Origin of the sequence: Streptomyces sp. NPDC007157 (assembly GCF_040634235.1) — a bacterium.
Taxonomy (GTDB): domain Bacteria; phylum Actinomycetota; class Actinomycetes; order Streptomycetales; family Streptomycetaceae; genus Streptomyces.
Genome location: NZ_JBEYFE010000025.1, coordinates 1 through 56,428, shown reverse-complemented (window position 1 = coordinate 56,428; position 56,428 = coordinate 1). Strand labels below are relative to the sequence as shown.

Genomic DNA, 56,428 nt, shown 5'->3' with positions numbered 1-56,428 from the left:
AGGACCGCGCCGCCGACCAGGCCGAGCACGGCGACGACGGCGAAGGGGACCAGGAACCAGGTGGGCAGGACGGTCGTCAGCGCGCCGATGGGGTCGGCGGCGATCGCCTTGTCCAGCGTGTCGGAGGAGCCCGCGAGCAGCAGGCCGAAGACCAGCAGCAGGAGCGGGGCGAGGGAGCCGCCGAAGGTGGTCCAGCCGATCACGCCCCGGCCCGAGGAGCCGCGGGGCAGGTAACGGGAGTAGTCGGCGGCCGCGTTGACCCAGCCGAGTCCGAAGCCGGTCATCATGAACACCAGCGCGCCGATGAACTCCTGGGCGGAGCCGGACGGGATCGCGCGCACCGTCGCCCAGTGGATGTGGTCGGCCACCAGCCCGACGTAGCCGAGGGTGAGGACGCCGGTCACCACCGTGATCACGGTCTGCAGCCGCATGATCAGGTCGAAGCCCATCACTCCGCCGATCACGGTCAGGGCGCAGACCACGACCAGGGCGACCACCTCGGTCCCGGTGCCGCCGCCCCGGCCCAGCCGGGCGAAGACGGTCGCGGTGGCCATGGTGGCGAGGGCGACGAGGACGGTCTCCCAGCCGACGGTGAGCACCCACGAGACCACCGACGGCAGCCGGTTCCCGCGCACGCCGTACGCGGCCCGGCCGAGCACCATCGTGGGTGCCGAGCCGCGTTTCCCGGCGACCGCGACGAAGCCGCAGAGCAGGAAGGAGACGAGGATGCCGAGGACTCCGGCGGCCAGTGCCTGCCAGAAGGAGATGCCGAAGCCGAGCGCGAAGGCGCCGTAGCTCACGCCCAGGACGGAGACGTTCGCACCGAACCAGGGCCAGAACAGCGTGCGCGGGGTCCCCTTGCGGTCGGCGTCGCCGATCACGTCGAGGCCGTGGGTCTCCACCTGGAGCTGCCGGCCGGGTTCTCGCGTGTCCGCCATCGTCGACCCATCCGTCCAGGTGTGTTGGCTGGAGGCTAGGTCTGCCGCCGACGGGGGTCAAGGCAGGGCGGACGGCGCGCAGCAGGTCCGCGAGGGCAGCGGTGTCCGCCGTCCGGCGGATCTGGGGCTCCGTCAACTTCCGCGGACCGCAACCCGATTGGTCGACCCCGATTTGACACGGCCCGGCACCCTCTCCAATCTATGATCATGACATCCATTTTCAACAGGAGGGGTGACCAACGATGCGTGTGGCGTTCGTCGGCAAGGGCGGCAGCGGCAAGACCACCCTGTCGGCCCTCTTCACCCGTCGGCTGGCGCGGTCCGGCGCGCCGGTCGTCGCGATCGACGGCGACATCAACCAGCACCTGGCCCACGCCCTCGGCCTCGACGAGGACGAGCTGTTCACGGCGCCGCCGCTGAGCGCGCGGACCGGCGCGATCAAGGACTATCTGCGCGGTACGAACCCCCGGATCGCGTCCGGGGAGGCCATGGTCAAGACGACCCCGCCCGGGCGCGGCTCGCGGCTGCTGCGGCTGCTCGGCGACGACGAGGTGCACTCCCACCACGTCCAGGAAGTCGGCGGGGTGCCGCTGATGGTCACCGGGGCGTTCGCCGAGAGCGACCTCGGGGTGGCCTGCTACCACTCCAAGCTCGGCGCGGTGGAGCTCTATCTCAACCATCTGGTGGACGGGCCCGGCGAGTACGTCGTCGTCGACATGACGGCCGGCGCCGACGCCTTCGCCTCCGGCCTCTTCACCCGCTTCGACATGACGTTCCTGGTGGTCGAGCCGACCCGCAAGAGCCTCTCCGTGTACCGGCAGTACCGGGACCACGCGGCCGAGTTCGGCATCCCGGTCGCCGTGGTCGGCAACAAGGTGACCGGCGCCGACGACCTCGCCTTCCTGCGCGAGCGGGTGGGCGAGGACCTGCTGGCCCACTGCGAGTTGTCGTCGTACGTCCGCGCCCAGGAGCAGGGCCGGGGCGGCGGTGCGCTGGAGCCGCACAACTCCCGGGCCATGGACCGGCTGCGGGCCGCCGTGGACGCGCGGGCCAAGGACTGGGACGCCTTCCAGCGGCACGCCGTGGAGTTCCATCTGCGCAACGCCACCGCCTGGGCGAACGCGGCCACCGGCCAGGATCTGGCCGCCCAGGTCGACCCGGGCTTCCGGCACGGGCCGGCGGCCCTGCCCGCCTTCGCCTGAAGCCCACTCCCCTGTCGATCCAGCCATCTTGAACAGAACAGGACACAGCCCTATGTCGCTCGACGTCTCCCCGCAGCTGCTCGCCGAAGCCGAGAACGGCGCGGTACGGGAGGAGGACTTCCTGGAAACCGTCCGTACGTCACTGCCGTACGCGTACCACCTCATCGCCCGGCTGACCGCCGAACTGCGCAACGGGGCGGGCGAGTTCGCCGACAACCAGACCCCGCCGCCGTCGGAGAGGGAGCGCGGCCAGCTGCTGCGGGCGCTGTCCTCCGACGCGATCCGGTCCAGCCTGGAACGGCACTTCGGGGTCGCCCTCGCCTTCCAGAACTGCCACCGGGTGGCGGTGTTCCCGCCCGAGGCACGGGGCGGCCGGACGCACACCCGCTTCACCTCGACGCGCTCGCAGATCCTCAACCAGTCACCGGAGTTCCGCGACTGCTGACTCGCCAGGAGCCCGCTGCCGCGCCCCGGCCGTCCGGCCGGGCGTGGCCGCTCAGCCGGCGACGATCTCGGCGAACCGATCGGCGCCCACGTTGCCGCCGGAGAGGATGACCCCGATCCGGCGCGGCAGCGGCGCCACCCGGTGCGCGAGCAGCGCGGCCAGACCGCTGGCGCCGCTCGGCTCCAGGACGGTCTTCATCCGCTCGAAGGCGAACCGCATCGCGTCCCGGATCTGGTCGTCGCTCACCAGTGAGATGTCGTCCACCAGCCGCCGGTTGACGGAGAACGTCAGCTCGCCGGGGATGTCGGCCGCCTGGCCGTCGGCGATGGTCCTCGGTACCGGGACGGACACCCGGTGCCCGGCCGCCAGGGACCGCCTGGTGTCGTCCCCGGCCTCGGGCTCGACCCCGACGACCCGGATCCCGGGCAGCAGCCCCTTCGCCGCGGTGGCGCTGCCCGCGATCAGCCCGCCGCCCCCGACCGGCACCACCAGGGCGTCCAACTCGCCGACCTCCTCGATGAGTTCGAGGGCGGCCGTGCCCTGCCCCGCGATCACATGCGGATGCTCGTACGGCGGCACCAGGGCGAGTCCGCGTTCGGCGGCGAGGGCCTCACCGATGGCGACGCGGTCGCCGGTGTAGCGGTCGTACGTCACGATCTCCGCGCCGTAGCCGGCGGTCGCCTCCAGCTTGGCGCGCGGGGTGTCCTCGGGCATCACGATGACGGCGGTGGTGCCGAGTTCGCGGGCAGCGAGGGCGACGGCCTGCGCGTGGTTGCCGGAAGAGTAGGCGGCGATGCCCTTGGCCAGCTGTTCTGCGGAGAGCCGGGACGCGGCGTTGTAGGCACCCCGGAACTTGAAGGCGCCGATGCGCTGGAGGTTCTCGCACTTCAGGAAGACCTCGGCGCCGACCAGTTCGTCCAGGGTGCGGGAACGCAGCACGGGGGTGCGGTGGGCCACTCCCTTGATCCGCGCGGCCGCGTCCTGCACGTCCTGAAGGGTCACGGGCGGGGTGTCGGGCATGTTCGTCCTCCGTTCTGGGCGCCGCCGGGCGCCGGATGGGCGTCGAGCACAGCCGTTCGACGCCGACCATGTGGAATTATTGTCTATCATCTGGACGTGAAGTCCAGACCCGGTCCGGGCGGGGACACGGAGGCGAGCGGATGGCACAGGAACCGACGGGTACGGCGGGCGGCGCGGCGGCACGGGCCGAGCAGGACGCGGTCATCGCCGCGCTGGCCCCGGTCGTCGAGGGGATCGTGGCGACCTTCGGCGCCTTCTGCGAGGTCGTCATCCATGACTTCCGTCGCCCCGAGCGCTCCGTCGTGGCCATCGCCGGGTCGGTCACCGGCCGCGGGGTCGGCGGGTCGATGAGCGAGATCGGCATGAAGCTGCTGGCGGCCGGGGACGCGGCGGCCGACGAGCTGAACTACCTCACCCGCACCCGGGACGGGAAGCTCGTCAAGTCCTCCACGATGGTGCTGCGCGACTCGGCCGGTACGGCGTTCGGGGCGCTGTGCGTGAACCTCGACGTCACGGCCGTGACCCAGGTCCATGCGCTGGTCGGCGACCTGGCCGGGGTCGCGGTCCTGCCCGAGGCACCGCCGACCACGACGTTCGGCGACGACATCACCGCCGTACTGGACTCCATCGTCGACGCCCGCCAGCTGCGCGAGGCCAGACCGTGGCCCCAGCTCACCCGCGACGAACGCCTGGAGCTGTTCCGGGACCTCGACCGACAGGGTGTCTTCGCGGTGCGCGGTGCGGTCCAGCAGATCGCCGCCCGGCTCGGCATCTCCCGCGCCTCCGCGTACAACTACCTGGCGGCGACCAGAACTGACTAGCGTCATCCGATGTGTACGACCCGGGCCCAGGCGGGTGGTTCGTCCGGTACGTAGTCGGGGTCGTCCTCGTTGTACGACGTACCGGCGTGGTGGCGGGGGAACAGACCGACCACCGTCCGGCAGGGCGGCTGGGTCCCCGGCCAGGGTGTCTGTCCGTCGGTCAGGGCCACCACGACGTCCGGGGCCGGGCGGGCCCGCAACGCCTTGGCGAAGCCCGCGCGCAGATCCGTGCCGCCGCCGCCCACCAGCGCGATGCCCTCGGCACGGCACAGGGGGTGCACGGTCCGGGCGGCCGCGTCGCAGGAGACCACGCTGACCAGGTCCCGGCGGCCGCCGACGGCGCGGGCGATGGCGGCCACCTCCAGCAGGGCGCTGCCCAGTTCGGCGTCGCTGACCGAGCCGGAGGTGTCGATGACGACGGAGACCCGGGGCGGCCTGCGGCGCAGGCTGGGGAGCACCACGCCGGGCAGACTTGCCGAACGGCGCGACGGGCGACCGTAGTCGTAGTCGTCGCCCGCCCCCGCGGCGGAGGTCGCCGAGCGGACCGCCGCGCCCAACAGCTCCCGCCACGGCTGCGGCGGATGGAATGCCTCCTCCGCCCAGCGCCGCCAGCCGTCCGGGGTGCTCCCCGGGCGCCCGGTGATGGCCTGCGCGACCCGGAACCGCACCCCGTCGCGCTCCTGCTCACTGAGGCCGTGTGCGCCGTCCGGCCCCAGGTCCCATTCCCGTTCCCGGCCGTCGGCGCCGCTGCCGCAGTCCAGCCAGGTGAGGCCCTCGGTCAGCGGTCCCAGCCGGAACTGCCGCAGGTAGTCCTCCATCAGCAGGCCCTCGTCCAGCTTCAGGTTGCGTGGCCGGACGGCGCCCTGGGGCCGGGCCAGTCCGTCGCCGTAGGCGTCGTCGTTGATCTCCAGGTCCGCCGCGATGTTCATCCGCAGCCGCTCGCCGGCCCCGGTCAGCCCGCGCTGCCTGGCGACCCGGTCGCTGCGCCCGTGGTGGTCGCGCAGCAGGTGCGACACCTCGTGCACGCAGACGCCGGCCAGGTCCTGCACCGGCATCCGGTCCACGAACGCCGGCGAGACATAGCACCGCCAGTGGGCGTCGACGGCCATGGTCGGCACCTGCCGCGACTCCACCACGTGCAGGGCGAACAGCGCGGTGGCGAGGTAGGGCCGGGCCCGGGCGGCCTGCAGCCGGGCGGCGTACAGCTTCTCCAGGTCCAGTGCCCCGGCCGGTGCGGTGCTCATCGTCCGGCCTTCGCGGCCACGCGCTGGGCGGCCCGTTCGGCCCGGCGGGACACGGAGACGGCCCCGGCGAGGCGTTCGACGGCCTCGGGCACGTCCCAGTCCTCCCGGCGGAGCGAGGCGAGGGTGGTGGCGGGTACCACCACCAGGTCCGGGGCACCGGTGTCCAGCGCGCGGACCAGCAGCGCCCAGGCCGCGTCCCAGCGGGCCCGGTCGGGCCGCTCGCGCACGGCGGCGACCACGCCGTCGAGCACGGCCTGGCGCAGGTCGCCGCGCTCGGGCAGCTCGGCCGCGCCCGGGTCGGCGAGCAGGGTCTCGGGGTCCGGCAGCTCCATCCGGTCCACGCTCGCGAGGAGTTCGAGCCCCGGGCCGTCCCCGACCGTGCCCCGCACCAGCAGGGAGAGCACGTCCCGGGAGGAGCCGGCGGCGTGCGCGAAGGCGACCAGCCGCAGGGTCATGTCCCAGCTGCGGGGCGAGGGCCAGGCGCCGCCCCTGCGTGTCTCACCGCTGGGCAGCCGGTGGACGAGCGTGGGGCGGGTGGCGAGCAGACCGCACACCGCGCGGCGCGCGAAGTCCACGGCGGCGGGCAGCTTGTCCGGGTCGAGGCGGGGCAGGACCGCCCGGGGCCAGGTGCCGCCGAGGCCGCGTACGACGACCTCGTGGTCGTGGGCCCACTGCAGATGCACGAACCGGTTGGCCAGCGGCGGGCTCAGCTCCCAGCCGTCGGCCGCCGAGGACCGCGGGTTGGCCGCCGCCACGATCCGTACTCCGGGCGGAAGTCGCAGGGCGCCGACCCGTCGTTCCAGGACGAGCCGGAGCAGGGCGGCCTGCACGGCCGGCGGCGCGGTGGACAGCTCGTCCAGGAAAAGCAGGCCCCGGCCGGCCTTCACCAGGCGTACCGCCCAGTCCGGCGGAGCCATCGGGACGCCCTGGACGGCGGGGTCGTCCCCTACGACGGGCAGCCCGGAGAAGTCGGACGGCTCGTGCACGCTGGCGATCACCGTGGTCAGCGGCAGGTCGAGGGAGTCGGCCAGCTGGGTGAGGGCGGCGGTCTTGCCGATGCCGGGCTCGCCCCACAGGAGGACGGGCAGGTCGGCGGCCACGGCGAGGGTGAGCGCCGCCAGCTGGGTGTCGGGGCGGGGTTCGGTGGCGGAGTCACCGAGCAGCTTCAAAAGGTCGTCAGCTACGTCGAGTTGGGCGGAAACGCGCATGGGCATGTCTGATCACCTTGGGGTGTGAGTAAGCAAGTGGGTGTGGGTCAGCGCCAGGTGGCGGGGCGTGGGCCGAGGCGCGGGTCGCGGGAGCGCGGTCGCCGCCGTTGCCGGGTACGGACGGGGCCGGTGCCGGGTCCGGCGAGGCCCGCCCGGTAGAGGCCGTACGCGATGCGCCGACGCGCGGCCGACTCCAGTTCGTCCTTCAACGGGCCGTCACGCAGCACGGCTTCGGGCCCCAGCAGTCCTTCGACGACGGCGAGCGCGCCGGCGATGTCCCCGTGGTCGAGCCGTTCGCGTACACCGGTGAGGCAGTCCGGTCGGCGGTGTGCCTCGTCGATGACCCACAGGCAGGGCAGCGGCGGGCCGCCGAGCGCCACCAGCAGTTCCTCGCGCCGCAGTTCGGCCGGGGCGTGGTCCAGCGGGGACAGCACCCTGTCGACCAGGCCGATGCGGTGGAGGACACCCCGGCACTCCACGAGGCGTGGCCGCCCGGCCGGATCCGGGTGCGGGATCCGGGCGGCCGGTGCGTATCCGGGTACGAGTGCCGCCGCGACCAGCGGATGCAGTCGCCCGGCGTCGATCAGCCCGGCGCGCAGCAGCTCCAGGTCGGGGAGGGTCCAGGTCGCCGCGTCGGGCAGCACGGGCAGCGAACCGGTGTGCCCGCCGGGGCTCGTGGTCGCCGTCCCGTCGGCCGCGAGGTGCAGGGCGAGCCGCTGCCGGCCGCGCAGGTGCACGGCGACGGTTCCGCTGTCCCGCCCCTCGGCACGCAGCACGATCCGCGCCTCGTCCACCCAACGGTCCGTGGCACACGACGCCGACACCGGACCGGCACCCGAGTGGGCGCGCGGTTCGCCGGCGAGGCCCGAGTGGGCGCGCGGTCCGACGGCGAAGCCCGAATCGGCACGCGGTCCGACGGCGAAACCCACATCGGTACGCGGTTCAACGGCGAAACCCAAGTCCGTAAGCGGTTCGACGGCGAGGCCCGAGTCCGTAAGCGGTTCGCCGGCGAAGCCCGAGTGGGTACGCGGTCCGACGGCCACGCCCGTGCACGCCCCTTCGCCGCCGGACCGGGTCCGCAGGTCGCCGGCGGCGTCCGCGTCCCAGAGATGGCGGTGCAGGTCGAAGCGGAACCGGCGGCTGGGGCGCGGATGCGGATGCCCCCGGGCGGCCGGCTCGCGCAGGTTTCCGTCCCAGAGCGCGAGGCTGATCCGCTGCCCGGCGTCGGCCCAGGCCGGCGGTGTCCGGGCCACTAGCTCCACGGATCCCCGCCCGACGTCATAGCGGGCGAGCGGCATGGTCAGCCCGGGCCGCAGCAGCCCGTCGGGCGCGATTCTCGGCAGGTGCCAGCGCAGCAGGTCGGGAGCGAACCGCCGCAGGTCGGCACGGACCCCTTCCATGACGTCCCGGCCCCGGGTACGGGCCAGGTCACGCAGGTTGAGGTCGACGTCGAAACCGGCCGCGGCACACGCCCCCGCCCAGTCCCCGGCAGCGCGCCGGGCGGTCGCGGTTTCGATCATGGCGGGCGGCACGGCGAACTCCCGCACCCGCCGCCAGAGGAAGAGCCGGGTGTCCTCGTACACGGGGTGAGTGGCCATCAGCACTCACCTTGCGTGGACGGGACCCCCGATCTGTGAACAGAGTGAGTGGTCATCGCGGGGAGCATACGGCGGCGGCGCCCCGGTCGGCCACGCAATTACGCGGCGGCCCGCACGTGACGGGGATCACCTCGGCCAAGTGCAGCGTTCCGTCGTTCCCAGGGCCTTTTCCCAGGTGTAGGCAGCCGGGGAGAGCGGGGACCGTGGGAACCGAGGGAACGGAGCAGGCTCGGGCCGGTGAGTACGACGAGTTCGTGGCGGCCCGCTGGTCGGGGTTGTTCCATCTGGCCCGTCTGCTCACCGGCGGCGATCGGCATCGGGCCGAGGATCTGTTGCAGGAGTCCTTGGTCAGACTGTGGTTCGTCTGGCCGAAGATCGCCGACGAGGCACCGGAGGCGTACGTCCGCAAGGTGCTGGCCCGCGCGGCCGCGCGCTCGGCACGGCGCCGCTGGTGGGGTGAGCGCCCCGTCGAGGATCTGCCCGAGGTCGCGGCGGCCGGCGACCTGTCGGCGGCCGTCGCCGAGCGGTCCCGTCTGGAGGCCGCGCTCGCCCTGCTGACCCCGCGCCAGCGGGCCGCGGTCGTCCTGCGCTACTACCAGGACCTGCCCGACCGGCAGGTGGCCGAGGTACTGGGCTGCCCGGTGGGCACGGCCCGGTCGCACGCGGCACGCGGTGTGGCCCGGCTGCGTCAGCTGCTGGCCGACGTCATCGAGCCGGTGGGGTGAGGGAGAAGCCATGGATCACTTCGAGCGTCAGCTGACGCAGTTGATGCACGGCGAACGGGAGACGGCGGCGTTCGAGCCCCGGCACCGGGACCGGCTGCGGGCCGGTGTGCAGGCGCGACGGCGCGTGCGCGCGGCCCAGCGCGCGGCCGGTGGTGTCCTCGCGGCCGCGGGGGTCTGCCTCGGCCTCTTCCTGTGGCCCCATTCCGCCGTCCACGACGAACCCGGCGCGCCCCACCCGTGGCCCGCGACCAGCCCCGGCCCGAGCACGGGTACGGCCTCGGGGCCGAGCCCCTCCCCCACCGCACCGGCCACCGGCGCCACGACGTCGGCCCCGCCGCCCACCGACACCTCCTCGCCCACGCCCACCGACTCGGCCACGAGCGGCGCCCCGGCCTCGTCGACGCCGTCCGGGACGACCACCCCGGACTCGGGCGCGACCTCGTCGGAGGGCACCTCCACGGACGACTCCGGCGGCACGTCCGGAGATTCCACCGCCACCACGCCCCCGCCGTCGGCCCCCACGACCGAGAGAGCCGACCCGTCGACCTCGGCCGGCTCGGCCGGATAGCGAGCGGCCCACCGTCCCTCACCCCACCCCGCCGGGTGTGCCTTCGGCACGCCCCGAGAACGAGTACGAATGCGAAAAAACACCATGAAACGCTCTCAGTTCATGCCCCCCGAAGCCACCTCGCCGGCCCCGGCTCCCCCACCCCCGACCCACCACGACGAGCCGGTCCTGGACCTGGCCGTGCCGGTGTTCAACGAGGAGACCGACCTGGAACCGAGCGTCCGGCGGCTCCACGCCCATCTGCGGGAGACGTTCCCGTACCCCTTCCGTATCACCGTCGCCGACAACGCCAGCACGGACGCCACCCCGCTGATCGCCGCCCGGCTCGCCCGCGAACTGCCCGAGGTGGAGTGGATACGGCTGGCCGAGAAGGGGCGCGGCCGGGCGCTGCGGGCCGCCTGGTCGAGGTCGCGGGCACCTGTCCTCGCCTATCTCGACGTGGACCTGTCGACCGGGCTCGCGGCGCTGCTGCCGCTCGTCGCCCCGCTGCTCTCGGGCCACTCCGATGTGGCCATCGGCACCCGGCTGACGCCCGGCTCCCGGGTGGTGCGCGGCCCCCGGCGGGAGATCGTCTCCCGCTGCTACAACGTCCTGCTGCGCTGCACCCTTTCGGTCCGGTTCTCGGACGCGCAGTGCGGTTTCAAGGCGGTACGCCGGGACGCCGCCGAGCGGCTGCTGCCGCTGGTGCGGGACTCCGGCTGGTTCTTCGACACCGAGTTGCTGGTCGTCGCCGAGCGGGCCGGGCTGCGCATCCACGAGGTGCCGGTCGACTGGGTGGACGACCCGGACAGCCGGGTCGCGCTGCTGGCCACCGCGGTGGCCGATCTGCGCGGTATCGCGAGGGTCGGCTGGGCACTCGCCCGGGGCGCGCTGCCGACGGCCCGGCGAGAACGGCGGTCCGTGACACCGGCGCTCGTCACGGCTCTCGGGCATCTCCTGCTGTACGCGGCCGTGCGCCCGGCCACCGGGGAACAGGTGGCCAACTCCCTCTCGTTGCTGGCTTGTTGGACCCTCGTTCAGACGGCCCTCGGCGCGCTTCCGCTGCCCGCCCTGGCCGTCCGGCTGGCCCTCACCGCCGGTTCGCTCACCGCCCTGCGGCACACCGTGCCCGCCGCCGGGCACCGCGCCGAACTCGCCGTCCTGGCCGCCGCCCATCTGGCCCTCGTGCCAGGGCTGTTGCCGCTCCGGCGGAACCGGACGGAGTCCGCGGCCTCGTGAAAACGCCTGGGACGACACCTGTGACGATCATGCGCCCGGCCCTGCCCGAGGCCCCCGCTCCCGGTACTCCGGAGACCCCCGTTCTCCGGCGGTGGCTGCGCCGCTACGGCCCGGTCCTCGCGATGTACGGGGTCCTGAAGCTCATCGGCTTCGGCTCGTTCATGTATCTGCTGGACTCGGCCGGGGACTTCCGCCGGAAGCATCCGCGCTTCGGGGGCGGCGCGCACACCTGGGACGTGCTGGGCACCTGGGACGGCTGGTGGTACCAGCAGATCGCCCTGCACGGCTACCACCCCGCGCTGGTCCCGGTCCCCGGCGCCACCGGCCTGATCACCCTCCAGGGCAACTCGGCCGCGTTCTTCCCGCTGTACCCGGCGCTGATGCGGCTGGCCATGGAGGTCACCGGTCTCGGCCCGTTCGGTGCCGGGCTGCTGGTGTCGGTGGTGGCCTCGTTCGTGGCGGCACTGGGGATCCACGCCGTCGCCGCGTGGTTCGGCGGCCGCCGGGCGGGGCTGGCGGCGGCCGGACTCTGGGCCGTGTGGCCGGGCTCCGGCGTGGAGTGGGCCGTCTACTCGGACTCGCTGTACGTGGCCCTCGCCGCCTGGGCCCTGTACGCGGTACTGACCCGCCGCTGGCTGACGGCCGGTGTGCTGACCTTCGCGGCCGGACTCAACCGGCCCACCGCCGCGGCCCTGATCGCCGCGCTCGCCCTGGCCGGGCTGCTCGCGCTGCGCCGCCGCGAGGACGGTGTCGCCCGTCCGCTGACCGCGATGCTCGTGGCCCCGCTGGGCCTGCTCGGCTACCTCGGCTGGGTGGGCCACCGGATGGGCGACTACGGCGGCTACTTCAGGCTCCAGTCGGACGCATGGGGACACGAGTTCGACTACGGCAGGCAGACCCTGGACGTCCTGACGTCCGTCGCCGTGGGCCACTTCGGCTATCTCTTCGCGCTCCCGTTCGCGGACGTCATCGGCGTCGGTGTCGTGCTGCTGGACCTCGCACTGCTGCCGCTGCTGATCCGGCTGCGGCCGCCGGCGGTGGTGGTCGTCCACACAGTACTCACCCTGGCGCTGGTGCTCGGCAGCCAGCAGTACTTCGCGAACGTCTCGCGCTATCTGCTGCCCGCCTTCCCGCTGTTCGTGCCGCTCGCGGTCGCGCTGCGCCGGGTCGGCCTGCCCTGCCAGTGCCTGGTGCTGGGCCTCGCCGCACTGGCCTCCGGCTCGTACGCGGGGTACGCGCTGTTCGAACTCGGGGTGCCCTAGGGGTGTCCGGCGGATCGTAGGCGGACGGCGGATTCACTGATATGGCACCCGAAGGATCGATTTGTCATGCCCCGTAGGGGTGAGACCACGTATCGGGATCCGTTGCTCGGGGAGGGAGTACGCGGCGGACCCGGACACGTCCCGGGTCCGCGGGCTCCTCAGGGAGTCGCCCTCAGGCAGAAAAGGTTTTCATGCGCCTTCGCCACACCGCGGCCGCCGCATTCGGTGCGCTCGCTCTCGTCGTCACCCTGCCGACCTCCGCGAGCGCCGCCACCGGAGACTTCTCCTACAAGTTCGTGGGCCTCGACGGCTCGCCCCAGTCGGCCACCCTTCATGACCCGGTCAGCCCTGGCTGCGTCCCACTGCCTGAGGTCGCGGACCCGGGCAGCTCCGAGCCCGCGTTCGCCCCGCACAACGACACCGACGAGTGGGTGATGGTGTTCACCGAGCCGGACTGCACCGGCGACTCCTGGACGCTGCGTCCGCACGGAAACCCCGCCACGGACCGCCTGAAGCTGCGTTCGGTGTTCCTGACCGGCCGCCACTGAGCGAAGCCGCCGTCGCCCTGTCGTCGGATCATCGCCCGCGGTGAACTCCGCCCGGTAGGACAGGGCGCCGCACCCTGTGCCGACACCAGCTCACCTGCCTCCGCTGGACGAAGTCTCTCCGGCGGAGGCCACGGAGCGCATCGGGGTTCTCGACCGCACGCCACCTGTGATCCCGACCCTGCCGTGCTGCCTCCCATGTCACCGCCACAGGCCTGAAATGCCCCTACTCGGCCGTAGGCCGGGAGGCGATCGGATCGGGTCGGCTTGGCGCTTCTCCTCGAATTCGATGGGGCCGAGATGGCCGAGCCGTTTCTGAATGCGGCGAGTATCGCAGTGGTGAAGACGCGGCCGCGGACGCACTCGATCTCTTCAATGACCCGGGCCGCGTGTTGGCTGCAATGCCCCGGGCCGCCTGTGGTTATATCGCGACAGCGAAGGTGATGGCGATGGCGATGGCAACCAGCCCACCATCGTCGGCTGTCCGGCGGCACTTGCGCAAGGTCGTACCGGCGCTGTGGACCCGCATGGCGAGCAGACCCTCATGGGGGCGAATTGATGGCAGGCCGATCGGGCGCCGGTCCTCGGCGACGGCGTAATCACCTGGTCCTCGCCTTCTGTTTCAACCCAAGTCTCCTCCGACGCGCATGAGTGGCACGAAGGTCGGTCACGGTCGTTCGAGCAGATCGGATCCCGATGCCGGGCGATGGCGGACATCTACTCCACAGGTGGGTGAATACGTTTCATGAAAGACGGCGACGAAGATGCGCGTACGGGGCGGCCACGCGGGATCCTGAGCAGGCGACGTCTCCTTCAGGGGACAGCGGGCACTTTCGGTGCCGCTCTGGCATCCGCCGGCATCTACGAGACGATCGACACCATTGCAAAGCCACCACACCGGGCCGCTCTCGCCGACAGCTCGCCCATGCAGGAACAATACATCCTGCAGAACGAGCAAGTGGTCATGGTCAATGGCTCGGGCGTGAAGAGCAGCGATGGCAAGATTGCGGTCCGGGTGCCGGCCCTGCACGATCATGTCATTACCGCAAGGCTGAATGTGTCGGCGAATGCCAAGGCGTTGCAGGAGGCACAGCACCACCTCGAGTCCGTCCTCCTGGATCTGGAACGCCAATTCCCACCCACTCCCTCAGGAGTGGCCGCCACGGTGGCCTGGGGACTTCCCTACTTCCACCACTACGTCCCCACCCTGGGCAAGGCGTCGGACTTCTTCAGAGCGGGAACACGTTACCCGGAGTATCTGCCGGTCGATTTGGAGACCTCCAAGACGGCGGGCCATACCGTATATGCACTCCAGGAGGCCAGGACGTTCCCCAGCGACCAGCCCCCGTCCGGCTTCGGGCCGGTCCGCTTGGAACAGAATGACGTGGCCGTGCTGCTCCGCAGTGACTCGCTCGCCAATATCAAGGCAGCCAGCAACGCCCTCTTCGGTCCTGGAAGCGACCGGGCGGGCAGCCTGTTCAAGGTGACGAGTATCCGCCAGGGCTTCTCCGGGGGCGGTTTCTACGGGCAGCAGGGCCTGCCGAGCAAGATGGCACTGGCAGCCAATATCCCCGGCGCAAAGTCGATTCCGCGAGAGGCACAGGGCTTCCTCGGATTCGCTACCACCCTGGATTCGAACATGGGACCCGGCGTCATCGCCAATCTGGAGACCCTGCCCGGCCTCACCGATCAGTGGCCCAACGGATACTTCAAACAGGGGACGACCATGCATCTCTCGCACCTGTTTCAAGATCTGGTGACCTGGTACGAAAAGAACTTCCCTCAGTACTCGGACCGCGTCCAGGCAATGCTCCATCCCGGCCTCTCACCCGCGCCCGCGCCGGGTACGCTCGCCCTCCAACCGCCGGGTCAGAGCGAAGCCCAAGTGGCGCAAGGGGTCCAGCGGTACCACGCGTACGGCCACACGGGGAGCATGTCGGAGGTGGACAGCACCACATCACCGAAGACGAGTAACTACGGGAAGGCCTACCCCACGGGGACGACCATCCCCGTGCGCGGCGATTTCGACACGCTGGACAACCCGTTCCACTACACGTCCGATCCGACGGCAGACCACTACAGCAAGAAGCCGGCGGCCGGGTTGCACTTCATTCAGTTCCAGCCGACGACAGCAATCTTCAATGTCGTTCGGCTCTCGATGGACGGCCACTATCCCGGTAGGACACTCGCTGTCGCACCGCGCAGCCCCCATGCCGGCATCAACTCGGTCCTGCACACGACCCACCGGCAGAACTATCTGGTTCCACCACGTCGCCATCGCTCCTTCCCGCTCGCCGAGTTCCTCGCCTGACACGAGCCGCGCGCCGCGCACTGAGTTCTCTTTCAGCCTCCGGCCCGTTGTCGGGAGAACCCGGCTCTGCGAAGCGCTGCTCTGTGAACAGCCAAGGGCGCCAGGCGCAGCGCCGGACGCCCCCCGGCGGCGGCTCAGCCCTTCTTGACGGCCACTCCGCCGTAGAAGCCGATCTCCTGGGAGCCCTCCGGCGGGGTGGTGTCCGGGCGCCAGAAGGGGACCTGGATCAGGCCGGGTTCGACCAGGTCGAAGCCGTCGAAGAACTGCTCGATCCGGGCGCGGGGCCGCAGGTTCATGGTGGCGGTCGCGTTGTTGTAGACGGCCTGGGCCGCGCTGCGTTCGGCGAAGTCGTCCGTGGCGTGCGAGAGCACCAGGAAACTGCCGGCCGGGAGCGCGTCGCGCAGGGTGGCGACGATCCGCTCGGGCTCCTCCGCGTCGCGGATGAAGTGCAGGATGGCGACGAGGAACAGGGCGACGGGCTGGTCGAAGTCGATGATCCGGCGGACCTCGGGGTGCTCGACGACGGACTTCGGGTCGCGCAGGTCGGCGAGGACGATGCTGGTGGTGCCGGCCCGGTTGAGCAGCGCGTCGGCGTGCGCCTTCACGATCGGGTCGTTGTCGACGTAGGCGACGCGGACGTCGGCGGCGGCCTCCTGGGCGATCTCGTGCACGTTCGGCGAGGTGGGCAGCCCGGTGCCGACGTCCAGGATCTGGCGGACCCCGCTGTCGATGACGTGCCGGACGGCGCGCTGCAGAAAGCCGCGGTTGGCCCGCACCGAGATCCACACCTCGGGCGCGACGGCGGCGAGCTGGTCACCGGCCTTGCGGTCCACCTCGTAGTTGTCCTTGCCGCCCAGCAGGTAGTCGTAGATCCGCGCGGGATGCGGCTTGCTGGTGTCGATCTCCACGGGGCGATTACCGTCCTGCGTCACGTGTGTGCTCCTCTCGATGACCGCCCGGCCCCCCTTGGCACACCGACGGCTGACGACAGCTTTCCATATCAACTTCGGTGCCCGTGCACCGAGTTCCGGCTACGGACCGCACGGCGTTCGTCCCTGTCACGACGTCATGGTCGCCACGGTGGTGCCACCCGCCCGGACCGGCCGGTGGCGGAGTCGCCCGACCCGGACCGACCTGGCTACCATCTGGCCCAGGTGTCCGGGCAGGTGACCCGGGTTTGGTTGGGGGTTTCTCATGGTTACTGGTCGTGTGGTGCGGTTCGACAGCACCCGCGGGTACGGGTTCATCGCTCCGGACGGTGGCGGAGAGGACGTCTTCCTGCATGTGAACGACATGCAGATGCCGGAGTCCTACGTCCGCCCGGGCGTGGCCGTCGAGTTCGAGATCGAGAGCGGCGAGCGTGGCCCGAAGGCGTCCGGTGTCCGGCTCGCCCGGGGCGCCGACGTCCGGACGCTCGGCCCGGACGACGACTCGCTCTGCGATCTGCTGAGCGCGGACGAGTTCACCCGCGAGGTCACCGAGACGCTGCTGGCGTCGGCCCCCACGCTCACCGCCGAGGAGATCGTCCGGGTCCGCGGCGCACTGGCCCAGTTCGCGAAGAACCACGGCTGGATCGAGGGCTGACCCGCCCACGGCAGGCAAGGCGGCCGGCTCAGGCGTCGCGGGAGCGGAGCAGCCATCCGCCCGTCGTGAGGGCGGCGACCGCCCACAGGGCCAGTACGCCCAGTCCCTGCCAGGGGCCGACGGGGAGGGTGCCGACGCCGACAGTGGTCTGGACGGCCAGCCCAGCCGTCATCGGCGCGATCTGCTGGACATGGCGCTGCCAGTCCGGGTCGGCGATCACCTGGGCGAGGATCGGCAGGACGAACAGCAGGGCCAGGACGATACCGATCGCGGTGGCCGAGCTCCGCACGGCGAGCGCCAGTCCCAGGCTCAGCAGGCCGATCAGGACCAGGTAGAGCACCGAGCCGACCGCGGCCCGCAGGGTCGGTCCGTCGGCCGGCGACAGGACCGGGTATCCGTGTGCCCCGGTGAACCCCCGGCCCGGCCCCACCAGCCGCCCGATCAGCAGCGAGCCGAGCACCGAGACGGTGGCGGCCACCCCCGTCACCGCCGCGAGGACGGCGGCCTTGGCGGACAGCACCGTCAGCCGCCGCGGGACCGCCGTGAGGGTGGTGCGCATCATGCCGGTGCCGTACTCGTTGCCGACCATGAGGACGGCGACGACGGCGACCGCGACCTGCCCTGCCATGACCCCGGTCAGGCTCAGCCGCGCCGGGTCGCCGCCGCAGCCGGCGGCGTCGCACCGGGACGTCGACACCACCCCGGCTCCCACCGCCACGGTCAGCGCGATCACGCCCAGCAACAGCCAGACGCCGGCCACGTCGGTACGCAGCTTCGTCCACTCCGCGTGCCCGGCCCGCCTCACACGTCCCTCCGGCGCAGCAGCACGACCCCGGCGCCGAACGCGACGGCCGCGTAGGCGCACAGGACCGCGAAACCGGCCCAGGGCGTCAGCGGAAAGTAACCCGAGGACGGCGCATAGACGGTGACCACCTGGTCGTACCGCACAAGGCTCTGCTGGACGGCGAACCCGGCGGCCGGGGTGACCCGCAGCAACCACTCGGCGGCCCCGTCGGGCAGCACGGAGGACGTCGCCAGCAGGTACGGCAGGACCATGCCGACCACGACCACGGTGATGGCGACGGCGCCGCGCCGCAGGATCGTGCCCACGCCGAGGGCGAAGACGGCAGCCACGGCCAGCAGCAGGCCGGTGCCGACGACGACCCGCGCCTCGGTGCCGGCCGGCACGGTGAGCACCGGGAACCCGGCGGCCCGCGAACGCCGTCCGCCCAGCGGCACCATCACGGCGGCGGCGACCGTTCCGGCGAGGAAGGCCACCCCGCCCACCACGAGCGCCTTGGCCACCAGGACGCGGCCGCGGCGGGGGCTGGCGGCAAGGGTGACGCCGATCAGTCCGCGCCGGTACTCGGCGGTGATGTATCCGGCGGCGACCACCACGACCACGACGAGCCCGGCGAACGCGCCGACCAGGAAGTTCTCGATGCTGCGCACACCGCTGGCGGCCGGACCGCCCACGACCGGGGCGATGTCCCCGGCGCCGGTGACCGCGAACCCGGTACCGGACGGGGTGGCCCGCCCCTTGGTGTCCTGGGTGTAACTGCCGGAGACCCCGGCGCTCTCGCCCACCTGCCGGTACCGCCAACCGCCTTGCGTCCAGTGGCCGCCCAGGGCGATCCGCCCGAAGGTCCCGGTGGCCACCGCGGGTGCGAACCCGGCGCCGGTCCCGGTGGACTGCTCGACCGCCGGTGAGGTCACGAACAGCCCGACCTGTGCGGTGTCGGGGAGCCCGGTGAGCCGTGCGGTGCCGATCTCGGTCCAGGTACGGCCGTCGGCCGACCGGTAGCCGGTGAGGACGTCCCCGGCGCGCCGCAGTCTGAGCCAGCCCGGCGACCGCGCGGAGACCGGGTCCGCGGGCCCGGCCGTGTCGTGCGTGTAGTCGTACTGCATCCGCACGCCGTGGCTGCCGGTGACCATGACCGCCGCGTACGAAGAGCCCTGTTCCAGGCCGTCCTTGACGATGATGCCGGCCTTCGCCCAGGGCGCGAGGCCGGGTTCGGTGCGGCCGGGTTCGGCGGCGGTCACACCGGTCAGCGCGGTGACCGAGACGGTGAGGGTGCCATCGCCCTGAAGTGGCTGGTGCACGAAGGAGAAGTTGTCGTCGACCGCTTCGCCGCCGGGGCCGACGGGCAGGGCCGAACCACCGTCGGCTGCCGCGTTGCCGGCGGCGGTGGCGAGCAGTCCGACCAGACAGACGAGGAGGACGGCGGCGCCGCAGCTCACCCACCAGCCGCGCACGGTACGGAACTTGGTCCATTCGGCGTGCAGCAGCGCGCCGAACCCGCCGAGGGTGGCGGTGGTCATCGGGCCCCCTCCTCGGGCAGGGTGCCACGGTACTGGACGGCCTCACGGGTCAGTTCCATGTAGGCCTCTTCGAGGGAGGCGCGGTGCGCGGCGACTTCGGCGAACGGGACTCCGTGGCCGGCCAGGAGCGAGACGACGTTCTCGGCGGCCAGCCCTGCGACGGTGACCGTGTCGGGTCCGGTGGAGCTGACGGTGGCGCCGGAGCGGGCGAGGACGGTCATGGCCCGGGTGCGCTCCGAGGTGCGCAGGGTGACCTGGCCCCGGGAGACCGACTCCAGCAGTTCGCGCACGCTCATGTCGGCGACGACCCGGCCCCGGCCGACGACGATCACATGGTCGGCGGTGTCCTGGAGTTCGCCCATGAGGTGGCTGGAGACCAGGACGGCCCGGCCCTCCCCGGCGAGGGAGGCGAGGAAGCCGCGCATCCACCGGAAGCCTTCGGGGTCAAGACCGTTGAAGGGCTCGTCGAGCATGATCGCGGGCGGGTCTGCGAGCAGGGCGGCACCGATACCGAGCCGCTGTCGCATGCCCAGCGAGAAGCCGCCCGCCTTCCGGTTCGCCACGTCCGCCAGGCCGACCTGCCGGAGCACCTCGGTGGCGCGTCCGGCGCGCAGGCCCTGGGAGTGCGCCAGCCACAGCAGGTGGTGGCGGGCGGTGCGGGCGGGCTGGACGGCGGCGGCGTCGAGCAGCGCCCCGATATGGGTGAAAGGAGAGCGCAGTTCCTGGTAGCGGCGGCCGCCGACCAGTGCGCTGCCCCGGTGGGGCCGGTCCAGGCCGAGGATCACCCGCATCGTGGTGGACTTGCCGGCGCCGTTCGGGCCGACGAAGCCGGTGACCTGTCCGGGTCGGACGGTGAACTCCATACCGTCCAGCGCCCGCACGCTCCCGAAGCGCTTGTGTAAGTCCCTGACCTCGATCGTCGTTTCCATGCCCGTCAGGCTAGGAAGTACGAAGGCCGCTCGCGTCACCCGTGGGAGCCAGCTTTCCCGTCCCTCACACGAGGGACGACCAGTCCCGACTCGTAGGCGGCGATCACGGCCTGGGTGCGGTCGCGCAGCCCGAGTTTGGCGAGGATCCGGCTGACGTGGGTCTTGACCGTCTCCTCGCCGACGACGAGCCGGGCCGCGATCTCCGGGTTGGACAGCCCCTCGGCGACGAGCAGCAGCACCTCGGTCTCGCGGGCGGTGAGCGGGCCCGGCCGGGCCTGCGGGGTGCTCGCGGCGGCGCGGGCCGGCAGCCGGGCGAACTCGCTGATCAGCCGGCGGGTGATGCCCGGTGCGAGCAGCGCGTCGCCGGCGGCCACGACCCGTACGGCGTCGAAGAGCCGTTCCGCGGTGACCTCTTTGAGAAGGAAGCCGCTGGCGCCCGCGCGCAGGGCGTCGTAGACGTACTCGTCGAGGTCGAAGGTGGTGAGGATGAGGACGCGCGGTCCGTCCGGCCGCTCCGGTGCGGTGCCGAGGAGCCGGCGGGTGGCCTCGATGCCGTCCAGGCCCGGCATGCGGATGTCCATGAGGACGACGTCCGGGCGGGTCTCGCGGCAGACGCGGACCGCCTCGGTGCCGTCGGACGCGGTGCCGACGACGGTGAAGTCGGGCTGGGAGTCCAGCAGCGCGCCGAAGCCGGTCCGGACGACCAGATGGTCGTCGGCGATCACGACGCGGATCGGCGAGTCGGTGTTGTTCACGCGCTCTCCTCCGTGCGGGCCTCGACGCCGTCGGGCGGTGGGACGGGGAACCGGGCCGTCACCAGGAAGCCGCCGATGTCCGGCGTGCCGGTGCGGACCTCGCCGGCCACCGCTGCGGCCCGCTCCCGCATGCCCAACAGGCCGTGGCCGTCGGCCGGTCGACCCGCGGCGGGACCGGGGCCGTTGTCGCGGACGCGTAGCCGCAGGCAGTCGCCTGCGTAGTGCAGTTCGATGTCCACGGCGGCGCCCGGCGCGTGTTTGCGGGCGTTGGTGAGGGACTCCTGGACGATGCGGTAGACGGCGAGTTCGACGCCGGGGCCGAGGGCACGGGGGTAGCCGCTGAGCACCAGGCGGACGGCGGCGCCGGAGGCCGTACGGGCCTCGTCGAGGAGTTCGTTGAGGTGGCCGAGGTCCGGCTGGGGACTGCGATCGCCGCCGGTGCCGGGCTCGGTGTCCTCGCGCAGGACACCGAGCAGCCGGCGCATCTCGGTGAGCGCGGCGCGCGCGGTGTCCCCGATGCCGAGCAGGCGTTCGGCGCCCTGGGCGGACATGCCCGGGGTGGCCACCCGGGCCGTCTCGGCCTGTACGGCGATCATCGAGAGGTGGTGGCCGACGACGTCGTGGAGTTCGCGGACGATCCGGGCCCGCTCGCCGCGCGCCGCGTTCTCCCACTCGGTGACGGCCATGACCCGGCGTACGGCGGTGTGTTCACGGTCGCGTGCGGCGGCCTGCCCGGCAAGTCCGGCGCAGGCGGCGCAGGGGGCGAGGACCGCGAGCAGCACCTCCCGGGTGTCCGCGGACGGCGCCAGCGCCAGGACGAGGAAGGGCGCGCCGAGGAGCAGCGCGGACAGCGCGGAACCGGTGCGGGCCAGCCGGTACTGGGCAACGGTCTGGGCGGCGAAGCCGGCGACCGTCAGGGTGTGGAGGATCGTGAAGGAGCCCAGGCTCGCGGCGGTGACCGTGACGGCGGCCGCCAACGGGCGCAGGAACACCAGCGGTAGCGCTGTCGACAGACAGAACAGCCCCAATACCAGCGTGAATTGAACTCCACCGGTTCCGGAGGCGCGGTCCGCGAACATCCGGGGGACGGAGCCGTGCCCGGCGACGAACTCCGCGAGGGACTCGGCGACCGCCAGGAGGCCGAGCAACACGGCCCAGGCGTACGGCCGTTGCGTGGCGCGGCGCAGCGTCCGACGCCGACCGTCCCGCCATGCCCCCGCACGCATCACGCCGGCCAGTATGGCAGCGGGCACGTCCGGCCACCGGCACCGCGCTGTGACCAGGGTCACACTTCGCGCGTCGAACTTTGGCTCTCGCCCTGCATCTAGTCCGCGTCGGTTCACCGAGCGGCTGCGGAGCAACCCCCCTCCGGGGCCGCCCCGTCCATTCAGCAAGGAACACTCAATGGGTTTTGTGGCTTATCTGCGCGGCTTCGTCCCCTGGATCGTCGCCGGCGTCGTCTCGGGCGTCGTCGACTGGCGCTGGGGTGCGCTCAGCGGTCTCGTCTCGGGGCTGCTCCTCCTGCTCCAGGACCTCCGTCGAGGGGTCGACCTCGACGCGCTGATCCTCGAGGCCAGCACCATCGTGTACTTCGTCGTCATCGGCGCCGTCTCCGTCGCGGACCCGGACTCGTCGCTCCAGGACCACTCCGACGTCCTCTCGTTCGTCTGGCTGGGCGCCACCGCCTGGGGCTCCCTCGCGATCCGCCGTCCCTTCACGCTGGGCATCGCCAAGCGCCAGACGCCCCGCGAGTACTGGGACATGCCGGAGTTCCTCCAGGTCAACAACCACATCACCAGTGCCTGGGGAGCCGGCTTCACCTTCATCGCGGTGAGCCTGGCCATCGGCAACGCGGTGGACGCCCCGGCGTGGGTGGGCATCACCGCCCATGTCGTCGGCCTGGTCGGCCCGATCGTCTTCACGAAGGTGTACCCCGAGCGGGCCCAGCGGCGCCTGCTGGAGTCCCAGGGCCTGTCCTCCGTACCCCAGTGACCGGTCGCGTCCGCGTCACCCGGCGGACGCGGCCACGAACGACCGTAGACCCGTCTCACGAAGGAGCAACCACGTCATGACCACCGTCCCCGAAGCAAAGAACGTCGTCCTCGTCCACGGCGGATTCGTCGACGGATCCGGCTGGAAGGGGGTGTACGACGTGCTGACCGCCGACGGCTACCGCGTCACCGTCGTACAGAACCCCACGCTCTCGCTGGCGGGCGACGTCGCCACCACCCGGATGGCCCTCGACGCCCAGGACGGTCCGACCGTGCTGGTCGGCCACTCCTACGGCGGCGCGGTGATCTCCGAGGCCGGCAACCACGACAACGTGAGCGCGCTCGTCTACGTCGCGGCGTTCGTGCCCGACAAGGACGAGTCCGTCAACACCCTCCTCGCCGACCCGGCGCCGGGCGCTCCGGTGCCGCCGATCCTGCCGCCGCAGGACGGGTTCCTCTTCCTGGACCGGGAGAGGTTCGCCGCGTCCTTCGCCGGCGACCTGCCGGAGGAGGAGGCCCGGTTCCTGGCCGCCTCGCAGGTCCCGTGGGGTCTGGACGCGCTCGGCGGGGCGGTCACCCGGCCCGCCTGGCGGAGCAGGCCGAGCTTCTACCTGGTCGCCACCGATGACCGCATGATCCCGCCGCCGGTCCAGCGCACCATGGCCGAACGGGCCGGCGCGACGGTGACCGAGACCGGCGGCAGCCACGCCGTCTACGTCTCCAAGCCCGCCGAGGTCGCCGCACTCGTCAAGCAGGCCGCCGCGGCGAACACCGCCTGACCGTCCACCCCGGCCACCGTCCACCCCGGCCATCGTCCGCCCGGGCCTCCGCGGACGGCCGCGGAACCCCTCGCCGCGGCGGCCCGGCCTGATCCGGAACGCGGCCGGCAGCGCCCGGCCGGACCCGACAAGGAAAGCAGCATGACCCAAGAGACCACCCTCCCCCTGTACTTGCGGGGCCGCTTCGCCCCGGTCCCCGAGGAGCACAGCGCCCGCGACCTCACCGTGCGCGGCACCCTTCCGCCCGAACTGGACGGCCGCTACCTGCGCAACGGCCCCAACCCGCTGCCCGGCGAGGACAAGGGGCACTGGTTCACCGGTCCCGGCATGCTGCACGGCATCCGGCTGCGCGACGGCCACGCCGAGTGGTATCGCAACCGGTGGATCCGCACCCGTGAGCTGGACGGCCATCCGTTCGTCCGCGAGGACGGGAGCGTCGACCTGGCCGCGACGCCCGGCAACACCCATGTCATCCGGCACGCGGACACCGTGCTGGCCCTGTGCGAGGTCGGCCTGCCCTACTGGGTCACCCCCTCGCTGGAGACCGTCGGCCCCTACGACTTCGGCGGCCGGCTGACCACCTCGATGACCGCCCACCCGAAAGAGGACCCGATCACCGGTGAACTGCACCTGTTCGGTGCCGGGTTCGCCCCGCCCTACCTCACCTACCACCGGGTCACCGCGGAGGGAGAGCTGCTCGACAGCCGGCCGATAGCCGTGCCGGGCCCGACGATGATGCACGACTTCGCCATCACCGAGCACCACATCGTCTGGATGGACCTGCCCGTCGTCTTCGACCCGGACCTCGCCGGACGCGGCGGCATGCCCTACCGCTGGGACGACGGCTACGGCGCGCGGCTCGGCATCATGTCCCGCACACCCGGGAGCACCGACGTGCGCTGGTTCGACATCGACCCCTGCTACGTCTTCCACGTCGGCAACGCCCACGAGGACGAGCAGGGGCGGATCGTCCTCGACGCGGTGCGCTACGACCACCTGGGCTTCGACCACGCCTGGGGCGACATCGGCGGGCCCATCGGCCCGGCCGTCGTACCGGAACCGGGTCACACCGGGGCGACCGCCGTGCTGTACCGCTGGGCGCTGGACCCGGCGACCGGACGGGTCGCCGAGTCCCAACTTGACGACCGGGACGCCGAGTTCCCCACCCACAACGAGACCCTCACCGGTCGCGCGAACCGCTACCTGTACACCGTGTCGGGCGACGGCATCGCCAAGCACGACCTGACGGGCGGGGGCAGCGAGCTGCATGCGACGCCCGGCGCCCGCTACGCGGGCGAGGCGGTGTTCGTCCCGGCGGCGGACGGCGGGAGCGAGGACGAGGGCTGGCTGCTGTCGCTCGTCTCGAACGACGACGGCGAGGCCGGCGAACTGCTCGTCCTCGACGCACGGGAACTCTCCGTCCAGGCGGTGGTGGAACTGCCGTACGCCGTCCCGGCCGGCTTCCACGGAAGCTGGCTGCCGGAGCTCACCGAAGAGGCCTAGCGGGCAACTCCGTCACAGAAGGTACGCCGGGAGTTGTGCCCGGCGTACCCGCCTGTGCGAAAGTCCCCCCACCACCAGTGACACGTCCGTACGGAGGCATTCGCTCCATGGCGTTTCTCGATCCCCCCACGGATGAGGAACTCACCCGCAGGGCCCAGTCCGGAGAGACCGCGGCCCTCGGGCTGTTGTTGGCCCGCCACCAGGCGCCGATGCGCGCGGTGGCGCTCAGCCTGCTCGGCCACGGCCCCGACGCGGAGGACGCGGTGCAGGACGCCGTGGTCACCGCGCTCCGGCGGATCGGCGACGTACGGGATCCGGCGGCCGTCGGCGCGTGGCTGCGCGCGATCGTGCGCAACACCTCCCGTATGCGGTTGCGCGGCGGCCGGGAGACGCCTGGTCTGGACTGGCTCGACCGGCCGGCCCCGCGCACCGACGAACCGTCGCACCCGGAGCGGGTCGTCGACCGGCACGCCCTGCGGGACTGGATCTGGGACGCGATGGCGGAACTGCCGCAGCAGTCGCGGCTGGTGCTGATGCTGCGGCACTTCAGCGGCATCACCTCCTACCAGGAGATCGCCGAGGCCTGCGAGATTCCGCTCGGCACGGTCCGCAGCCGGCTCAGCCAGGCCCGGGGAAAGCTCGCGGAGGTGCTGCTGAGGACCGCCACGGAGGCCCACGACGACGCGTCCCGTGTCGTCGAGGACAGCCGCAGGGAGGCCGAACTCACGCTGGACGGCGCGATACGCGGCCGTCAGCCCAGGGAGATCCTGGAGCTGTGGCCGGCCGAGACCGAACTGGTCGGCATACTCCGCACACCGGGCGAACGCTGCCACCCCTTCCCGGCCATGGAACGGACCCGGCGCAGCGGGATCACCCAGCACCTGCGCCATGTGGTGGCGAGTCCGGACATCACCATCTGGGAAATGGCGACCGTCAACCCCGACGGCATCCCGAATCCCTGCCCGGCGAACCTCGCGTGGCTCATGATCCGCGAACCCGACAGAAGGGTCCGCAGCCTCCGGGTGGTCTTCCCCCGGCGGACCGCCGCAGACACCGACGCCCCGTCCGCGGCGGACACCCCCGACGGTTCGGCGCGCTCCGTCGGCACGGGGCGGCCCGCATGATCCGGGAGACCGCCGAGGCCGCGCTCGCCGAGGACACGGCGCTCACTCTTGCCGCGCAGGCCGGCGAGGTGGCCGCCCTCGGCCTGCTGCTCGAACGCCATCGTGCGGGTATGCGAGCGGTGGCACTGGGCATCCTGGGACCGGGCCCGGACGCCGAGGACGTACTGCAGGAGGCGGCTGTGACCGCGCTGCGACGGATCGGCGACGTCCGCGATCCGGGCGCGGTCGGCGCCTGGTTGCGGATGATCGTCCGCAACTCCGCCCGCTCCCTGCTGCGGGCCACGGTCCCCGCCCGTCCGGTGGACGAGGGCCTGCACCTGCCGACGACGGAGCCCGGTCCGGAGCAGTGGCTCGAACAGAGTGCGCTGCGGGACTGGGTCTGGGAGGCCCTGGAGGAGCTGACCCCGGTGCTGCGACTGCCGTTGGTGCTGCGTCACTTCACCACCGGGGTCAGCTCCTACGAGCAGATCGCCCATGCCTGCGGGGTCCCGGTCGGCACCGTCCGCAGCCGGCTCAGCCAGGGCCGGGCCAAGCTCGCGGCCGCGCTCGCCGCGACGGCCGACACCGCGCACGGCGACACCGACCGGCGTACCCGCGAGACCAGCACCCAGGCCCGGGAGACGCTGGCCGCCGCCGAGAGCGGGCAATTCGCCCGGCTCCTCACGGAACGCTGGTCCCCGGAGGTCGCCCTGCTCAGGGGGAACGACCGGGTCGGCGGCGGCGACCTCCTGGTCCGTGCCATGGACGGCGACATCGAGGCCGGGGTACGCCAGCGGCTCGCCCATGCCGTCGCCGGACGGACGCTGGCCGTGTGGGAGATGGACATCGTCAATCCGTCCGACGACCCCGGGCACTGCCCGCCGTCGGTGGCCTGGCTGATGACACTGGACGAGGCCGGGCGGGTGCACCGGCTGCGGCTCTTCCATCCCCGGCCGCTGCCGACCATGGAGCTGCTTCCGGTGCTGTGACGGAACGAGCGGCTCCCGGTGCTGTGACCATGTGAGCTGCTCCCGGTGCTGTGACCGTGTGAGCTGCTCCCGATGCTGTGACCCGTCAGAGCAGCTCCTGGTGCTGCTTCCGGTCAGGCGCCGCCGGCGGCTCCCGCATCGGCGCCGCCTTCGGCCTCGGCCTCGGCCTCGGCGGCGAGGACCTTGGCGCGCACGTCGGCCGGGAAGACGCCGTCGAAGGTGGCCTGCCGGGCACGGCCGTGGCCTTCGGCGGGGAGCAGTGCGTCGTGTACGACGACGGCTCCCCAGCCGCTGTGCAACTCCTCCTCGGTGAAGCACGGGTACCAGGGCATGATCGGGCCGTGCCACTGTTCCTGACGGAGGGTGGGATGCACGCGGGTGGCCAGTGCCCACAGCAGGTCGGAGTCGTCGGCGGGGTCCACGTCGTCGTCGAGGACGTAGACCACCGGGGAGAGCCGGCCGACCCGGGTGCCGTTCAGGACCTCGCCGATGCGGTGGACGAAGCGGGCGGTGTCCATGCCCGGCATCAGGTCACGCCAGTCGGAGGGGACGGTGATGACGGTCCAGAAGCAGGCGGCGCGGAGAGGCAACCAGGCCGTGGTGACGGGGAGTCCGGCCTTGCGGAGTTCGGAGACGACCTCGGCGGAGATCCCGGCGGCGGGTGCCACGTGGGAGTCGTCGACGGGCCGGCCGGCGGGGGCGAGCGGCCAGATGGGGTCCTCGCGGTAGGTGATCGCCTCGATGCCGAAGAGCGGCTGGGGAGAGGTCTCGGGCAGGGCCCAGCCGTGGAACTCGGCGAACGGCCCCTCGACCGCGTCCCGCGTGGCGGACAGGTACCCCTCGATGACGACCTCGGCGGAGGCCGGTACCTCGAGGTCGTTGGTCTCGCACTTGACGACGTCGACGGGGCGGCCGAGGAGTGCGCCGAGGTAGGCACCCTCGTCGACCTCGGTGGGTACGGTCATGCCGCCGACGACGGCGGCGCCGGGGTCGCCGCCCTGGAACAGGGCGTAGGGCATCGGCTGGCCGAGGGCCTCCCACTCGCGCCAGATCATGCCGAGGTGCTGGCCGGGCAGGACCAGTCCGGTCATGTGCCGGCCGTCGATCATCATGATCCGGGAGATCGACCAGTTGGTCCACCGGCCGTCGGGGGTCCGGGCGACGATCACGCCCCAGGTGTTGACGTAGGGTCCGCCGTCGCCCTCGTGGACGACCGGGATCGGGAACCGGTCCAGGCTGGCGTCGTCGCCGGTGAGAACGTGCTGCTTGCAGGGCGCGCCGTCGCCGGTCACCCGCCTGGGCGGCAGCAGTTCACCGGTGCCGGCCTGCGCGAGCCGCTCGACGAGTTCGGCGGCGGTCGTCGTGTAGGGCAGGCCCAGCGAGAGGGAGATCCGGGCCAGCGGATGCCCCGGGATGCTCGACAGGGCGCCCGGGGCGCCGACCATGCGGAAGCCCTCGCGGGCGCCCTTGAGGTGTTCGAAGAAGGGGGCGGGGCGGCCGTTCTCGGTGGAACGCCGGGTGACGGCGGACGCCTCCAGGTCCGGGTCGACCACCCGGGAGACGCGCTGGAGGTCGCCCAGCTCCTCGAGCCGGGCGAGGTAGGACCGGAAATCAGTGGTTTCGGACATCAGTTGATTGCACCTTTCGAAGTCGATGCGGCCGGACGGGGCATTCCGTCCCAGCGCCGCGCGGACGGCACCTGGATGCCGAGCTGGTCAAGCACCCGGACGGCGAGGTGCCTGACCAGGTCGTCGATCGTGTCCGGGCGGTTGTAGAAGGCCGGCATCGGCGGCACGATCCGCGCCCCCATCCGGGCCAGCGCCAGCATGTTCTCCAGATGGATCTCGCTCAGCGGGGTCTCCCTGGGCACCAGCACCAGAGGGCGTCGCTCCTTCAGCGTGACGTCGGCGGCCCGCGGGATCAGACCGTCCGCGTACCCGGTACGGATCCCGGCCAGGGTCTTCATGCTGCACGGCGCCACGATCATGCCGTCCACCGGGAACGACCCCGACGAGATCGCCGCACCCTGGTCGTTCCACGCGTAGGTCACGTCCGCGAGGTCGGTGACCTCGCGGACCGAGAGGTCGGTCTCCAGATGGATCGTCGCCCTGGCCCACTGGGACAGCACGAGATGGGTCTCCACGTCGGGCTGCTCCCGCAGCAGCCTCAGCAGTTCGACACCCAGGACGGCGCCGGTCGCCCCGGTCATCCCCAAGATCACCCGTCGCGGCATGTCCATCACCTTCCGTACACGGTAATTCCGTACACGGATTAATGTAGAGCACCAGGCTTGCGATGGCAAACACTCCGTGTACGGAATGACAGTGGACGGAGGTAATCTGGACGTATGACGACAGGAGCGCGGTACGACGGAACGCTGGAAGACGGCATGGCCCACCAGCTACGACGGGCCTCGCAGGCGGTCAACGCCTCGTGGCAGCTGCACTGCGGTGGCGACCTCACACCGCCGCAGTACGCCGTGCTCCATGTCCTGGACGAACAGGGAAGCCTCGATCAGAAGTCCCTCGGCGCACACGCCGCGGTCGACCGGTCGACGCTCACTCCCCTGCTCGACCGGCTGGTGGCGCGTGGCCTCGTCACCAAGAACACGGATCCCGACAACCGCCGCAGGCAGCTGATCACGCTGACCGACGCCGGGCGCGAGCGGGCGGCGCTGGGCCGCGATCAGGTGCGGGAGACGAGCCGCTGGATCGAGGAGCTGCTCGGCCCCGACCGCCTCGCGACGCTGACCCTGCTGCTCAAGGAACTCGGGGACGCGGGCCGCACGCAGTAGCGTCCTTCGCGTTAACCCTCAAGTCATCGCGGCATGCTCAGCGCACGGGCGAGTCGATGCGCTGGACGATGCGCTCGGCGTCCTGGCCCAGCCGGCGAAGACGCTCGGGGGACAGGTTGTCCACGACGAGGTGCCGGACGTGGGCCACATGACCGGGCGCGGCCGACTCCAGCTTCCGTATACCGTCGGGCAGCAGTACGGCGTTGGTGAAACGCCCGTCGTCGGGGTCCGGTTCACGCCGGACGTAACCGCGCTTCTCCAGCCGCTTCATCAGGTGCGACAGCCTGGACAGCGATGAGTTGACGACCTCGGCCAGGCTGCTCATGCGCAGGGTCCGGTCGGGGGCCTCGGAGAGCATGGCCAGGGCCATGTACTCGACCATGCTCAGGTCCGCGTCCCGCTGCAACTGGGCGTCCAGGGCCCAGGGCAGCCGGGTGATGAGCCGTACCACCGACATCCAGGAGGCCAGTTCGGCCGGCGTGAGCCAGGGGTCGGCCTGCTCGCCGGTCTGCGGCGACGCGTCGGAGGTGGTCATTTCGGGAGCGTATCAGCCTCGGCGCGCCGGACAGAGGCCTGCGGCACCGGTTCGAGCGCGGCGCCGCACCGGCCGGGCGCGCACCGCTCGATCACCTCGGATCGCTTGCCCCTTCATGTGATCCGAGTCAAGGCCGACCCGGCGTGCCGAGGACGCCGGACGGCGGAACGATCTCCTTCTTGAGGATCTTGCCGGTGGGCCCCTTGGGCAGGGCGTCCACGAGCCACACCTTCCGCGGGTACTTGTAGGCGGCGACCCGCCCCTTGACGTACGCACGCAGTTCCTCGGCGGTCGTCCGGGCCCCCGGCCGGAGCACGACCGCCGCGCCCACCTCCTCGCCCAGATCGGGGTTGGGGATACCGATGACCGCCGCGTCGGCCACCGCCGGGTGCTCGTACAGCACACCTTCGATCTCGCGGGGGTACACGTTGTACCCGCCCCGGATGATCACGTCCTTCTGCCGTCCGACGATCCAGAGGTAGCCGTCCTGGTCCAGCCGGCCGAGGTCGCCGGTGCGGAACCAGCCGTCCCTGATCGCGGCGGCCGTCTCCGCGGGGCGCCCCCAGTACCCCTTCATCACGTTGTGCCCGCGGACCGTGATCTCGCCGGCCTCCCCCCGCGGTACCTCCCGGCCGTTGTCGGCGTCGACCACGCGCACCTCGACACCCGGGATCGGGACGCCGACCGAACCGGGCCTGGGTCCGGCCCGCAGGGTGTTGGCCGCGACGACCGGCGAGGTCTCCGACAGCCCGTAGCCCTCCAGTACGGCGCAGCCGAACGCGGCCCGGAAGTCGAGCTGCACCTGGACGGGCAACTCGGCACCACCGGCGAGACACACCCGCAGCCGGGAGACGTCGTAGACCTTCTTGCCGGGCTCCCGCACCAGCCTGCTGTACACCGTCGGCACCCCGGCGAAGACCGTCACCCCGTGCTTCTCGACGATCTCCAGGGTCTGCGCCGCGTCGAAGCGCGGCAGCAGCGTGAGGCACGCGCCGGAGACCACGGCGGCGTTGAGGGTGCAGGTCTGCCCGAAGGCGTGGAACAGCGGCAGCCCGCCGAAGATCACGTCGTCGGCCGTGAGACCGAGCAGCTCGGTGGCCACGACCTGGCAGTTGCGGGCGAGGTTGGCGTGGGTCAGTTCGGCACCCTTCGGCTGACCGGTCGTCCCCGAGGTGTAGAGAACGACCGCCGTGTCGTCGTCATGACGGTCCGCCATGTCTGCCGACGGCGAGGCGGCGTCCGGCAGTTCGTCGAACGAGTCGGGACCGACGACGACCGCCTCCGCGTCGGCCTGGCGCGCACCGGCGTGTGCCTCGTCGGCGAAGTCGTGCCAGGCGAACAGCAGCCGGGCGCCCGAGTCGCCGAGGTGATAGGCGACCTCGCGGGACTTGAGCAGGGGATTCATCGGGACGACGACGCCACCGGCCCGGAGTACGCCGTAGTACACGAAGGCGAACTCCGGCACGTTGGGCAGCATGACCGCGACTCGGTCGCCGGGCCGCACGCCACGATCGCGCAGCAGCCCCGCCGTCCACGCGCTGCGCCGGTCCAGCATGCGGTAGGAGAGGGTGGCGTCCCCGAGGCGGAGCACGGGGTGGTCCGGATACGTCCGAGCGCCGTCGACCACGTGATGTGCGAGGTTCATGTGAGCCGACGCTAGGCGCGCGGCGCACGGAAATCACTGGGCCCGCGATACGACCCCGGGACCCGAATTGGTGCCGCTGGAACATTCCGCGGGTAGCTTTGAGGAATGATTCCGGAGCACCCAGAAGCCGCAAGGCAACTGTCCGTGGTCGCGGCGAACGTAGGGTCACATCTCCCGGAGGTCGGCAACGACGTCGGGCAGTATGTTCTCGCCGAGATAGCGGAACTCAGGGGCGACTCGACCATTGTCAAAATGATGCAGGCAAGCGTCACGGAAAACGTCGGCACGCTGTTGCATGTCTTCGAGAACGACATCGATCTGGAGAAAGTCGAGGCACCCGCGGCCGCGCTTGAGTACGCGCGGAGACTGGCTCAGCGGGGAATTCCCCTCAGTGCGTTGATCAGGGCCTACCGGATCGGGCACTGGCGTTTTCTGCAGTGGTGTCTGGACGAGCTCGACCGGCAGAACGCCGACGAAGAGCTCGCCGTCACGACCAACCGGCGCATGCTGCACGTGAGCTTCGGTTACATCGACCAGGTCACCGAGCAGGTCATCGCGATCTACCAACATGAACGGGACAACTGGCTGCTCAGCCAGACCGCGGCGCGCGCCGCCCGCGTGCGCGACATCCTCACCGCGGGCGACGTCGACCTCAACCGGGTGGAACCGTCGCTCGGTTACCGGCTTCGGCAGAATCATCTCGGGCTGGTGGCGTGGCTGCCCACCCTGACCGACGAGGGTGCCGGACTCGCCCGGCTGCACCGGATCACCGAAGAGATCGCCCAGCGGCTCGGCTGCGCCTCCAGACCGCTGTTCGTCCCCCGGGACGCGATCGTGTCCTGGACCTGGCTTCCGCTGGGCTCGAACAGCGACGTCCCGTGGAACGAGGTGTCGGACGTGCTGGAGCGTGCCGATCCCTCCCTGCACATATGCGCCGGGAGCGTGGGGTACGGCATCGAGGGATTCCGCACCACCCACCGGCAGGCACTGCGTGCGCAGGAACTCGCGGCGGTGGCCGACCCGGTCCCCCGGTTCACCGAATTCTCCACCGTCGCCCCCATCGCCCTGATGGCCACGAACATCGACGACATCCGCGCCTGGGTGTGGTGCGTTCTCGGCCCGCTGGCCGTCGACGACGAGAACAGCGCGCGGCTCCGGGAGACCGCTCAGATCTTCCTTGACAGCGGCTGCAGTTACACCGCCACCGCCGCCGCGCAGATTCTGCACAAGAACACCGTGCAATACCGCATCCGAAAAGCCGAGGAAATGATCGGCCATCCGGTCCAGAAAGAGCACACCGATCTGGAGATCGCGCTGCGTGCCGTCCAGTACCTCGGCACGGCGCTCCTGCGCACGAGCGCGGAGTGAAGCGGCCGGGCGCTCAGGGGTTGTCGGGTCAGCGGCCCTGCCAGTGCGGTTGGCGCCGCTCAGCGAACGCGTGGGCACCCTCCTGGGCGTCGTGGGAGGCCAGTACGGGCGCGGTGATCAGGTCCTGGTCGACGAAGGCGTCCTGCTCGCTGAAGGCCCGCCGTTCGTTGACGACACGTTTGACGGCCTCGATGGCCAGGGGCGCGTTGAGCGCGATGCTGCTGGCCAGATCCATGGCCCGCGTCAGGGCCTGGCCCGGTTCGGTGAGCTCGTTGACCAGACCGAACCGCTCGGCGCGCTCGGCGGGCAGCGACTCGCCCGTGAGCAGGAGTTCGAGCGCGATGTTGTGCGGGATGCGCTCGGGCAGCCGTAGCATGCCCCCTTCGGGCGGCACGATGCCGTAGCGGACCTCGGTCTGGCCGAAGGTGGCGTTCCGCGCGGCCACGATCATGTCGCAGGCGAGCGCCATCTCGGTGCCGCCGCCCAGCGCGTAGCCCTCGACGGCGGCGATCAGCGGGGTCGAGATTTTGGCGCGGGTGATGCCCGCGAAGCCCCGGCCCTCGATGATGGGCAGGTCGCCGGCCGCGAAGGCCTTGAGGTCCATCCCCGCGCTGAAGACGCCGCCGGCACCGGTGAGGATGCCGACCCTGAGGTCCTCGTGGGCCTCGAGGTGGTCGACGGCGGCGGCGAGGGCTCGTGCGGTGGCCCCGTCGATGGCGTTGCGGGCCTGGGGCCGGTCTATCGTGATCACGAAGATGCCGTCGATCTCCTCGGTCCGTACGGTCGGTGTGTTCGCGTCCGTGGTCATGACGTGTTTCCCTTCTCTTCCTCACGCTGCTGGTCGTGACATTCCCTCGCGCCCCGGAGCCCCGGCTTCAGCCGACGGCCGCGGCTTTGCGCAACTGCTCTATCCCGGTGGTGTCGAAGCCGAGGTCGCGGAGTACGGAATCGGTGTGTTCGCCCAGGTCGGGGGCCGGGCGCGGGGGGACCTTCGGCTCCTGGTCGAGCCGCACGGGGCTGTCGACCGTCAGGTGCGGTTCCGCGTTGCCGTCGTCGATCGGCACAAGGATCCCGTTGGCGACGAGCTGGGGGTCGTGGGCGAACTCCTCGATCGTCTGGGCGACTCCGTAGGTGAGTCCCGCGGCGTCGAGCACCTCACGCCACTCGGCCAGCGGACGGGCCGCGAACGTCTTGTCCAGCACGCCGACGATCTCGGCGGCGTGCGCGCGGCGGCTCTGCGAGTCGGCGTAGTGCGGGTTCTCGATGGCCTCGGGGTGGCCGATGGCCTGAAGGAACAGGGGGACCTGCTTGTCCTCGTTGGCGAAGGCCAGCAGCAGCCAGCGGTCGTCCGCGGTGCGATAGGCGTTGGCGAGCGCGTTCGGCGGGTCGGTCCGGTCGATCGGACGGGGTGCCTTGCCGCCGACCAGTACGGCCTGCAGCCACATGCCCGCCGCCCAGGCGCCTTCGGCGACCAGGGACGCGGTGACGCGTGCCCCCTCGCCGGTCCGCTCCCGCCGGTACAGCGCGGTCATGATCCCGGCGAACAGGGTGATCGCCGTCGGGTGGTCGCCCGATCCGAACGCGTTGATGGCCGGCGGCGCGTCGTGCTGGCGCGTCACGTCCATGAGGCCGCTGCGCGCCCAGAACGCGGTCACGTCGAACCCGGGCAGGTGGGCGTCCGGGCCCTGTTCGCCGAAGCCGGTGACATCGGCGTAGATCAGCCGGGCGTTGAGCGGGGCCAGGTCGTCGTACTCCAGCCCCAGCTTGGCGCGGGTGTGCGGCGGGAAGTTGGTCACCAGGACGTCCGCCCAGGTCACCAGCCGTTCTACGACGGCGCGGGCGTCGGGTGACTTCAGGTTGAGGGCGATGCTGCGCTTGTTGCGGTTGTCCAGCTGCCAGGGGTAGTTGACGCCCTCGACACGGGGGTTCGGTGGCATTCGGCTGAGCGACCGGTAGGCGTCTCCGGACCCCGGTGGTTCCACCTTGACGACGTCGGCGCCGAAGTCGCCGAGGATGGTGGCCGCGGCGGGCCCGGCGATGAAGCTCGCCAGATCGACGACGTGCAGTCCCTCCAGCAGTGGCGTGTTGCTCATGACGAATCCTTGTCCTCGATGTGTCCTCGGCTTGTCCTCGGCTTGTCCTCGATGGGTCGCGCGCGGCGCCCGAGGGGGTGACAGCCCCGGCAGGGCGCCGTGGCACGCGCCGGGTCAGTGGTGGCTGGGCGTCCCGGGCACGAAGGCGTTGTAGCCGGTGATGTCACGGCCGACGATCAGCGCCTGCACGGTGTCGGTGCCCTCGTAGGTGTCGATCGCCTCGATGTCGCACAGGTGCCGGGCCACGTGGTAGTCGAGCAGGATGCCGTTGCCGCCGAGCATGTCGCGGGCGTCGGCGAGGATGGCCCGGGCCCGTTCGGTGTAGTGCATCTTGGCCAGCGCGACCCGGGGCATCGAGTACTCGCCCTCGTCCAGGAGCTGGCTCAGCCGGAACTGCATGCAGAGCATGTCGGTGATGTCGGCGAGCATCCGGGAGAGCCGGTACTGGATGAGCTGGAACGCGGCCAGCGGCATCCCGAACTGCCTGCGCTGCTTGGCGTAGGCCAGTGCCGTCTCGTAACCGGCGACGGCGGCGCCGATCGACTCCCAGGCGACGCAGAAGCGCGAGGCCAGCAGGACCTTCTCGGTGTCACGGAAGGTGTGGACGTTCGCCAGCCGGTTCGCGGCCGGCACCCGGACGTCGGTGAGGGAGATCTGCGCGTTCTGCACACAGCGCAGCGCGGTCTTGCCCTTGATGACCTGGGCGTCGAACCCGGGCGTGCCCTTCTCGACCACGTAGCCGCCCACGTGCCCGTCGTCGCCGCGGGCCCAGATGATCGAGTAGTCGGCGAAGGTCGCGTTGCCGATCCACCGCTTGTGGCCGTTGATGACGTAGGAGTCGCCGTCCTGGTGTGCGGTCGTCTCCAGCTTGACCACGTCCGAGCCGTGCGTGGGCTCGGTCAGACCGAAGGCGCCGAGCTTCTCCATCCGGGCCATCGGCGGCAGGAAGCGCTGCTTCTGTTCCTCGGAGCCCAGCAGTGCGATCGATGTCATGGCCAGGGCCGAGTGGACGCCCATCATGGTCGACATGCTCAGATCGCCCCGGGCCAGTTCGAGGATCACCAGGCCCGCCGTCACATTGCTCATCCCCGGGCAGCCGTAACCGGAGATCTGGAACCCCGCGATGTCCAGTCCCGCCATCTTGGGCACCAGTTCGAAGGGGAACTCCGCCCGTTCCCAGTACGGGTTGATGACCGGGATGACCTCCTGGTCCATGAACTCGCGGACCTTCTTCTTCAGGGCCCGCTGCTCGTCCGTGAGCAGGTGGTCGAGAAGGAAGTAGTCGGAGTACTCCGGTCCGCCCAGCACAGGTGGCTCGACCCCGGAGGAGTTTCCGTTGGGGCTCGCCAGAGCCTGGCCCTGGCCGACCGGTGCACCGTGTGTCGCCTTCATCTGCCGTTCCTTCCGATCGGGGGCTCCGATGGAGTCAGTACGAACGACGCTAGGAGGGAGCGCGGGCACAGCCACTGGGCGCGGAACACCACGTTGTCCACCGATTTGGTGTCCGTGTACCAACGCGGAACACCCCATGTGCCGCGGTACCAAGGAAGCGTCGGAATCCTGGGCGCGCGGCCCGATGTGCCCGCCCTCGGGTCGGTCGAGGGTTGCCCCAGGCACACCGCCCTTCTCGGACCGTCAGGAGCAGTGATCACTCATGACAACGCACAGGCCCGTCCACCGTGTGGCGATCGTCGGGACCGGGACGATCGGTGCGAGCTGGGCGACGCACTATCTCGTCCGTGGTTTCGACGTCACGGCGACCGACCCGTCCCCGACCGCCGAGGCGGCCCTGCGGTCGTATGTGGAAGGCGCGTGGGACACGGCCGCCTCGATCGGACTCGCGCCCGGCGCCTCGCCCGAACGTCTCGGTTTCACCGCGGACATGCGTCAGGCCGTCTCGGACGCCGACTTCGTGCAGGAGAACGCCCCCGAACGCCCGGAGCTCAAGGTCAAGCTGTTCGCCGACATCGACGATGCCGCACCGTCGGACGCCGTCATCGCGTCGAGTTCGTCGACGATCACGATGAGCGTCATGCAGGCCGAGTGCCGGCATCCGGAACGGACCGTCATCGGTCATCCCTTCAACCCCCCGCACGTCGTGCCGCTGGTCGAGGTCGTCGGCGGCACGCGGACCGCTCCGGAGACGGTCCGGGACGCCATGGAGTTCTACGCCTCGATCGGCAAGAAACCGATCCATCTGAAGAAGGAGTTGCCCGGGCACGTCGCCAACCGCATCCAGGCCGCGCTGTACCGGGAGGTCGTGTACCTGGTACAGGAGGGCGTACTCGACGTGGCGGACTCCGACGACGCGGTGTCCTGGGGGCCGGGGCTGCGCTGGGGCGTGATGGGTCCCCATCTGCTGTGGCACCTCGGGGGCGGCGAGGGCGGCATCCAGCACTTCATGGAGACCCTCATGCCGGTCATGGTCGAGTCCTGGAAGAAGTTGGGCACCCCCGAGTTCACGCCCGAACTCCAGGAGACCATCGTGGGCGGTGTCCTCAAGGAGGCGGACGGCCACTCGGTCGACGACCTGGCCGCCCGGCGTGACGCCATGCTCTCGGCCCTGCTGGCCGTGCGCGCGCAGCACGACCCGTCCGGTCCGACCGGCACGGCGGCCACTTCGGACACGAAGGAGGGAACGTGATGGGCGGGAACGTGATGGGCGACCGGGAAAGGCTGTTCGTGCTGGAGGCGAGCGGCGGCGGCCGGCTGTTCTCCGTGAACCCCGACGGCTCCGACAAGCAGGTTCTCGTCACCGGGTGCCGGATCCCCGACGGGGTGGCCGTCGACACGTCGGCCGGACACATCTACTGGACGAACATGGGTGTGCCGTCGGAGAACGACGGCTCGATCGAGCGCGTGGACCTGGACGGCGGCAACCGGACGACGATCGTCCCCGAGGGCGCCACGCACACGCCGAAACAGCTCCATCTGGAGGCCGCGGAGCGGAAGCTGTACTGGGGTGACCGCGAGGGCATGCGGGTCATGCGCTGCGACCTCGACGGCTCGAACATCGAGACCCTCGTACAGACCGGGCAGGGCGACGAGGACCGCCGCGACGAGACCAACTGGTGTGTGGGCGTCACCGTCGATCCCGTCGGCGGAAACCTCTACTGGTCCCAGAAGGGCCCCAGCGACGCCGGGCTCGGCAGGATCCTGCGGGCCGCACTCGCCGTACCCGCCGGGGAGACGGCGGCCGGGCGCACCGACATCGAGGTGCTGTTCGAGGAACTGCCCGAACCGATCGACCTCGAAGTCGACCTCAATGAGCGGGCGTTGTACTGGACGGACCGCGGGGACCCGCCGAAGGGCAACACCGTCAACCGTTCCCCGCTGGATCCGCCGGACGGTCAGTGGACGTCCGAGATCCTTCTGACCCACCTCATGGAAGGCATCGGCATCGCCCTCGACCCGGACGGCCACCACATGTATGTGACCGACCTGGCCGGGAGCGTCTACGCGGCCGGTCTCGACGGATCGGACCGCAAGGAGATCCTCGCCGCACAGGGCAACCTCACGGGCATCGCCCGCTCCGTGCTGCGCGGCTAGCCCCCGGGAACCGTCAGGACGCGAACGGCACCTGCGCCGAGGGGGCGTCGCTCCTCCCGAAGGGATGCCGCCACACCCCCTCCGCGGCCAGGCGGGGCAGCACCCCTTCCCCGAACCAGTACGCCTCCTCCAGATGCGGATACCCGGACAGCACGAACTCCTCGATACCGAGGGCCGCGTACTCCTTGATGCGGGCGGCGACCTCCTCGTGCGAGCCGACCAGGGCGGTGCCCGCGCCGCCGCGTACCAGCCCGATGCCCGCCCAGAGGTTGGGATGGATCTCCAGCGCGTCCCGTCGGCCGCCGTGCAGCGCCAGCATCCGCTGCTGCCCCGCGGACTCGCTGCGGGCGAGCCCGGTCTGCACCGACCGCACGGTCTCCGGGTCGAACCCGTCGAGCAGCCGGTTCGCCTCGGCCCAGGCCTGCTCCGAGGTGTCCCGGGTGATGACGTGCAACCGGATCCCGAACCGCAGGGTGCGCCCCTGCTCCGCCGCCAGCTTGCGGATCCAGGCGATCTTCTCGGCGACCTGCGCCGGCGGTTCGCCCCAGGTGAGGTACACGTCCACGTGCCGGGCCGCGACCTCCCCGGCGACCGGTGAGGACCCCCCGAAGTACACCTCGGGAACCGGGTCCGGCACCCGGGCCAGCTTCGCGTCCTCGACCCGAAGGTGCTCGCCTTCCAGGTCGACGGTCTTCCCCTCCCACAACTTCCGTACGACCTCCAGGAATTCTCCGGTACGGCGGTACCGCGCGTCCTTGTCGAGGAAGTCTCCGTAGGCCCGCTGCTCGTGGCTCTCGCCCCCGGTCACCACGTTGAGCAGCAGCCGTCCCCCGGTCTGCCGCTGGAACGTGGACGCCATCTGCGCGGCGAGCGTGGGCGAGACGAAGCCCGGCCGGAAGGCGACCAGGAACTTCAGCCGTTCGGTGTGCTGGCTGACCATGGCCGTGGTCAGCCAGGCGTCCTCGCACCAGGCGCCGGTGGGGGTGAGCGCCCCCACGAAGCCGAGGTCCTCCGCGGCCTTGGCGATCTGGCTCAGATAGGCGACCGTCGGCGGCCGGTCCCGGCCGGAGGCCGTCGCCGGGGTGCCGTGACCGCCGCCGACGACATGGCGGCTGTCCCCGTTGGTGGGCAGGAACCAGTGGAAGGTGAGGGACACGAGGGTTTCTCCGATCGAGTGGGGCCCTGGGGGGTCACAGCAGGCCGTGGCGGGGCGGCAGGGTGCCGCTGAGCACGTACCGGCCGATGTGCTGGATCTTCCAGCGCGGCGGGTCGTGCAGGGTGTGGGTGCGGGCGTCCCGCCAGTACCGGTGCAGATTCAGGGAGTTGAGCGCGGAGCGGGTCCCGGACACCTCGAAGAGCGCTCCGGCGACGGCCACGGCCGCCTCGGCCGCCTGTACCTTCGCGGCGGCCACGGCGATGGAGGCCTCGGCGGCCGACTCGTCGGTGAGCCGGGCGGCCGCCGCGTCGACGGCGCGGGCTCCCTCCCGCAGCAGCGCCTCGGACGCCCTTGCCTGGACGGCCAGTTCACCGAACCGCTGGATCAGCAACGGGTCCTCGGCGGCGCTCTCCGCGCCGCTCTCGAACCACGGCCGGCTCTTGGTGCGCACGAACTCCGCCGCCTCGGCCAGCGCCGCCCCGGCGATCCCCACGTCGATGGCGGCGTGCAGCAACTGGGCCACCGCGCCATGGAGTTGCGGCCCCTGGAAGGTCAGGTGGTGGGGCAGCACCCGGTCGGCGGGTACCGGAACGCCGTCCAGGCGGACCGTCCCGCTGGCGGTCGTACGCTGCCCCATGCCGTCCCAGTCGTCGACGACGGTCAGGCCGGGCGCGTCCCGGGGGACGTACGCGACATGCAGGTTGTCGTCCTCGGCGCGGGCGAGTACGGGGATCCAGTCGGCGAAGAGGGCGCCGGTGGAGTAGTGCTTGACGCCCCGCAGCACATGCGATCCGTCCGCCGCGCGCTCCAGCCGGGTCCGGATGTCCTGGACGTGCTTGGTCCCCGCCTCGGACTGCGCGTTCCCGAGCCGGCTGCCGGCGAGCAGTTCGGCGAAGAAGAACTTCCGCTGATCCTCGGTGCCCTGACGGCGTATCACGTTGACGTACACGAAGTGGCTCTGCGGAATCTGGGCGAGGCTCGCGTCGGCCGAGCCGAGCAGCCGGAAGATCTCGGCGAGGGTCGACGCGCTGACGTCCGCTCCCCCGTACTCGGCGGGGACGGTCACGGCCAGCAGGCCCGAGGCCGACAGGCGGTCCAGCTCGGCGCGGGGCAGCCGGCGGTCGGCGTCCCGCCCGGCCGCCCCGGCCCGGAACTCCTCGGCGAGAGCCGCCGCCACGGCGAGGGCCTCCGCCTCGTCGGTGATGACATGTGCGGTCATCGGTTCAGCCCGCCGCGGCGAGGACGGGCCGCCGGCCGAGCGCGGCCGAGAACTGGTCCACGATCGGGTGGAGTGCCTCGGTGACGGCCGGTGCGAGGGCGAGTGTGCCGTCCTCCCGTACGGTGATGTCCTTGTCGAGGGTGAACCAGCCCTGGACTATATGGGCGGCGCCCATGGAGCTGAGCACCGGGCGGAGCGCGTAGTCGATGGCGAGGACATGCGCGGTGGAACCCCCGCTGGCCAGGGGCAGCACGGTCTTGCCGGTGAGCGCGTACTGCGGGAGCAGGTCCAGCAGGGCCTTGAGCACACCGGAGTACGACGCCTTGTAGACCGGGGTGCCGACGACGACCCCGTCGGCGCGGGCGAACAGCTCGGTCGCCTCGACGATCGCCGGGTGCCGGAAGTCCGCGCCGAGCAGCGCCTCGGCGGGGACGGTGCGGATGTCGAGCGGGATCACCTCGTGCCCGTGGGCGATCAGCCGCTGGTCCAGATGGCGCAGCAGCCGGGCGGTGCGCGAGGAGGCGGAGGGGCTGCCGGAGACGGAGAGGACGGTGGCCATGAGTGCCTCTTTCTGGGAGCCCGGGTGCCCGTACGGGACGGGCGCCCGGCGGGGGACGGTCAGGCGTGGGCCGGAGCGGGCTCGGGCGCGCGGTCCGGGAGCCCGGCCTCCAGTTCGCGGACCAGGGGCAGCACGCGCTTGCCGAAGTACTCGACCTCCTCGTGGTAGTGCAGGAAGCCAAGCAGAAAGAGGTCCACGCCGAGCTGCTTGTAGGCGACGACGCGCTCGGCGATCTGCTCGGGGGTGCCGATCAGCCCGGTGCGGAAACCGTCGTTGTACTGGACGAGGTCCTCGAAGGTGGAGTCCTGCCACATGCCCTTGCCGTCCGCGCTGGACCGGCCGGCCTGTTTCACGGCCGCTCCGAACCCCTCGACGGCCTCGCTGTCGGCCTTGGCGATGATCTCGCGGAGCGTGTCGCGGGCCTCGGCCTCGGTGTCGCGGGCGATGAGGAAGCCGTTGAGACCGAACCTCGGTGGCGTACGGCCGGCTTCGGCGGCGGACTTGCGGACGTCGTTGATCTGCTCGGTCACCCCGTCGAAGTCCTTGCCGTTGGAGAAGTACCAGTCGGAGACGCGACCGGCCATGGCACGCGCGGCGGTGGAGTTGCCGCCCTGGAAGATCTCGGGGTGCGGGCGCTCGGGGGTGTTGAGCGGCTTGGGCTTGAGGGAGAAGTCCCGCAACCGGTAGAAGTCGCCGGCGAGTTCGGTGTGGTCCTCGGTCCAGATCTGGCGCAGGGCGCGGATGAACTCCTCGGCCCGGCGGTAGCGTTCGTCGTGCTCCAGCCATGGTTCGCCGAGTGCGGTGAACTCCCCCTTGAACCAGCCCGACACGACGTTCACGGCGAACCGGCCGTTGGAGAGGTGATCGGCGGTGGCACCGAACTTGGCGAGCACGCCTGGATGCCACAGCCCGGGGTGGACGGCGGCGATCACCTTCAGGCGCTCGGTGGCGAGCAGCAGCGCGAGGCTGAAGCCGGTCGACTCGTGCTGGTACTCGGCGCCATAACTGGCCATGTAGCGCACCTGGCTGAGCGCGTACTCGAAGCCGTTGTTCTCGGCGAGCACGGCGAGTTCTCGGTTGTAGTCGTATCCCCAGTCGGTGCGCTGCTCGATGTTGCTGGTGACGAGTCCTCCGCTGACATTGGGGACCCAGTAGGCGAATTTCAAGGGCGCGGCGGGCATGCGGAACTCCTGTTGCGAGTTTTTCGGGCACGCCGGAATTCAAAGGGCGCACCATGCGATCAATGAGATCGACGCACGGGCACGGTGAATTTCAGGCGGGAGGCAGAGGAAGGGCGGGCGCGGCGGATCGTGGGCCGGTGATCAGGCCGCGGCGCAACAGGAGGCGCTGGAGACGCGCGCGAGGTCGACGTGGCGTCGCCGCGTGAGGTCCAGTCGCATCTTCATGCCGTCGATGGTGGCAGTCGGCGCCGAGAGCCGTCAAGGAAAACCCGACCGGTCTCGTATCGCGGACCATTGGATTTCACGAACGTGTGACAGGGAAAACCTTGAACACGCGCCGAACGGCGACGCATTCTGCCGGGGTGCGGACCGAACAGCTGGAATACATAGCGGCCGTGACCCGGCTCGGCTCACTGCGCCGGGCGGCCGACGAACTGCGCCTGTCGCAGCCCGCGCTGAGCGAGACCGTCCGGAACCTGGAACGGGAGCTGGGTGTCGACCTGCTGGAGCGCAAGCGCACCGGGGCGACCATGAGCGCGGCCGGACAGGAGCTGTTGCCGCGCATCGTCGAGGTGCTGGAGGCGGTGGACCGGCTGCGGGTGGCGGCGGGCGAGCAGCACCGCATCAGCCGTATGGTGCGCGTCGGCACGGTCAACGCGGCGACCGTGCCCCTGCTCATCCCGGTGCTGCGGGACTTCCGGGCCACGCATCCGGTCACCCAGGTCGAGGTGGTGGGCGCGCAGCAGACGGAGATCCACCGGGGCCTCGCCGAGGGCGGTTTCGACCTGGGACTGGTGAACCACCTCGACGGCGACGACGTACCCGCCGGCTTCGAGGCCACCGAGCTGCTGCGCGGCCGGCCGGTGGTGTGCGTACGGCCGGACAGCCCGCTCGCCGGCCGGGCCGAGGTGTCGGTCGACGACCTGCTCACCGTGGAGCTGATCGCCATGCGCACGGGCTATGTGATGCACCGCTATGTGCACCGGCTGCTGGCGGACCGTACCCCCGTCTTCTCGTACTCGACCGACGGTGCCGAGATGGGGAAGCTGATGGTCGCGGAGGGGCTCGGGGCGACGGTGCTGCCGGACTTCAGTGTGGTCGGGGACCCGCTGGAGCGCGCCGGGACGATCGTGTGCCGGCCGCTGGCCGGGGACACCACCGAGGTGGTGCTGACGCTCCAGCGCCGACGGGCCGAGGCGGTGCCGCAGGCGGCGCGGGATCTGCTGGAGACGTTCGTGCACCGGGCCCGCGAGCTGGGCGGAACGGTCGCGCAGCAGCCCTGAGCGAAGTGACGGCAGGTCCGGACCGATATCCACACACGGGAACAGGGCGCCGGGAGGCTGCCCGGTTCAGGCGCCCTGCCCGGACCCTCTGCCCAGACCCTCTGTCCGGACCAGCCGTCAAAATCGGCTCGCCCCCGGATTCCTCCCACGCCTCTCCGCAGCCGCCCGGTTGTCGGGTTCCGGCCCGTTCGGACCCACCGCGGCGAAGGGCCGGGGACTATGCTGGTGAACGGACGCCCAGGACCCCGGTGGACGCACGGCCTGCTGACCACGATGCCACGGGAGCGGATTCTCGTCCGGACCCGTCGCATCTTCGAGGAGATCCCTGTCGGGCACCGAGCCTCGGAGCACGGAACCCCGACCTGGTGACCCACCCGCGTCCTCGCCCGCCCCGACCTCGGTCGCACCCCGCCGGATACGAAGCCCGGCGCCTCGCGGGCGGTGCCCGGTAGCGGTCCCGAGGACACCTGAACGGCTGGAACAGAGGTGTCATGCCTTACTCTGCGGCTGTCCATCCGCCGGCAGGGCTCGCGTCCGCTAGCGCCGCTCTCGTCCCCTCCGGCGGGCGGGGGCGCCATGATCACCCCTCCGGCCCGCGGCCAGCCGTGCGGCGGAGGAGGTTGCGAGCGACCCGCCGTGGCAGCGATGTGCCCGCGCCGGCCCAGCCACCGGCAGGCCGCCTGTTCCCGCGGGGATCTCGCGGGTCCGTCGCGGAGTTTCGCGCAGCGGCGTTCGGCGAGGATGCTCGTGAGCCGAGCCCGGAAGTCCGTCCAGGACGTCTCGTCGGCGCCGTACGGCAGTCCGGCTTCCCCGTGGTGATCGCACAGACCGCGGCCCTGGCGGGCTGCGGGTTCGGACCTTCCCCGGGGTGGCGGCACCGGTGGCTCCCCCACGCGGCCCCAGCCCCCCGTGTCGTAGGCGATGACGACTTCGGGTGGCCGGGATTCGACGGAGCGCTTCCGCCCGCCGTCGGCCGGATCACCGGCGCCGGCGCTCCCCCTTCGATCCGGTGGTCACCGTGATCCCCGGCAGCCGGTCGGCGCGGATCCAGGCTCTCGTGGCCGAGCAGGCGGCCCTGCGCGGCGCCCGGGTCGGCCTCCTCGACGTGTGTACGGCGGCGGTGACGGCGCTGCCGGTCGGCGGGGCCGGGGTGTCCGCGATGTCCCGCGGGCGGGCGAGTCATCCGCTGTGCAGCACCAACTCCGTCAGCCGGCAGTTGGAAGAGCTCCAGCTCACACTGGGCGAGGGGCCGTGTGTGGATGCCTTTGTCCTCGGCTCCTCGGTCCTGTGCACCGACTTGTTGGCCGGTGAACTCCAGCGGCACTGGGCGGTGTTCGCCGACGCGGCCCTGGAAGCCGGAGCCAGGGCGGTCTTCGCCTTCCCCCTGCAGATCGGGGCCATCAGCCCCGGCGTACTCGACCTGTACTCCAGCACCTCGGTCGAGCTGGACGCGGACGAGGTGGCCGACGCGATGGCCTTCGCCGACACCGCCACGTTGCTTCTGCTCGACGCCGGGATCAGCGAGACGGGTGTCCCGTCCGACACCGGCGCGTCCGGCACCGACGTGGCCGGCACGGACCGGCCGGACGCCGCACCCTGCGACGACCTGGGCGGCTACCGGGCCGAGATCGACCAGGCCACCGGCATCGTCATGGTCCAGCTCGGCGTCGGCGTCGAGGAAGCGTTCATCCGGCTGCGCGCCCACGCTTACGCCCGGGGGATACGGATCTCGGTGGTCGCCGCCGACGTGGTCGCCCACCGGCTCAGCTTCCCCCGGGAGGCGCCACCGTCCGACTTGAGACCGCCGGATGCGCGGCCGCCCGACGAGGAGCCCTGATGCTCACGCCCCACAAACAGAGGTGTGCACGATGAAGGAACAGCTGATGGCCCGGACGTTCGTCGAGCTGGCGGACAGTCTCGTCGCCGACTTCGACCTCATGGACTTCCTGCGTCTGCTCACCGACCGCTGCGTCGATCTGCTCGACGCGAGTGCGGCGGGCGTCCTGCTCGCCGACCGCGACGGAGTGCTGCGCGTCATGGCCGCCTCCGACGAGCGGGTGCGCCTCCTCGAACTCTTCCAGCTCCAGAACCACGAAGGCCCGTGTCTGGACTGCTTCCACACCGGGATCACCGTTTCCGTTCCCGACCTGCGCGACGAAGCCGCGCGCTGGCCCCTGTTCACCGCCCAGGCCCGGCGCAGCGGCTTCACCTCCGTCCAGGCGCTGCCCATGCGCCTGCGCGACGAGGTCGTCGGCGCCCTCAACCTCTTCCACACCACCCCGGGGCCCATCAGCCCCGCCGCCACCCCCTTCGCACAGGCCCTCGCCGACGTCGCCACCATCAGCCTGCTGCAACAGCGCACCACCGAGCGCAGCACCCTCCTCAACGAACAGCTGCAGACGGCCCTCACCAGCCGCGTGCTGATCGAACAGGCCAAGGGAAAACTCGCCGAGCGCCGCCACACGGACATGGAGCAGGCCTTCACGACGCTGCGCGCCTACGCCCGCGCCCACAACCGCCGCTTGGCGGATGTCGCCCGCGCCTTCATCGACGAAACCGAGCACCTCCCCGGTCTCAGTCCTGAAAATTCCTGATCAGCTCCTGCGAGAAGGGTTCGTCATGCCACTCGGCCCCACTGCCGGGACCTCCCTCGACACTCCGAGCACCCCCGACCACCTCGACGAGGAGGAGCTCAGCGCTCTGGACGCCCACTGGCGGGCGGCGAACTACCTGGCCGTCGGGCAGATCTACCTCATGTCCAACCCTCTGCTGACCGAGCCGTTGGCGCCTGAGCATGTCAAGCCGCGGCTGTTGGGTCACTGGGGCACCTCACCGGGCCTGAACCTGGTCCACACCCACCTCAACAGGGTCGTCAAGGCGAGGAACCTGGACGCGATCTGTGTCTGGGGGCCAGGGCACGGCGGGCCGGCCGTGGTGGCGAACTCCTGGCTGGAGGGCACCTATACCGAGACGTACCCGGACATCACGCGGGACGCGGCAGGCATGACTCGCCTCTTCCGGCAGTTCTCCTTCCCGGGCGGCATCCCCAGTCATGTCGCACCCGAGACCCCCGGATCGATCCACGAGGGCGGCGAGCTGGGTTACTCCCTCTCGCACGCCTATGGGGCCGCGTTCGACAATCCGGGGCTCCTGGTGGCCTGCGTGATCGGCGACGGTGAGGCCGAGACGGGCCCGCTGGCCGCCTCCTGGCACTCGAACAAGTTCCTCGACGCGGTACGGGACGGCGCCGTCCTGCCGATCCTGCACCTCAACGGCTACAAGATCGCCAACCCGACGGTCCTGGCCCGGATACCGGAGCCCGAACTCGACTCCCTGCTCAGGGGATACGGCCACGAGCCCCTCCACGTGACCGGGGACGACCCGCACGCCGTCCACCAGGCGATGGCCCACGCCATGGACGAGGCCCTGAACCGTATCGCCGCCTTCCAGCACGCCGCCCGCACGGAGGGCACCGCCGAACGCCCGCGCTGGCCGGTGATCGTACTGCGCACGCCCAAGGGCTGGACCGGACCCGCCGAGGTCGACGGCCTCCCGGTGGAGGGCACCTGGCGAGCACACCAGGTGCCGCTGCCGGCCGTACGCGAGAACCCGGACCATCTACGGCAGTTGGAGCGATGGCTGCGCTCCTACCGGCCCGAGGAGCTCTTCGACGAGCACGGACGCCCCCGGGAGCAGGTCCTGGCCTGCGTCCCCGACGGCGCGCACCGCCTGGGCGCCAACCCGCACAGCAACGGCGGCCTGCTGCTGCGCGACCTGCCCCTGCCGCCCCTGGAGCGGTTCGCCGTCCCGGTCGACAAGCCCGGCACGACGGCGCACGAGCCGACCCGCGTCCTCGGCGACCTGCTGGCGCAGGTGATGGCCGACACAGGCGAGCGGCGCGACTTCCGACTGGTCGGCCCGGACGAGACGGCCTCCAACCGCCTGCAGGCCGTGTACGAGGCGAGCGGCAAGGCGTGGGAGGCCCAAGTCCTGCCCACGGACGAGCACTTGGAGCGCGGCGGCCGGGTGGTGGAGATCCTCTCCGAACACACCTGTCAGGGCTGGCTGGAGGGCTATCTCCTCACCGGCCGGCACGGCCTGTTCTCCTGTTACGAGGCCTTCGTCCACATCGTCGACTCCATGGCGAACCAGCACATCAAGTGGCTGCGCGTCGCCCGCCGGCTCCCCTGGCGCCGCCCGATCGCCTCCCTCAACTACCTGCTCACGTCGCATGTCTGGCGCCAGGACAACAACGGCTTCTCGCACCAGGACCCTGGTTTCGTCGACCACGTACTCAACAAGTCGCCGGAGGTCGTGCGGGTCTACTACCCCCCGGACGCCAACACCCTGCTGTCCGTGGCGGATCACGTGCTGCGCAGCCGCGACTACGTCAACGTCGTCGTCGCGGGCAAGCAGCCCTGCTTCGACTGGCTCGGCCTCGACGCCGCCCGGGCGCACTGCGCCCGCGGCGCCGGGATCTGGGACTGGGCCGGCACCGAGTCCGAGCCCGGCGAGCCCGACGTGGTGCTCGCCTGCGCGGGCGACGTACCCACCCTCGAAGTGCTGGCCGCGGCCTCGCTGCTCCGCCGCCATCTGCCGGACCTCTCGGTACGGGTGGTCAACGTCGTCGACATCGCCCGTCTGCTGCCCGCGGAGGAACACCCCCACGGCATGCCCGACAGTGAGTACGACGCCATGTTCACCCCTGACAAGCCCGTCGTCTTCGCCTACCACGGCTATCCGTGGCTGATCCACCGGCTCGCCTACCGCCGCGCCAACCACCCGCACCTGCATGTGCGCGGCTACAAGGAGGAGGGCACCACCACGACCCCGTTCGACATGGTCGTACGCAACGACCTCGACCGGTACCGGCTGGTCATGGACGTCATCGACCGGGTGCCCGGTCTCGCGGTCCGGGCAGCGGCGCTGCGGCAGACGATGGCCGACGTCCGTTACCGCCATCACGACTGGATCCGCGCCCATGGGACGGACCTGCCCGAGGTCGCCGAATGGACCTGGAGTCAATGACCACCCCCACGGCAGAGCTGCGGGTGGGGGACGCCGCCGCCGAAGACGCGAAGGCCGTGCTGGCCACGCTCGCGAGCAGCCCCGACGGCCTGTCGGGCGGCGACACGGGTGAGGCGGCCGAACGGCTCGCGGCCGTCGGGCCGAACGCCGTACGCACGCACCACGTCCGCGTCCTGGCGGTCCTCGGGCGGCAGCTGCGCAGCGCCCTGCTGATCCTCCTGGCGGTGACGGCCGGGGTCTCGTACTTCTTCGGCGAGCGGACCGGCGCGATCATCATCGGGGGGATCCTGGTGCTGAGCGTGGCACTGGGATTCGTCAACGAGTACCGGGCGGAGAAGGCGGCACAGGCCCTGCACTCGCGGGTGCGGCACACGGCCGTCGTGGTCCGGGACGGCGCGGCCGCCGAGGTCGACGTGACCGAGCTGGTGCCGGGCGATGTCGTCCGTCTGACGCTTGGGCAGGTGGTGCCCGCGGACCTGCGCCTGCTGGAGTGCACCGCGTTCGCCTGCGACGAGAGCGTCCTCACCGGGGAGTCCGCCCCCGCCGACAAGGACCCGGAGCCGGTCGCCGCGGGGGCGGCGCCGGCCGAGCTGACCTCCTGCGCGCTGATGGGGACGGTGGTGCACGGGGGCAGCGCGACCGGAGTGGTCGTCGCCACCGGGGGCCGTGCCGAGTTCGGGCGGATCGCGCTGGGGCTGGGAGAACGGCAGCCGGAGACCGACTTCCAGGCGGGGCTGCGCCGCTTCTCCATGCTGCTCCTCAAGGTCGCCGCCGCCCTCACCACCGGCATCTTCGTCATCAACCTCCTGCTCCACCGCCCGCTGCTCGACGCCCTGCTCTTCTCGCTGGCCATCGCGGTGGGCATCACCCCGCAGCTGCTGCCCGCCGTGGTGAGCACGAGCCTGGCCACCGGCTCACGGCAGCTGGCGCGGCGCAAGGTCCTCGTCAAACGGCTGGTGTGCATCGAGGACCTGGGCGACATGGACGTCCTGGTCACCGACAAGACCGGCACGCTCACCGAGGGCCGCATCCGTTTCGAGGCGGCCCTCGACCCGGCCGGTACACCCTCCGACACGGTGCTGAAGCTGGGCCTGCTGGCCACCGAGGGCGACCTCGACCAGGTGGGCGGGAACGCGCTGGACGTCGCGCTGTGGCAGGCCACGGATACACCCCCGGCCGGACACCACCGGCTCGCGCTGCTGCCCTTCGACCACGACCGGCAGCTGGGCTCCGCGCTCGTCGAGCGTCCGGACGGCAGCCGCCTGCTCGTCGCCAAGGGCGCTCCCGAAGCGGTCCTGGCCCGCTGCGGTGACGTACCGGAGGCCGCCGCGGCGGTGCTCCAGGAACACTTCGCGGCCGGCAGCCGGGTGGTCGCCGTGGCCACCCGGGACACGGGCGGGCAGACGTCCCTCACGGCCGCCGACGAGTACCGGCTGCGTCTGGCCGGCTTTCTGGTCTTCCTCGACCCGCCCAAGACCGGTGCCGCCGCCTCACTGCGCCGCCTCGCCGACCTCGGCATCACCGTCAAGATCTGTACGGGCGACAACGCGCTCGTCGCCCAGAAGGTCTGCGCCGACCTCGGCCTGCCGCCCGGCCGCGCCCTGACCGGCCAGGACATCGGGGAGCTGGACGACGACCAGCTGACCAGGGCGGCCGAGACCACCACCGTCTTCGCCCGCGTCTCACCCCAGGACAAGGCCCGAGTCGTGCGGGCGCTGCGGCGCCGGGGCCGGGACATCGGGTTCCTGGGCGACGGGGTGAACGACGCGCTGGCCCTGCACGCCGCCGACGTGGGGCTGTCCGTGGACACCGCGACCGACGTGGCCAAGGACGCGGCCGACGTCCTGCTCCTGGAGAAGGACCTCGGGGTTCTCGCCGACGGGGTCACCGAGGGCCGCCGGATCTTCGCCAACACCATCAAGTACGTCCTGATGGGCACCTCCAGCAACTTCGGCAACATGTTCAGCGCGGCCGGAGCCTCCCTGGTGCTGTCCTTCCTGCCGATGCTGCCCTCGCAGATCCTGCTCAACAACCTCCTCTACGACGCGGGGCAGTTGACCATCCCCACCGACCACGTCGATCCGGAGCAACTGCGCGCGCCCTCGCACTGGGACATCGCCTTCATCCGTCGCTTCATGCTCTTCTTCGGGCCCGTCAGCTCCGTCTTCGACTTCCTCACCTTCGCGGTCATGATCGAGATCTTCCACGCCGGCGCCGATCTGTTCCGCTCCGGCTGGTTCGTGGAATCCCTCGCCACGCAGGCGCTGGTCGTCTTCGCCATCCGTACCCGCCGGGTGCCGTTCTACCGCAGCCGGCCCAGCCGCCCCCTGCTGGTCAGCGCCCTGGGTGTCGTCGCCGTCGGTGTCGCGCTGCCGATGTCCCCGCTCGCGGGACCGCTCGGTTTCCGGTCCCTGCCGCTCGGGCTCGTCCTCGTCCTGGCCCTGATGGTCGTGCTCTACCTGGTGCTGATCGAGGGCGCCAAGCACGTCTTCTACGCCCGCGCCGACGCGCGGGCCGCGCTTCCACCGGTCCGCCACCGCACTCTCCGGCATCGCGTCCAACGGCGGGCCGGCCGCTTCAGCCACCCCGGACCGCTGCAACCCCAGTGACACGCTGTCACCGGGGCCGGCAGCGGCACCGCACCGCTCCGCACCGCACCGCACCGCACCGCACCGCACCGCACCGCACCGCACCGCACCGCACCGCACCGCACCGCACCGCACCGCACCGCACCGAGACGATCACGTCACCCCGGACGGCCGGGAACGGTCAACCGCTCAGGGATTCCTCGGCGTCCCGCCGCGTCGGCCAGTTGTCCCGCTGCTCCCGGGCCACCTCCGCACGGCTGCCGACCCGCTCTCCGGGCAGGGAGACCGACCGCGCGAGGGCCGGTGCGGGGATGGCCGGCTCCGGGATCACGGCCCCTGCGGAGATCGCGGCGTGCCGGTCGCTCCGGCGCACGAGCCGTCCGTCGGACTCGTCGTCGCTGTCCCTGCTCTGATGCTCGAAGAAGCGGAGCATCTCCACGGGGAACGGCATCACAAGGGTGCTGTTCTTCTCCGCGGAGACGTCCACGACGGTTTGCAACAGGCGCAGTTGGAGTGCTCCGGGGGTGTCGGCCATGGTCGCGGCGGCGTCGCTCAGCCGCTGGGACGCCTGGAACTCTCCGTCGGCGGCGATGACCCGGGCCCGGCGTTCCCGCTCGGCCTCGGCCTGCTTCGACATCGAGCGCATCATCGACTCCGGAAGGGCGATGTCCTTGATCTCGACGCGCTCGATGCGCAGCCCCCATGGCTCCTCGGTGGGGGCGTCCATCACCTTCTTGAGTTCCGCGTTGATGTGGTCACGGTCGGAGAGCAGCGTGTCCAGGTCGGCCCTGCCGATCACCGAGCGGAGCGACGTCTGGGCGATCTGGGAGACGGCGGCAGGATAGTTGCGCACGTTCACCAGGGCCTTGACCGGGTCGATGACCTTGAAGTAGACGACCGCGTCGACGGTGAGCGTCACGTTGTCGGCGGTGATGGACCCCTGCGGCGGGATACCCAGCACCTCGGTCTGCACGGACACCTTCCGCATCCGGTCCCCGATCGGCCGGATGACACGCAGGCCCGGCCCGCGGATGTCCGGCAGCAGCCGCCCGAAGCGGAACACCACGCCCTTCTCGTACTGCTGGACGTTGCGCAGGCTCAGGGCGAGCAGGACCAGCCCGGCCACGGCGAACACCACCAGCACGGTGATCAGAACACCCATGGTTCTCACGTTCCTTGACGTCGATGACGGTCCCGGACCCGAGCGGTCCGGGAAGCACACGGCACGGGAGGACCCCGGCCTGTTGTCTGAGGTGCGGCCGGGGTCTCGGGCTGCCGTTGAGGCTCTGGTGCGTCGGCCCGGCTCAGCCGGGAGAACTCTGCAGTGCGTCGGTCCGGTCGGCCCGGGTGATGCCGGTGGCGGCCAGAATCCGCTCGGCCGAGACGCCGTTGTCATCCTGTGCGGCCATGTCCATCGCCGCGTGCGCGGGACCGGGACCGGTCCCCGGCGGGATCACCAAGAACAGGAAGTGGTCCTGGTCTCCACGGGTGACGATCATGGTGTTGTCCCGCACGGCGGACCAGTCGATGCGGACCATGCGCCCGTCGACGAACAGATGGCCCGGGGTCTCGTCCCAGTCGCTCGCGTCGAGGCCCACACGGGCGATGGGGCCCAGGCGGGCCGTCAGCGTGGTGAGGAGAGCCGGCAGCTGGCCCCTGAGGTCGCGGGTCCGCGGCCACCACGCGCCGTCGAACGTCCCCGCGCGCTTGGTCGTCTGCAACCGCAGTTCCGGGGTGCGGGGAAGCACCGGCTCGCCGCTGGTGTCCGCAAGGAGCCTGACGGTGTTCATGGCGACTCCGTTCCCTCACTTACGGGTGCGCCGGCCCTTCCTCGGCCGGCTGCGGCCGTGGTGGCCACCAGGGTTCCCACGGCTCTCACCTCGCCGTCGGCGGAACGTACACGACCGGGATCTGCGGGCGTGCTGCCGGATCGCGGACTTCTTGGTCTTCTTCGGAGTCCCAGGCCGCCTGCCCCGCCGGGTCGGCCTCCGACACTGTGCGCAGGCGCGCCGCCTCCACCATCAGCCGGTCCACGTGCGAGGTACGCAGGCGGTCTCTGCCGACGGCCATCAGCCGGAGTGGCTTGGAGGAGGGTGTACTTCCGGGGATCGGCGTGGGGTAAACGGTCGCAGTCATGACGCGAACCCTGCTCCGGGCCGACCGAACCGGCCCGGCGTGGTCAAATCGCCGAAAGTGACGTCGGCATGGAAGCCGGTGCACGAAATACCCTCGGTAACACCAGCGTACTCCGTCGACGGTCCGAGCGGACTGACGCGCTCTGGCCTGTGGCCATGGTGGAACCGGTCTGTGCGGAGGGCCGGACACTTTCACGCGAAATCCCAGAACAAGGCCTGGGCTGCACCAGCGAGGAGCGCTTCCACGTGCGCGAGTCCTGGGAGCGCTCCTGAGCCTGCCGGGTCGGGCGGCACCCCAGGTGGCGCAGCGCCGGCCGCACGCAAAGCCTTCATGGCTCCCCGCGGTACTCCTTCCGCTCCGCCCATGACGACTCTCCTCCGGAGAGAATCGCGGATCTGCTCATTTACTCAACACGCCGGTGAGGCGTCGGGGGTCGAATGAGGGCGGTATGGACCCAGGGGTCACGGAAGCGTGAATTCCTTTGCCACCCGGACTGACCTGGTAGGCGGCGTCACCGATTCACCCGTCTCGACCAAGCAGGCACGACCATTCAGCCTATTCGAAATTTTCTGAGTATTTACTATCGGCTCGTCAGGTTCGATGAAGCCACTCACATAAGTCGTCAGTTGGAGCATGCTCCTGCGTAATATTCCAGCGCCAGAGACAGGCGATTCCGTGTGACCGAGAACCGCCAAATATGTCTCCATCCCCCTCACAGGAGCCGGCCCTTCGATGACGCTCAATGTCCCTGTCGCGCCTCTGCGGCGCACTTTGTCGGTATGGACCGCCGCGGTACTCGCCGTGGTGACCTCCGCTGTCGTAGTCGCTGTGTCGCCGACCCAGGCAAGTGCCCTCGCCACGTTTGTAGATCTGGGCAGGGCGGACAGCTTCGCGGTACTGGCCGGTTCGGCAACCACCAACACCGGCCCCTCGGTGATCACCGGGGATGTCGGAGTGTCCCCGGGAACGTCCATCAGCGGATACGGGCCGCCCGCCGTGGTGAACGGAACCCAGCACTCTGCGGACACTGTGGCTCAGGACGCCCAGACCGACCTGATCACGGCGTACGACGACGCTGCCGGGCAGCCCTCCGACGGGGCGCTTCCCCCGGACGCCGGTGGCCTGACGCTGGATCCGGGCGTCTACACAGCCTCCACCACTCTCGGGCTCACCGGCACCCTCACTCTGGATGCCCACGGGGACCCCAACGCCGTCTGGGTGTTCCAGATCGGTTCGGGTCTGACGACGGCGTCCAGCAGCCGTGTATCCCTCATCAACGGCGCCTCGCCGTGCAACGTGTTCTGGAAGGTGGGTAGTTCGGCCACTCTTGGCACCAGCACCGCCTTCGAGGGCAACATCCTGGCGATGACCTCGATCACTGCCACCACGAGCGCGACCATCGAGGGACGGGCGCTGGCCCGTAACGGTGCCGTGACGCTGGACACCAACACAATCACCCGCCCGCAGTGTGCGACTGGCACCACGGGTAGCACCACGACGGCCGGCACCACCGGCGCGACGACTGCCGGCACCACCGGGGCCACCACCACCGGCACCACCGGCGCCACCACCACCGGCACCACCGGCGACACAACGGCCGGCACCACCGGCGACACAACGGCCGGCACCACCGGCGCAACGACCACCGGCACCACCGGGGCCACCACCACCGGCACCACCGGCGCCACCACCACCGGCACCACCGGCGACACAACGGCCGGCACCACCGGCACGACGACCTCCGGCACCACCGGCACGACGACCTCCGGCACCACCGGTGCCACCACCACCGGCACCACCGGTGCGACGACCACCGGCACCACCGGTGCGACGACCTCCGGCACCACCGGCGCCACCACCACCGGCACCACCGGTGCGACGACCTCCGGCACCACCGGGGCCACCACCACCGGCACCACCGGCGCCACCACCTCCGGCACCACCGGTGGGAACGGCCATGGCTGCAAACCCGAACACAACGGGTACGGCGACGAGTACGGCGACAAGCCCGGCCAGGACGACGGCTACGGCTGTGACCCTGCCTAGCATGCGCGACCCACTCCAGCGGGGTGACTGCTCGCAGGCAGCCACCCACGTACGCGAGTAGGACGGGTGGCGTGCGGCGCGGATCGTCATCGGTTCCGCCGCACGCCGCAGGCGAAAGCTCAGGAGAACCAGGTGAGAGAAGTCGGGACGGAAGGACCGGACAGGGCCGTGCGGGGTGGCATCGCGTC

Annotated in this window: 51 protein-coding genes (1 of these 51 cut by a window edge); 25 read left to right on the top strand and 26 right to left on the bottom strand. The window is 71.3% G+C overall.

Annotated elements, in window-relative coordinates:
* Positions 1-938 carry the 5' portion of a cytosine permease gene (locus ABZ642_RS35255; protein WP_360491818.1) on the bottom strand. 538 nt of this gene lie to the left of the window's left edge, so the window shows 938 of its 1,476 coding nt (coding positions 1-938); it begins with the start codon at positions 936-938; its stop codon lies off the left edge, out of view.
* 242 nt (positions 939-1,180) lie between these two features.
* On the opposite strand from ABZ642_RS35255, the gene ABZ642_RS35250 reads away from it, so the two are divergent.
* Both ABZ642_RS35250 and ABZ642_RS35245 read left to right on the top strand, forming a co-directional pair.
* Entirely contained in the window at positions 1,181-2,140 is a 960-nt protein-coding gene (locus tag ABZ642_RS35250; RefSeq protein ID WP_360491815.1) for an ATP-binding protein, read from the top strand.
* Between the two features lie 52 nt (positions 2,141-2,192).
* Positions 2,193-2,585 (top strand): SCO5389 family protein, encoded by a 393-nt coding sequence (locus ABZ642_RS35245; protein ID WP_360491812.1) that lies wholly within the window; start codon positions 2,193-2,195, stop codon positions 2,583-2,585.
* Positions 2,586-2,636: 51 nt separating this feature from the next.
* Here the strand turns inward: ABZ642_RS35245 and ABZ642_RS35240 are convergent, their stop codons facing one another.
* Complete coding sequence (locus ABZ642_RS35240) at positions 2,637-3,605, bottom strand: threo-3-hydroxy-L-aspartate ammonia-lyase (protein ID WP_360491809.1); 969 nt, start codon at positions 3,603-3,605, stop codon at positions 2,637-2,639.
* A gap of 140 nt (positions 3,606-3,745) precedes the next feature.
* On the opposite strand from ABZ642_RS35240, the gene ABZ642_RS35235 reads away from it, so the two are divergent.
* A complete protein-coding gene (locus ABZ642_RS35235) occupies positions 3,746-4,426 on the top strand; it encodes a PAS domain-containing protein (protein ID WP_360491806.1) in 681 nt (226 codons plus the stop codon).
* A 2-nt stretch (positions 4,427-4,428) separates the two neighbouring features.
* Here ABZ642_RS35235 and ABZ642_RS35230 read toward each other — a convergent pair whose 3' ends face one another.
* The 3 genes from ABZ642_RS35230 to ABZ642_RS35220 are packed head-to-tail and all read right to left on the bottom strand — an operon-like array spanning position 4,429 to position 8,476.
* A complete protein-coding gene (locus ABZ642_RS35230; RefSeq protein WP_360491803.1) occupies positions 4,429-5,670 on the bottom strand; it encodes a VWA-like domain-containing protein in 1,242 nt (413 codons plus the stop codon).
* Positions 5,667-6,884 (bottom strand): MoxR family ATPase, encoded by a 1,218-nt coding sequence (locus ABZ642_RS35225; RefSeq protein WP_360491800.1) that lies wholly within the window; start codon positions 6,882-6,884, stop codon positions 5,667-5,669. The genes ABZ642_RS35230 and ABZ642_RS35225 overlap by 4 nt, the downstream gene beginning before the upstream one ends.
* Before the next feature lie 41 nt (positions 6,885-6,925).
* Entirely contained in the window at positions 6,926-8,476 is a 1,551-nt protein-coding gene (locus ABZ642_RS35220) for a hypothetical protein (RefSeq protein ID WP_360491797.1), read from the bottom strand.
* Positions 8,477-8,679: 203 nt separating this feature from the next.
* On the opposite strand from ABZ642_RS35220, the gene ABZ642_RS35215 reads away from it, so the two are divergent.
* From ABZ642_RS35215 to ABZ642_RS35190, 6 genes are all read left to right on the top strand, one after another.
* On the top strand, positions 8,680-9,201 hold the full coding sequence (locus ABZ642_RS35215; RefSeq protein WP_360491794.1) for a SigE family RNA polymerase sigma factor: 522 nt from the start codon (positions 8,680-8,682) through the stop codon (positions 9,199-9,201).
* Positions 9,202-9,211: 10 nt separating this feature from the next.
* Positions 9,212-9,769, top strand: a complete 558-nt coding sequence (locus ABZ642_RS35210) for a hypothetical protein (protein ID WP_360491791.1) — start codon at positions 9,212-9,214, stop codon at positions 9,767-9,769.
* A gap of 102 nt (positions 9,770-9,871) precedes the next feature.
* A complete protein-coding gene (locus tag ABZ642_RS35205; protein ID WP_360491788.1) occupies positions 9,872-10,987 on the top strand; it encodes a dolichyl-phosphate beta-glucosyltransferase in 1,116 nt (371 codons plus the stop codon).
* Between the two features lie 122 nt (positions 10,988-11,109).
* Complete coding sequence (locus ABZ642_RS35200; RefSeq protein WP_360492068.1) at positions 11,110-12,249, top strand: hypothetical protein; 1,140 nt, start codon at positions 11,110-11,112, stop codon at positions 12,247-12,249.
* 191 nt (positions 12,250-12,440) lie between these two features.
* The gene (locus ABZ642_RS35195) at positions 12,441-12,797 is read left to right on the top strand and encodes a hypothetical protein (protein WP_360491785.1); all 357 of its coding nucleotides are present in this window, start codon (positions 12,441-12,443) and stop codon (positions 12,795-12,797) included.
* 742 nt (positions 12,798-13,539) lie between these two features.
* Positions 13,540-15,105 (top strand): hypothetical protein, encoded by a 1,566-nt coding sequence (locus ABZ642_RS35190; protein ID WP_360491782.1) that lies wholly within the window; start codon positions 13,540-13,542, stop codon positions 15,103-15,105.
* 134 nt (positions 15,106-15,239) lie between these two features.
* On the opposite strand, the gene ABZ642_RS35185 is transcribed toward ABZ642_RS35190, so the two are convergent.
* The gene (locus tag ABZ642_RS35185) at positions 15,240-16,037 is read right to left on the bottom strand and encodes an SAM-dependent methyltransferase (RefSeq protein WP_360491779.1); all 798 of its coding nucleotides are present in this window, start codon (positions 16,035-16,037) and stop codon (positions 15,240-15,242) included.
* 262 nt (positions 16,038-16,299) lie between these two features.
* Between ABZ642_RS35185 and ABZ642_RS35180 the strand changes: the two genes are divergently transcribed.
* Positions 16,300-16,689: a cold shock domain-containing protein gene (locus ABZ642_RS35180; RefSeq protein ID WP_352221831.1), complete on the top strand. Its 390-nt coding sequence runs from the start codon at positions 16,300-16,302 to the stop codon at positions 16,687-16,689.
* Positions 16,690-16,717: 28 nt separating this feature from the next.
* Here ABZ642_RS35180 and ABZ642_RS35175 read toward each other — a convergent pair whose 3' ends face one another.
* The 5 genes from ABZ642_RS35175 to ABZ642_RS35155 are packed head-to-tail and all read right to left on the bottom strand — an operon-like array spanning position 16,718 to position 21,948.
* Entirely contained in the window at positions 16,718-17,494 is a 777-nt protein-coding gene (locus ABZ642_RS35175; protein ID WP_360491776.1) for an ABC transporter permease, read from the bottom strand.
* The gene (locus tag ABZ642_RS35170; protein WP_360491773.1) at positions 17,491-19,011 is read right to left on the bottom strand and encodes an ABC transporter permease subunit; all 1,521 of its coding nucleotides are present in this window, start codon (positions 19,009-19,011) and stop codon (positions 17,491-17,493) included. Before ABZ642_RS35170 ends, ABZ642_RS35175 begins: the two co-directional genes overlap by 4 nt.
* A complete protein-coding gene (locus tag ABZ642_RS35165) occupies positions 19,008-19,940 on the bottom strand; it encodes an ATP-binding cassette domain-containing protein (RefSeq protein ID WP_360491770.1) in 933 nt (310 codons plus the stop codon). Before ABZ642_RS35165 ends, ABZ642_RS35170 begins: the two co-directional genes overlap by 4 nt.
* 35 nt (positions 19,941-19,975) lie before the next feature.
* Positions 19,976-20,695 carry a response regulator transcription factor gene (locus ABZ642_RS35160; protein WP_360491767.1) on the bottom strand — a complete coding sequence of 240 codons (720 nt, stop codon included), beginning with the start codon at positions 20,693-20,695 and terminating at the stop codon, positions 19,976-19,978.
* Positions 20,692-21,948: a sensor histidine kinase gene (locus ABZ642_RS35155; protein ID WP_360491764.1), complete on the bottom strand. Its 1,257-nt coding sequence runs from the start codon at positions 21,946-21,948 to the stop codon at positions 20,692-20,694. Before ABZ642_RS35155 ends, ABZ642_RS35160 begins: the two co-directional genes overlap by 4 nt.
* A 151-nt stretch (positions 21,949-22,099) precedes the next feature.
* On the opposite strand from ABZ642_RS35155, the gene ABZ642_RS35150 reads away from it, so the two are divergent.
* From ABZ642_RS35150 to ABZ642_RS35130, 5 genes are all read left to right on the top strand, one after another.
* Positions 22,100-22,687, top strand: coding sequence for a hypothetical protein (locus tag ABZ642_RS35150; protein WP_360491761.1), 588 nt, complete (start codon positions 22,100-22,102; stop codon positions 22,685-22,687).
* A gap of 76 nt (positions 22,688-22,763) precedes the next feature.
* A complete protein-coding gene (locus ABZ642_RS35145; RefSeq protein WP_360491758.1) occupies positions 22,764-23,465 on the top strand; it encodes an alpha/beta hydrolase in 702 nt (233 codons plus the stop codon).
* A 141-nt stretch (positions 23,466-23,606) separates the two neighbouring features.
* Positions 23,607-24,968: a carotenoid oxygenase family protein gene (locus tag ABZ642_RS35140; protein ID WP_360491755.1), complete on the top strand. Its 1,362-nt coding sequence runs from the start codon at positions 23,607-23,609 to the stop codon at positions 24,966-24,968.
* A 107-nt stretch (positions 24,969-25,075) separates the two neighbouring features.
* Positions 25,076-26,092: a sigma-70 family RNA polymerase sigma factor gene (locus ABZ642_RS35135; RefSeq protein ID WP_360491752.1), complete on the top strand. Its 1,017-nt coding sequence runs from the start codon at positions 25,076-25,078 to the stop codon at positions 26,090-26,092.
* Entirely contained in the window at positions 26,089-27,060 is a 972-nt protein-coding gene (locus tag ABZ642_RS35130) for a sigma-70 family RNA polymerase sigma factor (protein WP_360491749.1), read from the top strand. Before ABZ642_RS35135 ends, ABZ642_RS35130 begins: the two co-directional genes overlap by 4 nt.
* A gap of 113 nt (positions 27,061-27,173) precedes the next feature.
* Here the strand turns inward: ABZ642_RS35130 and ABZ642_RS35125 are convergent, their stop codons facing one another.
* Positions 27,174-28,688 (bottom strand): UbiD family decarboxylase, encoded by a 1,515-nt coding sequence (locus tag ABZ642_RS35125; RefSeq protein WP_360491746.1) that lies wholly within the window; start codon positions 28,686-28,688, stop codon positions 27,174-27,176.
* The gene (locus ABZ642_RS35120; protein ID WP_360491743.1) at positions 28,688-29,293 is read right to left on the bottom strand and encodes a non-oxidative hydroxyarylic acid decarboxylases subunit B; all 606 of its coding nucleotides are present in this window, start codon (positions 29,291-29,293) and stop codon (positions 28,688-28,690) included. Before ABZ642_RS35120 ends, ABZ642_RS35125 begins: the two co-directional genes overlap by 1 nt.
* A 114-nt stretch (positions 29,294-29,407) precedes the next feature.
* Between ABZ642_RS35120 and ABZ642_RS35115 the strand changes: the two genes are divergently transcribed.
* Positions 29,408-29,854, top strand: a complete 447-nt coding sequence (locus ABZ642_RS35115) for a MarR family transcriptional regulator (protein WP_360491740.1) — start codon at positions 29,408-29,410, stop codon at positions 29,852-29,854.
* A 37-nt stretch (positions 29,855-29,891) separates the two neighbouring features.
* Here the strand turns inward: ABZ642_RS35115 and ABZ642_RS35110 are convergent, their stop codons facing one another.
* Both ABZ642_RS35110 and ABZ642_RS35105 read right to left on the bottom strand, forming a co-directional pair.
* Positions 29,892-30,389: a MarR family transcriptional regulator gene (locus ABZ642_RS35110; protein WP_360491737.1), complete on the bottom strand. Its 498-nt coding sequence runs from the start codon at positions 30,387-30,389 to the stop codon at positions 29,892-29,894.
* A 127-nt stretch (positions 30,390-30,516) separates the two neighbouring features.
* The gene (locus tag ABZ642_RS35105) at positions 30,517-32,034 is read right to left on the bottom strand and encodes a long-chain fatty acid--CoA ligase (RefSeq protein ID WP_360491734.1); all 1,518 of its coding nucleotides are present in this window, start codon (positions 32,032-32,034) and stop codon (positions 30,517-30,519) included.
* Positions 32,035-32,139: 105 nt separating this feature from the next.
* On the opposite strand from ABZ642_RS35105, the gene ABZ642_RS35100 reads away from it, so the two are divergent.
* Positions 32,140-33,402, top strand: coding sequence for a helix-turn-helix domain-containing protein (locus ABZ642_RS35100; protein ID WP_360491732.1), 1,263 nt, complete (start codon positions 32,140-32,142; stop codon positions 33,400-33,402).
* A 28-nt stretch (positions 33,403-33,430) separates the two neighbouring features.
* Here the strand turns inward: ABZ642_RS35100 and ABZ642_RS35095 are convergent, their stop codons facing one another.
* The 3 genes from ABZ642_RS35095 to ABZ642_RS35085 form a co-directional block, all read right to left on the bottom strand.
* The gene (locus ABZ642_RS35095; protein ID WP_360491729.1) at positions 33,431-34,210 is read right to left on the bottom strand and encodes a crotonase/enoyl-CoA hydratase family protein; all 780 of its coding nucleotides are present in this window, start codon (positions 34,208-34,210) and stop codon (positions 33,431-33,433) included.
* A 67-nt stretch (positions 34,211-34,277) separates the two neighbouring features.
* A complete protein-coding gene (locus ABZ642_RS35090; protein WP_360491725.1) occupies positions 34,278-35,495 on the bottom strand; it encodes a CoA transferase in 1,218 nt (405 codons plus the stop codon).
* 114 nt (positions 35,496-35,609) lie between these two features.
* The gene (locus ABZ642_RS35085) at positions 35,610-36,887 is read right to left on the bottom strand and encodes an acyl-CoA dehydrogenase family protein (RefSeq protein WP_360491722.1); all 1,278 of its coding nucleotides are present in this window, start codon (positions 36,885-36,887) and stop codon (positions 35,610-35,612) included.
* A gap of 262 nt (positions 36,888-37,149) precedes the next feature.
* Between ABZ642_RS35085 and ABZ642_RS35080 the strand changes: the two genes are divergently transcribed.
* Entirely contained in the window at positions 37,150-38,139 is a 990-nt protein-coding gene (locus ABZ642_RS35080) for a 3-hydroxyacyl-CoA dehydrogenase NAD-binding domain-containing protein (RefSeq protein WP_360491719.1), read from the top strand.
* Positions 38,139-39,044, top strand: a complete 906-nt coding sequence (locus ABZ642_RS35075; protein ID WP_360491716.1) for a 3-hydroxyacyl-CoA dehydrogenase — start codon at positions 38,139-38,141, stop codon at positions 39,042-39,044. The genes ABZ642_RS35080 and ABZ642_RS35075 overlap by 1 nt, the downstream gene beginning before the upstream one ends.
* Before the next feature lie 13 nt (positions 39,045-39,057).
* Here ABZ642_RS35075 and ABZ642_RS35070 read toward each other — a convergent pair whose 3' ends face one another.
* The 5 genes from ABZ642_RS35070 to ABZ642_RS35050 form a co-directional block, all read right to left on the bottom strand.
* Positions 39,058-40,200 (bottom strand): LLM class flavin-dependent oxidoreductase, encoded by a 1,143-nt coding sequence (locus tag ABZ642_RS35070; RefSeq protein ID WP_360491713.1) that lies wholly within the window; start codon positions 40,198-40,200, stop codon positions 39,058-39,060.
* Positions 40,201-40,234: 34 nt separating this feature from the next.
* A complete protein-coding gene (locus ABZ642_RS35065) occupies positions 40,235-41,419 on the bottom strand; it encodes an SfnB family sulfur acquisition oxidoreductase (protein ID WP_360491710.1) in 1,185 nt (394 codons plus the stop codon).
* Between the two features lie 4 nt (positions 41,420-41,423).
* A complete protein-coding gene (gene ssuE / locus ABZ642_RS35060) occupies positions 41,424-41,978 on the bottom strand; it encodes an NADPH-dependent FMN reductase (protein WP_360491707.1) in 555 nt (184 codons plus the stop codon).
* Between the two features lie 59 nt (positions 41,979-42,037).
* The gene (sfnG, locus tag ABZ642_RS35055) at positions 42,038-43,159 is read right to left on the bottom strand and encodes a dimethylsulfone monooxygenase SfnG (RefSeq protein ID WP_360491704.1); all 1,122 of its coding nucleotides are present in this window, start codon (positions 43,157-43,159) and stop codon (positions 42,038-42,040) included.
* Positions 43,160-43,300: 141 nt separating this feature from the next.
* The gene (locus tag ABZ642_RS35050; RefSeq protein WP_350786652.1) at positions 43,301-43,378 is read right to left on the bottom strand and encodes a putative leader peptide; all 78 of its coding nucleotides are present in this window, start codon (positions 43,376-43,378) and stop codon (positions 43,301-43,303) included.
* A 143-nt stretch (positions 43,379-43,521) separates the two neighbouring features.
* On the opposite strand from ABZ642_RS35050, the gene ABZ642_RS35045 reads away from it, so the two are divergent.
* The 5 genes from ABZ642_RS35045 (at position 43,522) to mgtA (ending at position 52,079) form a co-directional block, all read left to right on the top strand.
* On the top strand, positions 43,522-44,442 hold the full coding sequence (locus ABZ642_RS35045; protein WP_360491701.1) for a LysR family transcriptional regulator: 921 nt from the start codon (positions 43,522-43,524) through the stop codon (positions 44,440-44,442).
* Between the two features lie 1,018 nt (positions 44,443-45,460).
* Positions 45,461-46,279, top strand: a complete 819-nt coding sequence (locus ABZ642_RS35040; RefSeq protein ID WP_360491698.1) for a GAF and ANTAR domain-containing protein — start codon at positions 45,461-45,463, stop codon at positions 46,277-46,279.
* A gap of 31 nt (positions 46,280-46,310) precedes the next feature.
* Complete coding sequence (locus ABZ642_RS35035) at positions 46,311-47,036, top strand: GAF and ANTAR domain-containing protein (protein ID WP_360491695.1); 726 nt, start codon at positions 46,311-46,313, stop codon at positions 47,034-47,036.
* Positions 47,037-47,061: 25 nt separating this feature from the next.
* Complete coding sequence (locus ABZ642_RS35030; protein ID WP_360491692.1) at positions 47,062-49,470, top strand: phosphoketolase family protein; 2,409 nt, start codon at positions 47,062-47,064, stop codon at positions 49,468-49,470.
* Complete coding sequence (mgtA, locus tag ABZ642_RS35025) at positions 49,467-52,079, top strand: magnesium-translocating P-type ATPase (RefSeq protein WP_360491689.1); 2,613 nt, start codon at positions 49,467-49,469, stop codon at positions 52,077-52,079. The genes ABZ642_RS35030 and mgtA overlap by 4 nt, the downstream gene beginning before the upstream one ends.
* 160 nt (positions 52,080-52,239) lie before the next feature.
* Here the strand turns inward: mgtA and ABZ642_RS35020 are convergent, their stop codons facing one another.
* The 3 genes from ABZ642_RS35020 to ABZ642_RS35010 form a co-directional block, all read right to left on the bottom strand.
* Positions 52,240-53,220, bottom strand: a complete 981-nt coding sequence (locus tag ABZ642_RS35020) for an SPFH domain-containing protein (protein WP_360491686.1) — start codon at positions 53,218-53,220, stop codon at positions 52,240-52,242.
* A gap of 142 nt (positions 53,221-53,362) precedes the next feature.
* Positions 53,363-53,848 carry a DUF5994 family protein gene (locus tag ABZ642_RS35015; RefSeq protein WP_360491683.1) on the bottom strand — a complete coding sequence of 162 codons (486 nt, stop codon included), beginning with the start codon at positions 53,846-53,848 and terminating at the stop codon, positions 53,363-53,365.
* A gap of 85 nt (positions 53,849-53,933) precedes the next feature.
* Entirely contained in the window at positions 53,934-54,194 is a 261-nt protein-coding gene (locus ABZ642_RS35010) for a hypothetical protein (protein ID WP_360491680.1), read from the bottom strand.
* A gap of 828 nt (positions 54,195-55,022) precedes the next feature.
* On the opposite strand from ABZ642_RS35010, the gene ABZ642_RS35005 reads away from it, so the two are divergent.
* Positions 55,023-56,240 carry an ice-binding family protein gene (locus ABZ642_RS35005; RefSeq protein WP_360491677.1) on the top strand — a complete coding sequence of 406 codons (1,218 nt, stop codon included), beginning with the start codon at positions 55,023-55,025 and terminating at the stop codon, positions 56,238-56,240.
* Positions 56,241-56,428 lie beyond the last annotated feature (188 nt).

Excerpts from the sequence above, each read along its gene's own strand:
- ABZ642_RS35205 (WP_360491788.1), top strand. The coding sequence starts at position 9,872 with ATGCCCCCCGAAGCCACCTCGCCGGCCCCGGCTCCCCCACCCCCGACC.
- ABZ642_RS35210 (WP_360491791.1), top strand. The coding sequence starts at position 9,212 with ATGGATCACTTCGAGCGTCAGCTGACGCAGTTGATGCACGGCGAACGG.
- ABZ642_RS35180 (WP_352221831.1), top strand. The coding sequence starts at position 16,300 with ATGGTTACTGGTCGTGTGGTGCGGTTCGACAGCACCCGCGGGTACGGG.
- ABZ642_RS35250 (WP_360491815.1), top strand. The coding sequence starts at position 1,181 with ATGCGTGTGGCGTTCGTCGGCAAGGGCGGCAGCGGCAAGACCACCCTG.
- ABZ642_RS35120 (WP_360491743.1), bottom strand. The coding sequence starts at position 29,293 with ATGCCGCGACGGGTGATCTTGGGGATGACCGGGGCGACCGGCGCCGTC.
- ABZ642_RS35130 (WP_360491749.1), top strand. The coding sequence starts at position 26,089 with ATGATCCGGGAGACCGCCGAGGCCGCGCTCGCCGAGGACACGGCGCTC.
- ABZ642_RS35065 (WP_360491710.1), bottom strand. The coding sequence starts at position 41,419 with ATGACCGCACATGTCATCACCGACGAGGCGGAGGCCCTCGCCGTGGCG.
- ABZ642_RS35220 (WP_360491797.1), bottom strand. The coding sequence starts at position 8,476 with ATGGCCACTCACCCCGTGTACGAGGACACCCGGCTCTTCCTCTGGCGG.
- mgtA (WP_360491689.1), top strand. The coding sequence starts at position 49,467 with ATGACCACCCCCACGGCAGAGCTGCGGGTGGGGGACGCCGCCGCCGAA.
- ABZ642_RS35230 (WP_360491803.1), bottom strand. The coding sequence starts at position 5,670 with ATGAGCACCGCACCGGCCGGGGCACTGGACCTGGAGAAGCTGTACGCC.
- ABZ642_RS35125 (WP_360491746.1), bottom strand. The coding sequence starts at position 28,688 with ATGTCCGAAACCACTGATTTCCGGTCCTACCTCGCCCGGCTCGAGGAG.
- ABZ642_RS35100 (WP_360491732.1), top strand. The coding sequence starts at position 32,140 with ATGATTCCGGAGCACCCAGAAGCCGCAAGGCAACTGTCCGTGGTCGCG.
- ABZ642_RS35225 (WP_360491800.1), bottom strand. The coding sequence starts at position 6,884 with ATGCCCATGCGCGTTTCCGCCCAACTCGACGTAGCTGACGACCTTTTG.
- ABZ642_RS35090 (WP_360491725.1), bottom strand. The coding sequence starts at position 35,495 with ATGAGCAACACGCCACTGCTGGAGGGACTGCACGTCGTCGATCTGGCG.
- ABZ642_RS35235 (WP_360491806.1), top strand. The coding sequence starts at position 3,746 with ATGGCACAGGAACCGACGGGTACGGCGGGCGGCGCGGCGGCACGGGCC.
- ABZ642_RS35085 (WP_360491722.1), bottom strand. The coding sequence starts at position 36,887 with ATGAAGGCGACACACGGTGCACCGGTCGGCCAGGGCCAGGCTCTGGCG.
- ABZ642_RS35245 (WP_360491812.1), top strand. The coding sequence starts at position 2,193 with ATGTCGCTCGACGTCTCCCCGCAGCTGCTCGCCGAAGCCGAGAACGGC.
- ABZ642_RS35030 (WP_360491692.1), top strand. The coding sequence starts at position 47,062 with ATGCCACTCGGCCCCACTGCCGGGACCTCCCTCGACACTCCGAGCACC.
- ABZ642_RS35150 (WP_360491761.1), top strand. The coding sequence starts at position 22,100 with ATGGGTTTTGTGGCTTATCTGCGCGGCTTCGTCCCCTGGATCGTCGCC.
- ABZ642_RS35075 (WP_360491716.1), top strand. The coding sequence starts at position 38,139 with ATGGGCGGGAACGTGATGGGCGACCGGGAAAGGCTGTTCGTGCTGGAG.
- ABZ642_RS35240 (WP_360491809.1), bottom strand. The coding sequence starts at position 3,605 with ATGCCCGACACCCCGCCCGTGACCCTTCAGGACGTGCAGGACGCGGCC.
- ABZ642_RS35015 (WP_360491683.1), bottom strand. The coding sequence starts at position 53,848 with ATGAACACCGTCAGGCTCCTTGCGGACACCAGCGGCGAGCCGGTGCTT.
- ABZ642_RS35010 (WP_360491680.1), bottom strand. The coding sequence starts at position 54,194 with ATGACTGCGACCGTTTACCCCACGCCGATCCCCGGAAGTACACCCTCC.
- ABZ642_RS35115 (WP_360491740.1), top strand. The coding sequence starts at position 29,408 with ATGACGACAGGAGCGCGGTACGACGGAACGCTGGAAGACGGCATGGCC.
- ABZ642_RS35170 (WP_360491773.1), bottom strand. The coding sequence starts at position 19,011 with ATGACCACCGCCACCCTCGGCGGGTTCGGCGCGCTGCTGCACGCCGAA.
- ABZ642_RS35135 (WP_360491752.1), top strand. The coding sequence starts at position 25,076 with ATGGCGTTTCTCGATCCCCCCACGGATGAGGAACTCACCCGCAGGGCC.
- ABZ642_RS35145 (WP_360491758.1), top strand. The coding sequence starts at position 22,764 with ATGACCACCGTCCCCGAAGCAAAGAACGTCGTCCTCGTCCACGGCGGA.
- ABZ642_RS35080 (WP_360491719.1), top strand. The coding sequence starts at position 37,150 with ATGACAACGCACAGGCCCGTCCACCGTGTGGCGATCGTCGGGACCGGG.
- ABZ642_RS35195 (WP_360491785.1), top strand. The coding sequence starts at position 12,441 with ATGCGCCTTCGCCACACCGCGGCCGCCGCATTCGGTGCGCTCGCTCTC.
- ABZ642_RS35095 (WP_360491729.1), bottom strand. The coding sequence starts at position 34,210 with ATGACCACGGACGCGAACACACCGACCGTACGGACCGAGGAGATCGAC.
- ABZ642_RS35020 (WP_360491686.1), bottom strand. The coding sequence starts at position 53,220 with ATGGGTGTTCTGATCACCGTGCTGGTGGTGTTCGCCGTGGCCGGGCTG.
- ssuE (WP_360491707.1), bottom strand. The coding sequence starts at position 41,978 with ATGGCCACCGTCCTCTCCGTCTCCGGCAGCCCCTCCGCCTCCTCGCGC.
- sfnG (WP_360491704.1), bottom strand. The coding sequence starts at position 43,159 with ATGCCCGCCGCGCCCTTGAAATTCGCCTACTGGGTCCCCAATGTCAGC.
- ABZ642_RS35050 (WP_350786652.1), bottom strand. The coding sequence starts at position 43,378 with ATGCGACTGGACCTCACGCGGCGACGCCACGTCGACCTCGCGCGCGTC.
- ABZ642_RS35200 (WP_360492068.1), top strand. The coding sequence starts at position 11,110 with ATGTACGGGGTCCTGAAGCTCATCGGCTTCGGCTCGTTCATGTATCTG.
- ABZ642_RS35165 (WP_360491770.1), bottom strand. The coding sequence starts at position 19,940 with ATGGAAACGACGATCGAGGTCAGGGACTTACACAAGCGCTTCGGGAGC.
- ABZ642_RS35035 (WP_360491695.1), top strand. The coding sequence starts at position 46,311 with ATGAAGGAACAGCTGATGGCCCGGACGTTCGTCGAGCTGGCGGACAGT.
- ABZ642_RS35105 (WP_360491734.1), bottom strand. The coding sequence starts at position 32,034 with ATGAACCTCGCACATCACGTGGTCGACGGCGCTCGGACGTATCCGGAC.
- ABZ642_RS35190 (WP_360491782.1), top strand. The coding sequence starts at position 13,540 with ATGAAAGACGGCGACGAAGATGCGCGTACGGGGCGGCCACGCGGGATC.
- ABZ642_RS35140 (WP_360491755.1), top strand. The coding sequence starts at position 23,607 with ATGACCCAAGAGACCACCCTCCCCCTGTACTTGCGGGGCCGCTTCGCC.
- ABZ642_RS35110 (WP_360491737.1), bottom strand. The coding sequence starts at position 30,389 with ATGACCACCTCCGACGCGTCGCCGCAGACCGGCGAGCAGGCCGACCCC.